Annotated in this window: 49 protein-coding genes, 1 tRNA gene and 1 pseudogene (1 of these 51 running past the window's edge); 30 read left to right on the top strand and 21 right to left on the bottom strand. The window is 52.3% G+C overall.

The annotated features are described in order from the left end of the window. The 4 genes and pseudogenes from vgrG to ETV65_RS23885 form a co-directional block, all read left to right on the top strand. The coding region (vgrG, locus tag ETV65_RS23870) for a type VI secretion system Vgr family protein (RefSeq protein WP_129955571.1) at positions 1–1651 on the top strand (1651 nt) is incomplete at its 5' end. A 10-nt stretch (positions 1652–1661) separates the two neighbouring features. Beyond that, entirely contained in the window at positions 1662–2420 is a 759-nt protein-coding gene (locus tag ETV65_RS23875) for a hypothetical protein (RefSeq protein ID WP_129955572.1), read from the top strand. Further along, the gene (locus ETV65_RS23880) at positions 2410–4314 is read left to right on the top strand and encodes a hypothetical protein (RefSeq protein ID WP_129955573.1); all 1905 of its coding nucleotides are present in this window, start codon (positions 2410–2412) and stop codon (positions 4312–4314) included. The genes ETV65_RS23875 and ETV65_RS23880 overlap by 11 nt, the downstream gene beginning before the upstream one ends. A gap of 12 nt (positions 4315–4326) precedes the next feature. After that, positions 4327–4563 (top strand): annotated as a pseudogene (locus ETV65_RS23885) (PAAR domain-containing protein); the annotation flags it as partial. 957 nt (positions 4564–5520) lie between these two features. Here the strand turns inward: ETV65_RS23885 and ETV65_RS23890 are convergent. Both ETV65_RS23890 and ETV65_RS23895 read right to left on the bottom strand, forming a co-directional pair. Beyond that, positions 5521–5597 (bottom strand) — tRNA-Arg (locus ETV65_RS23890). Between the two features lie 145 nt (positions 5598–5742). Beyond that, positions 5743–6654, bottom strand: a complete 912-nt coding sequence (locus tag ETV65_RS23895) for an L-lactate dehydrogenase (protein WP_129955575.1) — start codon at positions 6652–6654, stop codon at positions 5743–5745. Between the two features lie 185 nt (positions 6655–6839). On the opposite strand from ETV65_RS23895, the gene folD reads away from it, so the two are divergent. Together folD and ybcJ are read left to right on the top strand one after the other, a co-directional pair. After that, positions 6840–7712 carry a bifunctional methylenetetrahydrofolate dehydrogenase/methenyltetrahydrofolate cyclohydrolase FolD gene (gene folD / locus ETV65_RS23900; protein ID WP_129955576.1) on the top strand — a complete coding sequence of 291 codons (873 nt, stop codon included), beginning with the start codon at positions 6840–6842 and terminating at the stop codon, positions 7710–7712. A gap of 32 nt (positions 7713–7744) precedes the next feature. Continuing rightward, on the top strand, positions 7745–7963 hold the full coding sequence (gene ybcJ, locus ETV65_RS23905; protein ID WP_129955577.1) for a ribosome-associated protein YbcJ: 219 nt from the start codon (positions 7745–7747) through the stop codon (positions 7961–7963). A 98-nt stretch (positions 7964–8061) separates the two neighbouring features. On the opposite strand, the gene ETV65_RS23910 is transcribed toward ybcJ, so the two are convergent. Then, positions 8062–9129: a DUF1176 domain-containing protein gene (locus tag ETV65_RS23910; protein WP_129955578.1), complete on the bottom strand. Its 1068-nt coding sequence runs from the start codon at positions 9127–9129 to the stop codon at positions 8062–8064. Between the two features lie 254 nt (positions 9130–9383). On the opposite strand from ETV65_RS23910, the gene ETV65_RS23915 reads away from it, so the two are divergent. Further along, on the top strand, positions 9384–10559 hold the full coding sequence (locus tag ETV65_RS23915) for a hypothetical protein (RefSeq protein WP_129955579.1): 1176 nt from the start codon (positions 9384–9386) through the stop codon (positions 10557–10559). Between the two features lie 55 nt (positions 10560–10614). Here ETV65_RS23915 and nudK read toward each other — a convergent pair whose 3' ends face one another. Then, a complete protein-coding gene (gene nudK / locus ETV65_RS23920; protein ID WP_129955580.1) occupies positions 10615–11205 on the bottom strand; it encodes a GDP-mannose pyrophosphatase NudK in 591 nt (196 codons plus the stop codon). A 72-nt stretch (positions 11206–11277) separates the two neighbouring features. Then, the gene (locus ETV65_RS23925; RefSeq protein WP_129955581.1) at positions 11278–11568 is read right to left on the bottom strand and encodes a winged helix-turn-helix domain-containing protein; all 291 of its coding nucleotides are present in this window, start codon (positions 11566–11568) and stop codon (positions 11278–11280) included. A gap of 330 nt (positions 11569–11898) precedes the next feature. Between ETV65_RS23925 and acrD the strand changes: the two genes are divergently transcribed. From acrD to ETV65_RS23960, 7 genes are all read left to right on the top strand, one after another. Further along, positions 11899–15054 (top strand): multidrug efflux RND transporter permease AcrD, encoded by a 3156-nt coding sequence (gene acrD / locus ETV65_RS23930; RefSeq protein ID WP_129955582.1) that lies wholly within the window; start codon positions 11899–11901, stop codon positions 15052–15054. Positions 15055–15502: 448 nt separating this feature from the next. Then, positions 15503–15886, top strand: a complete 384-nt coding sequence (locus ETV65_RS23935; RefSeq protein ID WP_129955583.1) for an ArsC family reductase — start codon at positions 15503–15505, stop codon at positions 15884–15886. Position 15887: 1 nt separating this feature from the next. Continuing rightward, positions 15888–17015: a succinyl-diaminopimelate desuccinylase gene (gene dapE, locus ETV65_RS23940; protein ID WP_129955584.1), complete on the top strand. Its 1128-nt coding sequence runs from the start codon at positions 15888–15890 to the stop codon at positions 17013–17015. Positions 17016–17026: 11 nt separating this feature from the next. Next, positions 17027–17686 carry a M15 family metallopeptidase gene (locus ETV65_RS23945; protein WP_205951638.1) on the top strand — a complete coding sequence of 220 codons (660 nt, stop codon included), beginning with the start codon at positions 17027–17029 and terminating at the stop codon, positions 17684–17686. A gap of 10 nt (positions 17687–17696) precedes the next feature. Beyond that, entirely contained in the window at positions 17697–17882 is a 186-nt protein-coding gene (locus tag ETV65_RS23950) for a YpfN family protein (protein ID WP_013576544.1), read from the top strand. 109 nt (positions 17883–17991) lie between these two features. Further along, positions 17992–19290 carry a hypothetical protein gene (locus ETV65_RS23955; protein WP_240782877.1) on the top strand — a complete coding sequence of 433 codons (1299 nt, stop codon included), beginning with the start codon at positions 17992–17994 and terminating at the stop codon, positions 19288–19290. Between the two features lie 2 nt (positions 19291–19292). Further along, positions 19293–20393, top strand: coding sequence for a phosphoserine transaminase (locus tag ETV65_RS23960; RefSeq protein WP_129955586.1), 1101 nt, complete (start codon positions 19293–19295; stop codon positions 20391–20393). 77 nt (positions 20394–20470) lie between these two features. On the opposite strand, the gene ypfH is transcribed toward ETV65_RS23960, so the two are convergent. The 7 genes from ypfH to dapA form a co-directional block, all read right to left on the bottom strand. Beyond that, positions 20471–21121 (bottom strand): esterase, encoded by a 651-nt coding sequence (gene ypfH / locus ETV65_RS23965; protein WP_129955587.1) that lies wholly within the window; start codon positions 21119–21121, stop codon positions 20471–20473. 108 nt (positions 21122–21229) lie between these two features. Then, on the bottom strand, positions 21230–23215 hold the full coding sequence (locus ETV65_RS23970; protein ID WP_129955588.1) for a GNAT family N-acetyltransferase: 1986 nt from the start codon (positions 23213–23215) through the stop codon (positions 21230–21232). A 1-nt stretch (position 23216) separates the two neighbouring features. Beyond that, positions 23217–23669, bottom strand: coding sequence for a DUF441 domain-containing protein (locus ETV65_RS23975; protein ID WP_129955589.1), 453 nt, complete (start codon positions 23667–23669; stop codon positions 23217–23219). Between the two features lie 113 nt (positions 23670–23782). Further along, on the bottom strand, positions 23783–24658 hold the full coding sequence (locus ETV65_RS23980) for a neutral zinc metallopeptidase (protein WP_129955590.1): 876 nt from the start codon (positions 24656–24658) through the stop codon (positions 23783–23785). Positions 24659–24883: 225 nt separating this feature from the next. Further along, positions 24884–25597: a phosphoribosylaminoimidazolesuccinocarboxamide synthase gene (gene purC / locus ETV65_RS23985; RefSeq protein ID WP_015698209.1), complete on the bottom strand. Its 714-nt coding sequence runs from the start codon at positions 25595–25597 to the stop codon at positions 24884–24886. A 56-nt stretch (positions 25598–25653) separates the two neighbouring features. Beyond that, complete coding sequence (gene bamC / locus ETV65_RS23990; protein ID WP_129955591.1) at positions 25654–26733, bottom strand: outer membrane protein assembly factor BamC; 1080 nt, start codon at positions 26731–26733, stop codon at positions 25654–25656. A gap of 16 nt (positions 26734–26749) precedes the next feature. After that, a complete protein-coding gene (gene dapA, locus ETV65_RS23995; protein ID WP_013576553.1) occupies positions 26750–27631 on the bottom strand; it encodes a 4-hydroxy-tetrahydrodipicolinate synthase in 882 nt (293 codons plus the stop codon). Positions 27632–27776: 145 nt separating this feature from the next. Here dapA and ETV65_RS24000 point away from each other — a divergent pair, with 145 nt between their 5' ends. Together ETV65_RS24000 and bcp are read left to right on the top strand one after the other, a co-directional pair. Next, complete coding sequence (locus ETV65_RS24000; protein WP_129955592.1) at positions 27777–28391, top strand: glycine cleavage system transcriptional repressor; 615 nt, start codon at positions 27777–27779, stop codon at positions 28389–28391. Beyond that, entirely contained in the window at positions 28369–28836 is a 468-nt protein-coding gene (gene bcp / locus ETV65_RS24005; protein ID WP_015698249.1) for a thioredoxin-dependent thiol peroxidase, read from the top strand. The genes ETV65_RS24000 and bcp overlap by 23 nt, the downstream gene beginning before the upstream one ends. A 75-nt stretch (positions 28837–28911) precedes the next feature. On the opposite strand, the gene ETV65_RS24010 is transcribed toward bcp, so the two are convergent. Further along, a complete protein-coding gene (locus tag ETV65_RS24010) occupies positions 28912–29976 on the bottom strand; it encodes an AI-2E family transporter (protein ID WP_129955593.1) in 1065 nt (354 codons plus the stop codon). Positions 29977–30236: 260 nt separating this feature from the next. Between ETV65_RS24010 and ETV65_RS24015 the strand changes: the two genes are divergently transcribed. Continuing rightward, complete coding sequence (locus ETV65_RS24015; RefSeq protein WP_165383774.1) at positions 30237–31769, top strand: M48 family metallopeptidase; 1533 nt, start codon at positions 30237–30239, stop codon at positions 31767–31769. A gap of 27 nt (positions 31770–31796) precedes the next feature. Then, positions 31797–32153, top strand: coding sequence for an arsenate reductase (glutaredoxin) (arsC, locus tag ETV65_RS24020; protein ID WP_129955595.1), 357 nt, complete (start codon positions 31797–31799; stop codon positions 32151–32153). Between the two features lie 51 nt (positions 32154–32204). Here the strand turns inward: arsC and hda are convergent, their stop codons facing one another. From hda to upp, 3 genes are all read right to left on the bottom strand, one after another. After that, on the bottom strand, positions 32205–32912 hold the full coding sequence (gene hda, locus ETV65_RS24025) for a DnaA inactivator Hda (protein ID WP_013576559.1): 708 nt from the start codon (positions 32910–32912) through the stop codon (positions 32205–32207). A 176-nt stretch (positions 32913–33088) separates the two neighbouring features. Further along, entirely contained in the window at positions 33089–34381 is a 1293-nt protein-coding gene (gene uraA, locus ETV65_RS24030) for a uracil permease (protein ID WP_129955596.1), read from the bottom strand. 204 nt (positions 34382–34585) lie between these two features. Then, positions 34586–35212, bottom strand: a complete 627-nt coding sequence (upp, locus tag ETV65_RS24035) for a uracil phosphoribosyltransferase (RefSeq protein ID WP_013576561.1) — start codon at positions 35210–35212, stop codon at positions 34586–34588. A 348-nt stretch (positions 35213–35560) separates the two neighbouring features. Between upp and purM the strand changes: the two genes are divergently transcribed. From purM to ppx, 5 genes are all read left to right on the top strand, one after another. Next, a complete protein-coding gene (gene purM / locus ETV65_RS24040) occupies positions 35561–36598 on the top strand; it encodes a phosphoribosylformylglycinamidine cyclo-ligase (protein WP_129955597.1) in 1038 nt (345 codons plus the stop codon). Between the two features lie 36 nt (positions 36599–36634). Beyond that, a complete protein-coding gene (gene purN, locus ETV65_RS24045) occupies positions 36635–37273 on the top strand; it encodes a phosphoribosylglycinamide formyltransferase (RefSeq protein ID WP_129955598.1) in 639 nt (212 codons plus the stop codon). Between the two features lie 220 nt (positions 37274–37493). Continuing rightward, entirely contained in the window at positions 37494–38069 is a 576-nt protein-coding gene (gene speG / locus ETV65_RS24050; RefSeq protein ID WP_129955599.1) for a spermidine N1-acetyltransferase, read from the top strand. 441 nt (positions 38070–38510) lie between these two features. Then, the gene (gene ppk1 / locus ETV65_RS24055) at positions 38511–40580 is read left to right on the top strand and encodes a polyphosphate kinase 1 (protein ID WP_129955600.1); all 2070 of its coding nucleotides are present in this window, start codon (positions 38511–38513) and stop codon (positions 40578–40580) included. A 22-nt stretch (positions 40581–40602) separates the two neighbouring features. After that, on the top strand, positions 40603–42147 hold the full coding sequence (ppx, locus tag ETV65_RS24060) for an exopolyphosphatase (RefSeq protein ID WP_129955626.1): 1545 nt from the start codon (positions 40603–40605) through the stop codon (positions 42145–42147). A 74-nt stretch (positions 42148–42221) separates the two neighbouring features. Here ppx and ETV65_RS24065 read toward each other — a convergent pair whose 3' ends face one another. Then, positions 42222–44426 (bottom strand): EAL domain-containing protein, encoded by a 2205-nt coding sequence (locus tag ETV65_RS24065; protein WP_240782878.1) that lies wholly within the window; start codon positions 44424–44426, stop codon positions 42222–42224. A gap of 541 nt (positions 44427–44967) precedes the next feature. On the opposite strand from ETV65_RS24065, the gene ETV65_RS25280 reads away from it, so the two are divergent. From ETV65_RS25280 to ETV65_RS24080, 3 genes are all read left to right on the top strand, one after another. Further along, positions 44968–45186 (top strand): YfgG family protein, encoded by a 219-nt coding sequence (locus ETV65_RS25280; RefSeq protein WP_129955602.1) that lies wholly within the window; start codon positions 44968–44970, stop codon positions 45184–45186. Positions 45187–45195: 9 nt separating this feature from the next. After that, entirely contained in the window at positions 45196–46635 is a 1440-nt protein-coding gene (mgtE, locus tag ETV65_RS24075; protein WP_129955603.1) for a magnesium transporter, read from the top strand. A gap of 202 nt (positions 46636–46837) precedes the next feature. After that, positions 46838–49114, top strand: a complete 2277-nt coding sequence (locus ETV65_RS24080) for a diguanylate cyclase (RefSeq protein WP_129955604.1) — start codon at positions 46838–46840, stop codon at positions 49112–49114. Positions 49115–49127: 13 nt separating this feature from the next. Here ETV65_RS24080 and alkA read toward each other — a convergent pair whose 3' ends face one another. Then, positions 49128–49991 carry a DNA-3-methyladenine glycosylase 2 gene (alkA, locus tag ETV65_RS24085; protein ID WP_240782880.1) on the bottom strand — a complete coding sequence of 288 codons (864 nt, stop codon included), beginning with the start codon at positions 49989–49991 and terminating at the stop codon, positions 49128–49130. A gap of 121 nt (positions 49992–50112) precedes the next feature. Beyond that, complete coding sequence (gene cysS, locus ETV65_RS24090) at positions 50113–51504, bottom strand: cysteine--tRNA ligase (protein WP_129955606.1); 1392 nt, start codon at positions 51502–51504, stop codon at positions 50113–50115. Positions 51505–51731: 227 nt separating this feature from the next. Here cysS and ppiB point away from each other — a divergent pair, with 227 nt between their 5' ends. Further along, entirely contained in the window at positions 51732–52226 is a 495-nt protein-coding gene (gene ppiB / locus ETV65_RS24095; RefSeq protein ID WP_129955607.1) for a peptidylprolyl isomerase B, read from the top strand. Positions 52227–52237: 11 nt separating this feature from the next. Continuing rightward, complete coding sequence (lpxH, locus tag ETV65_RS24100; protein WP_129955608.1) at positions 52238–52960, top strand: UDP-2,3-diacylglucosamine diphosphatase; 723 nt, start codon at positions 52238–52240, stop codon at positions 52958–52960. Positions 52961–53071: 111 nt separating this feature from the next. Here the strand turns inward: lpxH and miaE are convergent, their stop codons facing one another. Next, positions 53072–53704 (bottom strand): tRNA isopentenyl-2-thiomethyl-A-37 hydroxylase MiaE, encoded by a 633-nt coding sequence (miaE, locus tag ETV65_RS24105; protein WP_129955609.1) that lies wholly within the window; start codon positions 53702–53704, stop codon positions 53072–53074. Between the two features lie 180 nt (positions 53705–53884). Here miaE and purE point away from each other — a divergent pair, with 180 nt between their 5' ends. Both purE and purK read left to right on the top strand, forming a co-directional pair. Then, positions 53885–54394, top strand: coding sequence for a 5-(carboxyamino)imidazole ribonucleotide mutase (gene purE / locus ETV65_RS24110; RefSeq protein WP_129955610.1), 510 nt, complete (start codon positions 53885–53887; stop codon positions 54392–54394). Further along, positions 54391–55455 carry a 5-(carboxyamino)imidazole ribonucleotide synthase gene (purK, locus tag ETV65_RS24115; protein ID WP_129955611.1) on the top strand — a complete coding sequence of 355 codons (1065 nt, stop codon included), beginning with the start codon at positions 54391–54393 and terminating at the stop codon, positions 55453–55455. Before purE ends, purK begins: the two co-directional genes overlap by 4 nt. Positions 55456–55576: 121 nt before the next feature. Here the strand turns inward: purK and ybbP are convergent, their stop codons facing one another. After that, positions 55577–57671, bottom strand: the 3' portion of a protein-coding gene (ybbP, locus tag ETV65_RS24120; protein ID WP_129955612.1) for a putative ABC transporter permease subunit YbbP. Its footprint extends 338 nt past the window's final position; 2095 of the gene's 2433 nt are visible here — the last part of the coding sequence; its start codon lies beyond the right edge, outside the window — the gene reads right to left on this strand; it ends in the stop codon at positions 55577–55579.

Below are 57671 nucleotides of genomic sequence, written 5' to 3' on the forward strand. Positions count from 1 at the left end.
CTGGGGTGAGTCCTATCCTGAGCCGGGCAAGGAATACAGCAACGAGCCCGGTCAGGGGATGTGGTACGCCAGACGCCGTCAGGAGCGTTATCTGAGCGAACAAATCACCTTCGAGGGCAAGTCCAACAGCATGACGCTGCGTCCGGGAATGGTCATTACCACGCCCGGTAAAGACTGGCCGGAAGCGCCGGACGGCCTGCTGATAGTTTCCACGAACTCTACCAACGTTGCCCGCGACACGGCGTATTTTGTCACCTTCACCGCCGTGCCGCGCAATACCCGGCATCCTTATCGCCCCGCTCTGCTGCCGTGGCCGACCGTCACCGGCACGCTGCCTGCCCGCATCTCCAGCGCGCATCCGGATGAACCTTACGCCCATATCAGCGCCGACGGTTTGTACCGCGCCCGGTTTGGTTTCGACCGCACCGAATGGCAGAAAGGCTTTGAGAGCTGCTGGCTGCGTCTGGCAAAACCCTATTCCGGTGATACTTACGGCTTCCATATGCCGCTGCTGGACTCCACCGGCGTGGCGATTGCCTTCGAGAACGGCGACGTTGACCGGCCGTACATTGCTTATGCGCTGCACGATTCACGGCATCCGGATCATGTGGCGTTACCGAACTACAAGCGGAACGTTATCCGTACTCCCGCTAATAACAAACTGCGACTGGACGATACGCGCGGGAAAGAACACATCAAGCTTTCCACACCGGCCAGCGGCAAAAGCCAGTTGAACCTGGGTGCGCTGGTCGATGACAAACGTAAAGACCGCGGTCACGGCGCCGAACTGCGCACCGACGACTGGGTGGCCGTTCGTGGCGGCAAGGGTGTGTTTATTTCCGCCGATGTGCAGGCTTGTGCCGGAGGTCAGCAACTGGACATGCAACAGGCCAAAGCACTCCTTTCCAGTGCGATGGTAGACATGCAGAGCCTGTCGGCCAGTGCTCAACAGGCCCAGGCATTAGCCGCAGACATCGACCGGCAACAGACGCTGTTACAGCAGAAACTCGACAAACTTCAGCAGGCCGTTTTGCTTTTAAGCGCACCAAAAGGCGTCGGTATTGTCAGCGGGGACAGTATGCAATTGTACGCGCAAGACAGCCTGACGCTGACCGCCGGTAAACAGGTGGATATCGGCGCGACGAAGACATTCACCGTCGCCGCCGGTGAGAAAATCAGCCTCTATAGCCGACAGGGAACCAAAATGTTTGCCGCCAAAGGCGACATCGACGTTCAGGCGCAGGGCGGGAAATTCACCACCTGGTCAACGGACGATACGCATATTGCCAGTGGCAAAAAAATGACGGTGACAGCACAGGACGAGCTGGTTCTGATCTGCGGCGGAGCCTACATCAAGCTGAAAGGCGGTAACGTTGAAATTGGCGGGCCGGGGAAACTGCTGGTGAAAAATCAGGGTATCAGTAAAAACGGTCCCGGCAGCATGCAGGGTGCCATGAAGTCCTTCGAGCCAGAGAATTTCGATGAGAAATTCGCACTCGTACATCCTCTCAGCGGCGAACCTATCCCTAACGCCAAATACCGGATGACATTGCCCGACGGTTCTGTGCAGGAAGGCGTGACTGACGCTGCAGGAAAAACGGCTCTTGTTCAGAGCACACTACTCGACGGTATGAGTTTTGAATTACTTTAAGGATGAAAGAATGAAAACACTGAATAAGCTTGCGTGTGCTTCAGCCACAATTTTTTCTTGCCTGCTAATTACCGCCTGTCATATCCCCACGGCGGCAGACGGCTTTGCTATGACAACCGGTGGAGCAGGACTAACTGAGCAGTCTGGGGTGGTTGAGTACATGATTTACAATGTCCCACCACAAGTTGTTTATCGGATTGATGACCACAGATTTTTTACGCTGGAAAATTACAAAGACTGTGATCATGGAGGCATTGTCTATTATAACGACACTAAGCTTGGTAAGAAAATTTATATCAGCGGAGGTTCAAGTAGTAATGATATTTTAACTAAAAACCCTACGATAGCCTGGCAAGGTAAATTCATTTATGCAGCCGGGGAAGAAACTATCGTGGCTCCTTATCTGATGATGTTTTGCCCCAGCGAACGTAGAAATTGTAATGCAAAACTACAATATTGGTCAGGTGATAAAAAGGAAATATCTCTTCCTGTAGGCTTTGGTTTTTCAGGTGATGATATTGAAGTGGCAATTGTTGATGATGGTTATTATATCATCAGTAAAGCTATGTTTTCCTATAAATATCAACTTTTCCCATCCCCCACTGATGAAGATGAATCTCGGGTAGATAAATTACCTGACGCAATACGAACACCTTCTGGTACTTCATATTTTTCATGTAACCGCTCTATTGTTACACATGATTTTATCAAGACAGAAAAGCAAGTATTTGACCATAAAGCAACGGAGACGCCGCAAAATGGCCAATAACTCAAAAGAACCATTACGTGTTGCACCGGTGCATATTGATGATAATGGCAAACATGTGTGGACTAGCATGTGCTCACCATCAAATAATAAAACTCGGGCAGCCTGTGAGCACCCAATACAGCTTCCTGGCCTTATTATTCTGGTTCACGGGGTAAACTCTGAGGGGGAATGGTACAATGAAGCGGAGAAAAATTTATGTGCCGGTTTGACTACACGGTTAAATTTGCCAGTCGATGTTAGACTGAAGGAAAATGAGTATTCAGATGGTAAGAAAGACATTCGTCGTGTAATTAAAGAAGGTAGATCTCCGATTATTCGTTTCTACTGGGGATATTCAGCTGGAAAAAGCGCTGACGTAAAATACCAAATTCCCCTGAGAAATGCTGAAGGTGATGATTATCACGATCTAAAAAAATACCAAAAGCTTTCTGACAGTCATTTGCAAGCTAAGGGACCGTTCTATTGGGGGGGCGGTGCATTTCAAAATGGCTGCGACCAGTTGGTGTCATTATGGAGTGAAGAAGGCTTTAGCAAATGGCTGAAGGAAATGCCGATCCCTTTCAGCGTTCAGGCCGCAAATACTGAGTTAGACCGGTTAGTTTCAGACGCTCCTGCGAGACAATATTATGCCCACGCTGCAACAAGGCTGGCTAATTTAATGGATACCATCAGAAATGATTATCCTAGAGATACCATTACGCTGATGTCCCATAGTCAGGGGACGATGATTGCGATGGCGGCAACCTTGCTTGCCAAAACCGGTCCTGATGCTTTATTTGTGATGAATTCACCTTATGCGCTTGAACATAAAACGATGGACAGGTTCGCCTACCCGTTTAATGAATGCATATCGACTAAAGCCAGGGTTGCCACGTTTGAGAATGTAGTTAAGAAAGTTGCTCAGCAAGCTAACAGGATGACACCTGCGGACTATAGCCGTCTGGTTGTCGGAGTCGATGCTGATAATAAGAGCTGGAAGCCAACAGGGATGGGACCAAACGGTACTTATGAGCGCGACAATCATGGCCGCACCTGGGTTTACAGTAATGCTCATGACCGTGTTATGGGTATGAAAGCCATTCGTAGTATCGGCTGGCAAGGCATCCCCAATACTCCTGATGGCAATATTAATAAGCTGCTTACAGGTCACCAGGGTCATCTGTTCCAGCGGATGATGGCCCGAGGCCTGCATTGTGGCGGAGACCCTCTGGTTCACACTCCTTTTGGAACGCTTCCCCCCGCAGGCAAACCGTTCTGGGATGACGGCGGTGAATTCATTTATCCTGCTCCCCCAGCAAATCAAACACTATTTATCAACGGTGAAAAGGTTCCCGAATCTTTTGATATACCCTTGAGTTTTGATGGCACGCGAGTTGGGGATAAACCCGCTGACGGAACCGACGGAAAAGGCTGGGGGCAATATTCCAGTGGAAAAATTAACGATGACACTTTTCCTTACTATGCCTCCCTATATGAAGAGCAATGGATATCCGTCCCCTCTTCACCTACATGGTCTTTACCCGGCTCTCACGACGATACGCGAGGGCAATTCACACGGCGTCGTGAAACCCGTGAACAAAAAGATGCCCGTATCGGCAAGTTTATTTCACAACCCAGCGATCACAGTACATTACCACTAGATCCCGATTTCATGATTCGGGTGGTTGCCTACGATTTACCCATTGGCTTTTGCGAGTGCTCAAACAATAAGAGTGATTTGGAAAAATACCGCAGGCTTGCTGACTGGCAAATATCGGATCCTTATTTCTCAAGCGGTGAACATCCTCACTATACCCGTCCGGCTGAAGTGGTTGCAGAATCAGCCGGTGGGATGGGGCCAGATGAACCCGCTAAAATGAAAGAAATGGAAATTTATAAACACGGTGGACGTTAAGGAAGACTGAACATGAGCAAAAAAGTCGTGGTATTAGGTGACAGCAGTTCATATGGAGGTCGTGTGACTTCTGCCTCCTCAACCTTTGAAATTGATGGTAAAAAAGCCGCCTTGCTGAACGATACGTTCTCCTGCCCTGAACATGGCAGTAACGCTATTGTTGAGTGCGATATGGGCTATGAAGAAGGCGGGCGTGGCATTGTGGTACATGGCTGTAAAACAGCCTGCGGGGCAAAGGTGTTTGCCAGCACACAAGCCGTGGACTTCGACTACGCCACCCTCAGCTACATACAGGCTTGTTTCTTCCTGCATAGCTCGGGCGCGATTGGCTGCGGCCTGTGAATTCTTGAATGCTGCGTATCGTGAATATTGCTGAACTGTGGGTAACGTATTCGGGGGACAAAATCCCTCTGCACGCATTTCGATTAGGTGGGCTTTAGCCTCTGCACTTAACAAAACCTCTTTTCGTTGTGTGCGGGCGTCTTCCTGTTCCATCTGTTTCGGCTTTGCACCTACCAGAATGTTAGCCCTTTTGCGGGCATTCTCTCTGACTTTGCGAGCGGCTTTGCTCATTGCTCAATCACTGCAATTCTGTGGGCTTATCCTGCCCAAAAACTATACGGAAAATATTTCTACGGTGATGCCAGACGGTGCCAATAACAGCCATTCCTAAGCAACGGGAGGAAGCACGGCACGAACAAGGTTAGGGATTAGCCCCGACCTGTCCGCGCTTTCAAGTGCCTTACCTTAAGTTTCCGGTTAGGTTTTCACTTGCCCCGCCCCAGAATGCCGTCTGTGCGTGGGTCAAGGGTCTGATTCGAGCCTGACATTGCTCTGCCGCGCCCCCCTTGCCTCTCTCTCTCCCATTGCCTACGCGCAAACTCAATCGCAACGGCGGGGAGGGGATACAACGGCGCTCACCAATGGCGTTCATTCATTTCGGTGATTCACTTATTCCGGCAATGCAACCTGCCCTTGTATGCGATGGCTCAACGCTAACCGGAACTCTATCCCTGAGTAGTTACAGGGACAGCATGAGTACAAAACTCACTTATTTAGTAAGCACAGAAAAATATTTAGGGTTTGTGGCGATTCGTGCGGGAAGGGTTTTGTGATGCTAGGCGCGAGCAGGCAAAGACACCCGTTAGGACACCCGCTACAATTTGCTTTTAGAGGTAGATTAATGTGTAAGTCGTTGTTTTTGAATGGTACGCCCTACAGGATTCGAACCTGTGACCTACGGCTTAGAAGGCCGTTGCTCTATCCAACTGAGCTAAGGGCGCATTGCTTGTCCCTTTCGGGAGCGTTGCGGGTTCGGATTATACGGGCAGACCGGGATGAGTCAATGGCTTTCGAACTCACTGCTTAATGCCTGAGCAATTTGCAGATATTCCCGGCTGTCTTGCAAGGTTATGTACACGGTATCGGCTATTTGTCGGATTTCAGCGCGGCAGCTATCACACGGGCGGAAGCATGATAAGCCACGCTTTCGTAAGCGGTCAGTTCCGGCAGCAGTGTTTGTACAATGCCCTTTTTGCCAATGACGGCTGGCTGACCAATATAAACGCCCAGTTTTTCATCCAGGGCAGAAACCGGATACACGCTATGGGCGTCAGACAAAATGGCATTCACCAGTCTGGCAGTGGCTGTAGCAATGCCAAAACTTGTCCACCCCTTCCCCTGCAGGATTTCCCAACCTCCGCCCCGTACAGCATCGTTCATTTTTACCCAGTCGACGTCACGGTCGCCTGCCAGTTCAGCCACCGGGCGTCCGCCGAGGGTGACGGTACTCCAGGCCACAAACTGTGATTCTCCGTGTTCGCCCATCACATAACCGGTGACACTTTTCGGATCAAAGCCAAAAAATTCGCCCACGACACGTTTCATGCGCGCGGTATCAAGCGAGGTGCCGGTGCCGAAGACCTGTGCGTCAGGGAATCCGCTGGTCTGCTGAATAATCTGCGTAATAACATCACACGGGTTGGTGATGTTGACGATCACACCGCCAAAGCCGCTGGCAATCACGCGGGGGATCACTTCGCGCACGGCGGCGCGGGTCTCAGCGAGTTCTTCCAGGCGGTCTTCACGCAGCAATGTTTTCGGTCCAACGGCAATCACCAGGACATCGGCGTCATGCAGCTCGCTATAATCATTGGCAATAACCTGTACGCGTGAGGTCGTCAGCGACGCCATGTCGCGCAACTCCAGCGCCTGACTGGCTGCTTTAGGTTCGTTTTCGTCGAGTAAAACTATTACGTCACACAAACCCTGCGTGACCAACGAGAATGCAACGTCAGCACCCACATGACCGGCACCGATGATCCCCACTTTGCGTGTCATTTGTTCCTTTCCTTATGATTTAAAAAGAGCCAGCTCTAAAATAGACACTTTTTCCGCCCCTGTCTCAGGTTAAATTTTCAGCCGTGAATAACAACTTATTCGCATTCAACGCCTGACAGCGTCCGCCGCTTCTGACAAAATAGACTTATCCCCCTGCATTTATTAATTGATGGATTTACTCCCTGATGGCAGCAAAGATTATTGATGGTAAAACGATTGCGCAGCAAGTCAGAAGCGAAGTTGCGGCGCGTGTTCAACAACGACTGGCTGAAGGAAAACGCGCCCCAGGTCTGGCTGTCGTGCTGGTCGGTGAAAACCCGGCATCACAAATTTATGTCGCCAGCAAACGTCGTTCTTGTGAAGAAGTCGGGTTTATCTCCCGTTCTTATGATCTCCCTGCCACCACCACCGAAGGTGAGTTGCTGGAACTGATCGAAAAACTCAATAACGACAGTGCCATCGACGGCATTTTGGTTCAGCTTCCCCTGCCTGCCGGTATCGATAACATTAAAGTGCTGGAGCGTATCCACCCGGATAAAGATGTCGATGGCTTCCATCCGTATAATGTCGGTCGTTTGTGTCAGCGTGCACCGACGCTGCGCCCATGTACACCGCGCGGCATTGTGACGCTGCTGGAGCGTTACGGTATTGATACCTTCGGGCTGAACGCTGTTGTTATCGGTGCTTCCAATATTGTGGGCCGTCCGATGAGCATGGAATTACTGCTGGCCGGTTGCACCACGACCGTCACGCACCGTTTCACCCGGAATTTGCGCCACCATGTTGAGAATGCCGATCTGGTGATTGTCGCTGTGGGTAAACCGGGCTTTATTCCCGGCGAATGGATTAAACCAGGCGCGATTGTCATTGATGTCGGTATTAACCGTCTGGAAAGTGGTAAAGTTGTCGGCGATGTGGAATATGATGCCGCCGCTGAGCGTGCTTCCTTTATCACACCGGTGCCGGGCGGCGTAGGCCCGATGACGGTCGCGACGCTGATTCAAAATACCTTGCAGGCATGCGAGGAATATCACGATATCAGTGCCAGTAAGCCTTAAACCATTTGCATTACACAAAAAGTCAGGAATACATGGAAACTTTCTTTCTCGAAAAACACCCGCACGTTGAACTGTGCGATCTGCTCAAATTTATGGGCTGGTGTGACAGCGGCGGTACGGCGAAAGCAGTGATTGCCGAAGGCCAGGTTAAGGTCAACGGTAAAGTCGAAACCCGTAAACGCTGCAAAATCGTTGCTGATATGAATGTTGAGTTCGCCAGCAATAAAGTCGTTGTGAAAGCATCCGCATAATCTTTCCTGCGACGTTGCAACGTAAAAGAAAATGCCCTGGAAGCGAAAGCTCACAGGGCATTTTTCATTGACAGGCTGAGCACAAGCCCGGGCATCCGTTACGGCTGCGTCACCCACAATACCGGCCATTCTCCACCACGGCTATAACCATCGCAGCTGGGCTCAGAGGCAAAAGCCGCCAACCGGAACTGTTTGCCATCAAACACCCAGCGCGAAGAGACGCCACAATCACCGATGCCTCGTCCTTTATCGTAGGTCGAGAGCATACCGGTTTTCGGGTCGAAATCAGCGTTGATAAGCTCCGGCGACTCATCATCCTCACCCAGTTTAAACGGCATATTCAGCGTCAGATTTTCCATTTTATAAGGCGCCTGTCGCGAAACCAGGAAACCCAGCGCATACAGGTTGTATGCCCCCATATCGCAGTTGACGGTCATCAGGGCTTTATCGTTGCTCAAAGCGAAAATATGCACTTCACGTTCGGAAGGGTCGAGACTGCAATCGTTATTTTCAATGGTGGTCGCGGCATTTTGTGTAATGGCTGAAATCTCGGTTTCAGATAACGCATGCGGTTCGCTGAAACGCGCAATGACCGGCGTGGCCGGGATCGGCGGCACACTGCTGGCAGGTTTTGCACCCCGGCTAACCCAGGCGGTTTTGGTGCCGACACGGCCTTGTTGCGCATCAATCGCCAGCAGCGCGGCTTTTATGCCTTTGAGGGAGATTACCGGCCTGACAGGCTGAGCCGGATCGGCTTTTACTGCCAGCTGAATGCTACTGCCTTCGCGGACAGTGGCGATAAAATCATTCACCACCAGACGGTTAGTGGTGGAAAGATGTTTTGTACTGACATCCCATTCGCGGTGATTAAAACTCAGCGTTTTGCCGTTCATCTGCAAATGGTTAGCAACCGGCACATCCGCCGTCTGCTCATCACTGTTACGCTGATAATCAATACTGACGGAGGATTTTCCTTCCGGTCCGGCTTCGCGGGTGATTTTCATGACCAGCTCCTGCCCGTCCTGCGAATTGCGCGCGACACAGTGATTCAGGTTGTCACAGCTGACCTGCCAGTCGTTATAAATAGCCTGCAACGGCTCAGCCTGCACACTAAAAGCCAGTATTGTGGCCAGCAGGCATAAAGGGGCGGTTATCCATTTACACATTATGAGTTTCAGCTCTGTTCGAAATTATCTTTCTGATAATAGCGTAACCCCCGGCAAGACTCTGCCACCAATTCAGCATTTTTTATTCGGATTTAGAAAGAGATACTCTGCCAGCAGGGTGTGCGGCAGACAATAATTTTTCATGACAGGCAAGAAGCCGTAATGGTGACGCAGGGAAACTTTCAGTACACTGGCTGAGCCAAAAACAAACAATAATGGCGAAAGGATGAAGATCATTTCTCTGGGAGATACGGATGAAGTTATTGGTTTTGATGATAACGCTGTTATCACTGCCTGCGCTGGCTGAAGAGCCGCCGGTGGTGTACGCCGGCACACTGGGTAGCACCAGTATTGTTGTCGAACTCGATTTAAATAAACCTGACGAAGTCACCGGCCGGTATTTCTATCAAAAATACCGGCTGGATCTGCCGCTGAACGGGGTGCTGGATGGTCAGGAACTAAAATTACAGGAAGGCCTGGATGATTTCGACGATACGCCGCGTCCTGAACTGACGCTGACCAAAGATGAAAACGGTGGCTGGCAAGGCAACTGGACTAACCCGCAGGGCAAAAATCTGCCGGTTAAGCTTCAGCCTGCGCAGTTACCGGCAGCAGCCACTGACGACGGCTATCTCAGTTCTTTGTTCCACACCGATCCATATGAGTATTTGCGTTTATCCGCGCTGCAACTGAAAGCCGGTAAAAATGAAAACTTTATGGGTTATCAGCTGCAATGGTGGACTGAGCCACAGTCGAAAATCAGCTTCTTTGAGATTGTCTCCGGCTATCCGGAAGCCAGTTTACCGGCCATTAACCAGAAGCTACGCGCCCGTTTATGGCAGGAAGTCAGCGGCTGGCATGCCTGTATGCTGGGTGCCAGTCGTTTTGGTCAGGGTGAATATCAGCAGACAGTGACGCCTGAATACATGAGCGACCAGGTCGTCAGTATCAGCGTGTTTACTTCTTATGATTGCGGTGGCGCGCATCCTGATTTTGGCGAGGCACCGATCAACCTGAACGCAAAAACTGCAGAAACACTGACGCTGGAAGATGTGATCTGGGTGGGCGATGGTGCACCATTCCACTATCTGAATGCTGAAGATCGCGCCCTCACCGGTAAGAACGATGTGGATTTCGATACCTTCGCCCAGTACCGCGATAAAAAATGGGCACCGTGGCTGGTAAAACAGCTGGCAGTGGCCTATCCGCAACAAATGAAAAAACCGACAGAAGAAAGCGAAGACGATTGCGATTACTCAGACCCGTCGGTCTGGCAGTTCCCGGCCTGGTATTTCACGCCAAAAGGGCTGTATTTTGATCCGACCTTTGCCCGCGTTATGCGTTCTTGCGAAGGCCCGGAATGGTCAGTTTTGCCGTGGTCTGCCATGAAAGGTCACGCAGGCAGTACCGTGATAAACATGGAGCACTGAAACAACAAAGGCACCTGCGGGTGCCTTTGGCGTTAATGCATTTCGCCGGTCCTCTTTACGCCAGCCAGCCCTGAATCTGCGCATATTGCAGCAACATGATGGTTTTACCATCTTTGATGCGCCCGTCTTTGATCATCGCCAGTGCCTCGGTAAAGGGCACCTCCAGCACATCAATGTCCTCGTCTTCCACACCACCACCGGCGTTCTGACGCTGCGACTCATCATATTCCGCCGCAAAAAAATGTACGATTTCTGTCACGCTGCCCGGCGACATATAGGCTTCAAAAAGTTTATCTACCTTGCCCACCGCAAAACCGGTTTCTTCGATGGCTTCTTTACGGATGCAATCTTCCGGCGAGTCGTTGTCGAGCAAACCGGCGCAGGTTTCCAGCAGCATACCGGTCGGGTTGCCATTGACGTAGGTCGGCATACGGAACTGTCTGATCAGCAGGACGGTTTTTTTAGGACGGTTATAAAGCAGAATCGTCGCGCCATTACCCCGGTCATACACTTCGCGGGATTGCGGCTGGCGTTCGCCATTACGCTTGATTAAATCATAGGTATATTTGCGAAGAACATACCAGTTATCAGACAGTAACTGGTTCCGGACGTTTTCGATTCTGGATGAATTGTCATCAGATGACATAAAGCGTGCCTCCGCTCAGAGGGGGTGAGAGAAGCCAGACATCATAGCGATATTACACCGCGCCCGCCAGATTCAGCCGTGCTCAATTGCATTAAGCAATTGTTCACGATGGCGTTCAATCCACTTTGCATCCAGTGGCCCCCAGCCTGAAAGCTGATAATACCCGTCATTGTTGCGTACACCTTGTTGCACAAACTCCAGCTCAACGCCCATGCCCGGCAGCGCTTTCAGAACGTCCTGCAAAGTGCGGCGCGGCCAGCCGGTGATTTCCATCAGTTTCGGTACGTTCGGTTTTTGCTCAGTGTCCAGCAACCAGCAAAGGTAGAGACGACGGGCGAAAACCGAATTTAACATCAAACTCATCTGAACGGCTCCGGTATGGACATAAGAATGGGGGCTAAAAAAAGCGGGCAGTCAAAGCGTAGCCGCTTTTAGCGAATCTGTCTGCGAGATAACCCTGTGTGCGGGGAGGTTTTTTTTACATTATCTCCTTTATTTCTCCACGTTTTATACGTGATGAGAAGGTAAAGTGCACTGATGTAGCACTACACTCTAACACTCGCTCAGTCCCGCCGGGACGGTACCGCCTCTGAGAAGATGACGCTCAGGGGATTTTTTTGTCAGATTACTGACATTGTGTTTGTTTGCTGATGTTAGTCACTCACGCCAGAGTGACAACGAGGTTTCTGAAGCATGGCTAACTTTTTTATCGATCGCCCAATCTTTGCCTGGGTTTTAGCGATCATCATTTCTTTATCCGGCGCACTCGCTATCTATTTTCTGCCGGTTGAGCAGTATCCCGATCTGGCTCCGCCAAACGTCAGGATTTCTGCAACCTATCCCGGTGCATCAGCACAAACATTAGAAAACACTGTTACTCAGATTATTGAACAAAACATGACCGGCCTCGATAATCTGATGTACATGTCTTCACAGAGTAGTAACGACGGTAAATCGCAGATTACCCTGAGTTTTACTGCCGGAACCGATCCGAATGAAGCGCTGCAACAGGTACAAAATCAACTGCAACAGGCGCTTAAACGTCTGCCACAGGATGTTCAGACGCAAGGGGTGACGGTATCAAAAACCGGTGATACCAACCTGATGATGGTGGCGTTTGTGTCCACAGACGGCAGTATGGATAAACAGGATATTGCCGATTATGTGGCTTCCAATATTCAGGATCCGCTGAGCCGCGTGCCCGGCGTCGGCAGCATCGATGCTTACGGCTCACAGTACGCGATGCGTATCTGGCTGGATCCGGATAAACTCAATAATTACCAGCTGACCACTGCCGATGTGGTCACCGCCATCAAAGCGCAAAACAGTCAGGTCGCCGTGGGCCAGCTCGGCGGCGCGCCTTCGGTGGATTTTCAGGCGCTGAATGCCACCATTAATGCCCAGGCGCAGTTACAGACGCCGGAGCAGTTCCGCCAGATCACGCTGAAAGTGAACCAGGACGGCTCACAGGTCAAACTTGGCGATGTCTCAACTGTCGGTCTTGGCGCAGAAAACTATGCGCTGCTGAGCCGGTATAACGGACAGGCGGCTTCCGGTATGGGCGTGAAACTGGCGTCCGGTGCGAACGAACTGCAAACGGACAAAGCCGTTCGTGCACGTCTCGACGAACTCTCTCACTATTTTCCACACGGTCTGAAAGCCGAAATTGCCTACGAAACGACGCCATTTGTTAAAGCGGCAATCACGGACGTCGTGAAAACGCTGTTTGAAGCTATCGTGCTGGTGTTTTTGGTGATGTATTTATTCCTGCAAAACTTCCGCGCTACGTTGATCCCGACGATTGCCGTGCCGGTGGTCTTACTGGGGACTTTCGCCGTACTGCATCAGTTCGGCTACAGCATAAATACCCTGACGATGTTCGCGATGGTGCTCGCCATCGGCTTGCTGGTGGATGACGCCATCGTGGTGGTGGAAAACGTCGAGCGCGTAATGAGCGAGGAAGGCCTCAGTCCCCGAGAGGCGACGCGAAAATCGATGGGGCAAATTCAGAGTGCGCTAGTCGGGATTACGATGGTGCTGTCAGCGGTATTCGTGCCGATGGCGTTCTTCGGCGGAACCACCGGCGCGATTTATCGCCAATTCTCCATCACGATTGTCTCGGCGATGGTACTGTCAGTCTTTGTCGCCCTGACACTGACACCGGCGCTGTGTTCGACCATTCTTAAACCCGTCACGCAGGGGCATCACCACGGCAAACGCGGCTTCTTCGGCTGGTTTAACCGGATGTTTGACCGCAACGCCCGTCGCTATGAGAACGGCGTGGCACGGGTGCTGCGTAACAGCCTGCGTTACATGCTCGGTTATGCCGCACTGGTCGCGGTGCTGGCGGTCATGTTTATCAAATTACCCACGTCGTTTCTGCCACTGGAAGACCGCGGGGTATTCACCGTGCAGATTCAGTTGCCGCCGGGTTCGACGTTGCAGCAAACCCAAACAGTCGTGGAAAAGGTCGAAAAGTATTTTCTGACTGAAGATAAGAAAGACGTACTGTCGGTGTTCTCGACCATAGGTGCAGGGCCGGGTGGTAACGGGCAGAACGTCGCACGTATGTTTGTGCGCCTGACGCCATGGGATGAACGTACCGGCACAGATGACTCTTCCTTTGCCCTGATTGAACGGGCAACCAAAGCGTTTAACAAGATCACTGAAGCCCGTGTTATCGCCAGCAGCCCACCTGCCATCAATGGTCTCGGCAGCGCGACCGGCTTTGATATGGAATTACAAGATCACGCCGGGCTGGGCCACGACGCGCTGATGGCGGCACGTGATCAGTTACTGGCGATGACCGCTAAAGACAGCAATCTGACCCGTGTGCGTCACAACGGTCTGGATGACAGTCCGCAGTTGCAGATCGATATCGATCAGGTGAAAGCGCAGGCTCTGGGTGTGGCAATTACGGATATCAACAGCACGCTGAGCACCGCGTGGGGCTCAACGTACGTCAATGACTTCGTTGATCGTGGCCGCGTGAAGAAAGTCTATGTGCAGGCCGCAGCAAAATACCGCATGTTGCCGGATGATATCGATCGCTGGTATGTGCGAAACTCGGCCGGAACCATGGTGCCCTTCTCCGCTTTTGCGACGTCAAAATGGCTGACCGGTTCGCCACGTCTGGAACGTTATAATGGCTATTCCGCGCTGGAAATTGTGGGCGAACCGGCAGCGGGTATCAGCAGTGGTACCGCCATGGATGATATGGAAAAACTGGTAGCAAAATTGCCGGTCGGGATTGGCCTTGAATGGACCGGACTGTCATATCAGGAAAGGCTGTCAGGCTCACAGGCACCGGCGCTGTATGCGATTTCCCTGCTGGTGGTATTCTTGTGTCTGGCCGCGTTGTATGAGAGCTGGTCAATTCCGTTCTCCGTCATGCTGGTGGTGCCGCTCGGGGTACTGGGGGCGGTCATTGCCACCTGGCTGCGCGGGCTGGAAAACGATGTCTATTTCCAGGTCGGGATGCTGACTATCATTGGTTTGTCGGCGAAGAACGCGATTCTGATTGTCGAATTTGCCAATGATCTGAATGTCCGCGGGAAGGCATTACTGGAGGCCACCCTGGAAGCCGCAAGAATGCGTCTGCGTCCGATTCTGATGACCTCGCTGGCGTTTGTTTTCGGTGTTTTGCCAATGGCAACCAGCATGGGTGCCGGTTCAGGCAGCCAGCACGCGGTCGGTACTGGCGTGATCGGCGGGATGATTTCCGCAACGATTCTGGCCATTTTCTTCGTGCCGCTGTTCTTCGTCCTGATCCGCCGCCGGTTTCCCGGGAAAATCGTGCATCCGGTGATTGCTGATATCGTTGAGACTGTGCCCGCAGAACATAAATAACGGTGCTGGATAACGGACAACAAAAAAGGCGTTAATAGAGATTAACGCCTTCTTTATTAATGATTTACTGGCTGTGAGAATCGTCGATAAATCGGACGTAATGATCTTCCTGAACAAACGTTTTTTATAATGACGTGCTGCACTGAGAATAAATCTTTTCTTTGCTTTAACGGTAACGATGTGGGGCAATTACGCTTTCAACATACGGTCGATAAAGTCTTTCCAGTGACCTAACTCTTGTTCTAACATTTTACTCCCCTTGATTGGACGAACGCATTATACGTCTATTTTTTAACCATGCAAAAACTCCATCATTATTTTTTAAGCGCGATCACAATCCCGCCCTGTCTGGATCCTGCCGACGTTTTGCCTCATTATGTGTTCTATCCTTACGCCCGTTTTTATGCGGGTGAAAAGTTCTTATTTTACTGACAGGTTACGTTTTTCTATGGCAACGACTTCTGCTCCAACCTCTTTTATTCTCTACGGCATAAAAAATTGCGATACCGTCAAAAAAGCCCGACGCTGGCTGGAAGAAAACGGGGTTGACTATCAGTTTCATGATTACCGTGTCGAAGGACTGGATGGTGCGTTGTTGCAAAACCTGCTGGATAAACAGGGCTGGGAAGCCATGCTTAATACTCGCGGGACAACCTGGCGTAAGCTCGATGAAACGACACGCGCCGCCTGCAATAACGAAGCCAGCGCCAAAGCCGTGATGCTGGAACAACCTGCGGTAATCAAACGCCCATTTTTACTGGCCGCAGAGGGTCAGTCCCTGCTGGGATTCAAACCAGAAATCTATCAGCAATTCCTCGCACAGGTGAAGTAACATGAGTTGTCCGGTTCTCGATTTAGCCCAACAGTTAATCCGCCGCCCTTCCCTCAGCCCGGATGATGCCGGTTGTCAGGAGATTATGATTGCCCGCCTCAGGGCCATTGGTTTTCACATTGAACCGATGCATTTCGGCGATACCCTGAACTTCTGGGCAACGCGGGGAGAAGGTAAAACGCTGGCATTTGCCGGACATACCGATGTCGTCCCGACCGGCGATCACAAACTCTGGGTCACCGGCCCGTTTGAGCCCACGCTGCGCGACGGCATGTTGTATGGTCGCGGTGCGGCAGATATGAAAGGTTCCCTGGCGGCGATGGTGGTGGCAGCGGAGCGTTTTGTCGCCGCCAATCCCCACCATCAGGGGCGTCTGGCTTTTCTCATTACTTCTGATGAAGAGGCCAGCGCCGTTAACGGCACCGTGAAAGTAGTGAATGCGTTAATGGCGCGCAATGAACGCCTTGATTACTGTCTGGTAGGTGAGCCTTCCAGTACCACGCGCGTCGGCGATATCGTGAAAAATGGCCGCCGTGGTTCCATGACTGCCAATCTGCATGTGCATGGCGTTCAGGGACACGTCGCGTATCCGCATCTGGCAGATAATCCGGTGCACCGCGCCATGCCGGCACTGAACGAACTGGTCGCTACCGTGTGGGATAACGGCAACGAATTCTTCCCGCCGACCAGCATGCAAATCGCCAATATCAACGCGGGCACCGGCAGCAACAACGTCATTCCGGGCGAACTGTATGTGCAGTTCAACTTCCGGTTCAGCACCGAGCTGACCGATGACATTATCAAACAGCGCGTGGCAGAACTGCTGGACCGGCATAACCTGCAATACACCCTGAACTGGGTGGTTTCCGGCCAGCCCTTCCTGACATCACGCGGTGCGCTGGTGGATGCGGTGGTCAATGCGGTGCGTCATTACAGCGAAATCACGCCGGAACTGCAAACTACCGGCGGTACTTCAGACGGGCGTTTTATCGCACTGATGGGGGCGCAGGTGGTCGAACTCGGGCCGGTCAACGCCACTATCCACAAGATCAATGAATGCGTCCATGCCGCCGATCTGCAGGTGCTCAGCCGCATGTATCAGCGCATCATGGAACAGTTAGTCGCATGATCGATCACGAGATGCTGACCGGGCGCTCCGTTGCACATCTGGTGACGCTGGGTGAAGGGCCACACCGGTTGCAGAAAGAGGCGGCACACGCATTTGAAAAAATGCATCAGGCAGCCCGTGAGGCTGGTTTTGACTTACAACCGGCCAGTACCTTTCGTGATTTCGATCGGCAACTGACCATCTGGAATGGCAAATTTCGCGGCGAACGACCAGTATTAGATAAGAACAGCCAGCCGGTAGATATCCGTGCACTGACGACCGCAGAACGTTGTGAGCTGATTTTACGCTGGTCTGCACTGCCGGGCGCCAGCCGTCACCACTGGGGCAGTGATCTGGATGTGTATGATCCTTCATTGCTTCCGGCAGGTAAAACGCTGCAACTGGAGCCGTGGGAATATGAGCAAGACGGGTATTTTTATCCGCTGAACCAATGGATGTCAGCGCATATGGCAGAGTTTGGTTTTTACCGCCCGTATGCCGAAGACCGCGGCGGCGTGGCTGTCGAACCCTGGCATCTGAGCTACCAGCCGCTGGCGGCGGAATGTGAAAAACAGCTCACGCCGCAGGTCTTACTCAGCGCCTGGACCGGAAAAGACGTGGCTGCCGCAGACTGGTTAGCCGGGCAAATAGACACCCTTTTCCCGCGATTTATCGCCCCCTCACCCCTTTAAGGAGTACACCATGGAGTGGATTAAAGATTACTGGTGGATCGTTCTGATCATTCTGGTCGGCATGTTCATCAGCGGTATCAAAGAGCTGAACCGCGTTGATGTGAAAAAGTTCCTGAAAGACAAACCTGAAATCCCGCCGCATCGCGACAATAATGCCGAGTGGGATAAAGATGACGACTGGCCAAAGAAAAAGTAACGCCCCGTCAGCCTCTCATCGTTAATCAATATTAGTCGGCGGATAATCTAGCGATTCTCCGCCGATTGACTTTCTCTCCTGCCATTATCATGCGACATGAAACTGATGCATGGAGAGAGCAAGTCCTTTGCAAACATTACCTATTTCCCGGGCGGACCACGCAGTGCCTGAACGCTTCGACGCCTCGCAATTTCTGGGTCTGGCTCCGTTTTTACGCATGAGCATCGCAGGCGAAGAATGGTCTGACATTGCGCAGGTGCTGATCACCCGTGCGCAGCAATCCCCTGATGACGCCGTATTGTGGATGAATCTTTCTACCGTCATGCTGTGTCTGCAACGCACTGAACTGGGTCTGACTATTCAGAATCAGGCACTGGCGATGCAGCAGGTCTATACCCTTCGTGCCGCGCGACAACCGGCAACATTACGCTTACTGATACTGATGGTGCCCGGTACGCTTTCTGCGAACGTACCGCTGGATTGCCTGCTGGAAAACAGCGATATCGAGCTGATTTATTACTACATTACGCAAGAAGCCCCGTTTGAAGCCCCGATCCCTGAGCACGATTTAATGATGGTCGGCATCAGCGCCACCACTGAAAATTTGTTCCTGTTGCAGCAACTTGAGAATGTCACGCAACATTGGCCGGTGCCTGTTATCAATGCGCCACAACATATCCCGAATTCTGAGCGCCACACTGCCAGCCGGTTGTTGCAAAACAAACCCGGTTTAGCCATTGCACAGGCGCATGCGGTGACATTTGCCACTTTATCGGCCGTCGCCGCCGGAGAAACCACGCTGCACGATGCGTTGCCTGAAAGCCACTATCCGGTGATCCTGCGTCCTGCCGGTTCGCACGGCGGCCACGGTCTGGAAAAAATTACCTGTCAGAAAACACTCGCGGACTATCTGACCCGCGTGCAGGTTGAAGATTATTTCCTGTCGCAGTTTATTGATTACAGCAATAAAGACGGCCAGTTCCGTAAGTACCGAATTTCGTTGATCGATGGCGTGCCTTATGCCTGTCATATGGCGATTTCATCCCACTGGATGGTGCATTACGTGAACGCTTTCATGTACGAAGACATTCAAAAACGCGAAGAAGAAGCGGCATTTCTGAACAACTTCCGGGCATTTGCGACGCGCCATCAACAGGCGCTGCAAGCGATTTATGACGCCACGCAACTTGATTATCTGGGCATTGATTGCAGTGAAACGCCGGACGGCAGGTTGCTGGTGTTTGAAATCGATCCGGCCATGGTGGTACATGCGATGGATCTGGAAGTGATGTTCCCGCACAAACAAATCCACATGAATAAAGTTAAAACAGCATGCCGCGAGTTGCTGCTATCCCGTGCCCTGGCGCACACCAACATCTCTGCTGATGCGTTTAAAGGACAAGAATAAATATGATTTCACGTAACGCTCTGAATTTCTCCGGTGGACCTGGTGCATTGCCGGAAACCGTGCTCACTCAGGTTGAAGCTGCAATAAAAGAAGTGCCGGAGGTGGGGCTGTCGATACTGGGTATCAGCCACCGTTCAGACTGGTTTGCCGCCATTGTGCAGGAAACAGAAAACAACATCCGGGCCCTGCTCGGGTTATCGAAAGATTTCCATATCCTGTTCCTGCAGGGCGGTGCAACACAGCAGTTTTCGATGGTGCCGATGACCCTGTTACGCGGTCAGAAGCACGCCGCCGAATATCTGGATACCGGTTACTGGAGCAGTAAAGTCGTCACCGAAGCGCGTCGCGAAGGGCCGGTAAAAGTCCTGTGGAGCGGTGAGTCCTGCGGATTTAACCGTCTGCCTGCGGACGAAGAGCTGGCATTCTCGCCTGATGCGCCGTATCTGCATTATGTCTCTAACGAAACGGTGGAAGGATTACAGTTCCAGCGCGTTCTCGGCCGCGACGATGTGCCCCGTGTCTGCGATATGTCTTCTGATTTTCTGTCCAAACCGTGCGATGCGAACAAATTTTCCGTGATCTACGCCCACGCACAGAAAAACATCGGCCCGGCAGGCGTCACCATCGTACTGGTGCACGATACCGTCGTGAAAGCATCTTCAGATGAATTGCCGTCATTCCTGAACTACCGTCGTCAGGTTGAATCCCATTCCAACCTCAATACGCCGCCGGTGTTTGCGATTTACGTTGTACTGCTGGTCACCCGCTGGTTGCTCAACGATGTTGGCGGTCTGGAAAATATGGAACAGACCAACCGCCATAAAGCGGAACTGTTATACGCGATGCTCGACAATAGCAATGGCTTCTACAATGGCTGGAGCAGCAAAGCAGACCGTTCATCTATGAACGTGGCCTTTAAATTGCCTGATGCGGACCTGGAGAAAAAATTCCTGGCAGAGAGCCATGAAGCTGGCTTTTCCGGCCTGGCGGGTCACCGCGCGATTGGCGGTATCCGTGCCTCTATCTACAACGCCCTGTCGCTGCCGGCAGCCGAAAAGCTGACGAACTTCATGGATGATTTCATGCGTAAGAACCGCAAATAATCACCCTCAGTCAGCCATAAAAAAACGCCCCCGGTTGTGATACAGCCGGGGGCATTTTTTATTAAAGTCGCGAAAAATTAATGCTGATGTGATTTCGGCTCGTAGTTTTTCAAATGCGCTATCGCCGTATTAATCATATGCGAATCCAGCCCGTGGCCCATGCCCGGCTGAAGATTGAGCGTACATTCACAACCTAATGATTTCAGACGTTCTGCCGCACTTTTCGACTGGAACGGATTAATCACCGGATCCTGCTCCCCATGAATGAAATGCACGACCGTACCGGCGGCAATCGGTTTTTCCGGAAGCGTTGAAAAACGTCCGCTGAACGCGATAATACGCGACGCCAGATGCTCTTCTACTTTCGTTGATTCCAGCGCCATGATGGTGCCCTGCGAGAAACCGACTAATGTGGTGTGTTCCGGCGGGACACCGGTTTTTTGCTGCCAGTCACGCACAATCTGCACAAAAACTGGCATTGCGGCATCGACACGCGGCTGACGGTTTTGCTCAGTCACACCCTGAACTGAGAACCACTGGAAGCCCCGGCCAAAATCACAGATATCCGGACTGCCGACGCTGATCACCTGCGCCTGCGGAAATGAAACAGCGAAAAATTTACCGATTTCCCCCATTGAAATCGGATTATCGCCTACGCCATGAAACAATAAAATCAGCTGATTAGCCCTTTCCTCCGGCTGCCGGACGATGATCTGTTCTGAGCTCATTGCTCTCTCCCGTTGTCGAATAATGGGTTCACTATACGCCGCCTGCCGGTCAGTGAAATCGGGTTTTATTGAACGAGTCTTTCCATTTATTGCAATGAAAGCGGGGGCTTATCCGCCCATACCCGCCTCTTTCAGTATCTGCTGCGTTTCCTCACGCCAGCGCGAAACCAGCGCTTTGCGCCCGGAAAGCCGCAAGTGTTGTACGATGTCCGCCACGCTTTTCCCTTGCTGCAAATACGCACGCAACGCCGTCAGCGGCAAATCACTGTGCAGCAAAACACGGCTGAGCGCAGGTAAACTGCTTTCCAGCGGACGATGGGCGAAGGCAAATCCGCTCAGCTCGCGCCAGTCGGCGTCATCGGGTTGTGTATCTGCAGCGATATTGAGCGGCAGAGTTAAATCCACCTGAGGTGCCAGCCAGCGCCAGTCCCGCTGAAGCTGATGCACGGCGTTGTCCGCCAGTGCCTGCCCCGCCGCGCTCAGCGGTAATATCGCCATCGCAGCATAACACCCGCTGCTGGCTTCTTTGTGCATACTCATGCGTACCAGCCGGAATCCGGTCTGCTGCCACAGAGCAGCCAGCTCCGTGGTGTAACCAAAACTGACCGACAGAAAATCCAGCCCCGCCTGCTGAGCCTGCCGTTTCTGCGTCAACAATAAATGACGGGCAATCCCCTGACGACGGAATAACGGGTGCACGGCAATCCGGCTGATGCGCCGTGAACGCATGACGGCAGCCTCCGGGAACCCCGCGTGCGCGGCAAGCGACTGCGCCACCAGATTCCCGCGCGGACGCCGTCTTCCGGCCCAGACTTCCTGCGCCAGCGCTGCGCTAAGGCCGCCCTCATCCACCAGCCATAACGCGCCGGTCAGCGTATTGTTGTGCCGTGAGGCGCTGAACGTCATGCCCGGCGCATCCAGCAGACGCCGCAGATCCAGCGGCGACGTGCGGTAATGTGCGCTGGTCAGCAGGCCGTAGAAATCCTCTAACAGCACCGGTTCATTCAGCCAGTCGTCAGCATGAATCGGAAAAATTTCTGATGTACCGCGCGCCTCACCGGCCACCGGCAAATGCTCGTCAAACAGTAATAAATCGCTGATAAACGGCTCAAGCGTGTCGGATGATGACCAGCGGATGGGTGCGTTCAGACGCAGGTCATGCCACTGCGGCAAAGACGCACAGAATTTGAGTAAGAATCCGCGTCCGGTGCCTTCGTACCCCTGAACCGTAGTGGTGAGCAACACGCGCGGAAAAGCCGCGATAATTTCCGACAGCATCGGGGCCGGAATGGCGGCAGCTTCATCGATGATCAGCCAGTCAACGCCGGTTACCGCGCCTTCGCGACATAAGGCAAGCAATGCATCAGGTGCGATAAAGCGGGCAGAGTCTGTTTGCTGATTAAGGATCTGGCTGGCAGAGGCTTTAGCCGGTGCGGTTACCCGGCAGGTACCCGGCCAGTGTTTGACCAGCATTCCCGCCAGTGTCGATTTCCCCCGCCCGCGCGGCGCGGTCAGCACCCACACGCCGGAACCGGCCTGCATCAGTTGTTTTAAAATCTGGGACTGCTCAGAGGTTGGCTGGCCGTCGGGTGGCAGCCAGTCGGGTGCGGCAGGCAGAGGAGCAATAGTTAAAGGCTGACCCTGCCGGCAAATCGTAATGCCAGAGTCTTGCTCAAGGAAAGACCGGAAACGACGTATAAAACGCGGAGTGGGGATTGGCCGGGGTTGCTCGCTCCAGCGCAGGCTGTCCGCGTCCGGCGTGTCAGCCCAGCAATGCCATTCCGGTATCAGCAGAATCAGCCAGCTTCCGGCTTTTAATGTGCCTGAAAACGCCGCCAGTGCCTCGACATTCAGACCATAACGCGCATCAAACACACCGTGAAAAATATCCTGCCCGAGCAACGTATGTGCCGCTGAAGGCGGACAGGAAGTGACGCCGTCAGGCGGTGAATCGCTCAGCCAGAGCCAGTCACCCACACTATGTGCAGAAAACAGAATCGCCTGTTGCTCACACCACTGCGTTGCGCCACTGAACACCAGCAAACGCCGGACGCCCAGCCGCTGCAACTGTTGCTGTAGCAAAGTGGCAGACATCTCAGGTTTTCCCGATAATCATCGATAACAGACCGGCAGCAATCAGCGGCCCGACCGGCACGCCTTTAAATAACGCCACCCCCAGCACGGTGCCTACTAACAGGCCAGCCACCAGATGCGGCTGCGTGCCCATCAGCGTCAGGCCACGCCCGCCCAGCCACGACACCAGCACACCAACCAGAATGGCAACGATGGATTTCCAGTGGAGGAAAGAATGTACAACGGTACTGGCGCTGATTTTTCCGCTGGCAATCGGTGCCATTACCCCAATAGTGAGAATAATAATACCGAGGGTCAGACCGTATTTTTCTATCCACGGAAAAAAGCTGTTCAGCGGCGTGATGCGCACCGTGAGGAGGAAAAACATGGCGATGGTGACGGCGCTGTTATGGCTGATAATGCCCAGACCGGCGAAGACAAGTAAGATCAATAGCGTTGGATCGAGAAAAGCCATGGCGTTCCCAGCGGGTCAACATGAAAATGAAAGAGAGATCCGCAGACCTCTCCGGATCAGTCACTGATTATTAAACAGTTTTTAGCAGCAAACCAGCGCTTCCTGCCACATAATCAGCGGCTGGCAAAGGTATTACACTGGTCAGGATTACCGGTATCAAACCCGCGTTTGAACCAGGTATAACGCTGCCGGGAAGTCCCGTGGGTAAAGCTGTCCGGCACCACGCGCCCCTGACTTTGCTGTTGCAACCGGTCATCGCCGATGGCCTGTGCGGCATCCAGCGCTTCTTGCAGGTCACCCTCTTCGAGAACGTTTTGCTGCTGCATCGCATGTCCCCAGACACCGGCATAACAGTCAGCCTGTAATTCCATTTTTACCGATAGCTGGTTTACCACAGCCTGCGATGCGCCCTGTTGCAACTGGCGAACCTTGCGTTCAGTGCCCAGCAGATTCTGCACGTGATGGCCGACTTCATGCGCCACAACGTAGCCCTGTGCAAAATCGCCCCCCGCCCCGAGTTTGTCCTGTAATTCCTGATAAAAAGACAGGTCGATATAGACCGTGCTGTCCGCCGGGCAATAGAACGGGCCCATTACCGACTGGCCGGTACCACACCCGGTGCGGGTCGCGCCGCGATACATCACCAGTTTGGGCTCACGATAAGTCATGCCCTGCTTCTGGAAAATGTCTTTCCAGGTGTCTTCTGTCGAGGCAAGGATCACCGAGGTGAATTTTGCCTGCTCGTCATCTTTCGGGCTGATGGATTGTGATTGTGTTTGTTGCTGCATGCCGCCGGACTGACCACCATCAATCAGCGGCGTCAGGTCGATACCGTAATACCCGGCGACCAGCACCACGATGATGATCACGATACCGCTTTTGCCACGGATCGGCAGGCGCATTCCTCCGCCACCTAAACCGCCGCTGTTAGCTCCCTGTCCGCGTCTGTCTTCTACATTGTCGCTTTCGCGACGCCCTTGCCAACGCATAATCACCTCCAGACTGTTTTTGTAAGACTAGCCAGCACACGCGGTTAATACCATCCGCGAAGGGACGTAATTTTAGGGAAGTCAGAATTAAATGAAAGAAAGCAGGGCAGGAAGACAAAAATAAAACGCAAATAAAAGAACGGGAAGCGGTATCCGCCCCCCGTTTAGCGCCAGCGCAGACTGCGTAAACGATTGCGCAGCCTGGCTAAAAAAATAATGCGCAGCTTAGTCCAGTTTCACACCGATACGGTGAGCGACTTCTTCGTAAGCTTCGATCAGGCCACCCAGACTCTGGCGGTAACGGTCTTTGTCCATTTTGTTCAGGGTTTCTTTATCCCACAGGCGGCTGCCATCAGGAGAAAACTCATCACCGAGCACCACTTCACCGTTGAACAGACCGAATTCCAGTTTGAAGTCGACCAGGATCAGACCGGCGTCATCAAACAGTTTGCTCAGCACGTCGTTGGCTTTGTAGCTCAGCTCTTTCATGCGTGCGAGGTTTTCTTCATTCACCCAGCCAAACGTCTTGCAATACGATTCGTTGACCATCGGGTCATGCATGGCGTCATTTTTGAGGAACAAATCGAACAACGGCGGATTCAGTTCCAGACCTTCTTCAATGCCCAGACGTTTTACCAGCGAACCTGCAGCACGGTTACGGATAACGCATTCAACCGGGACCATATCCAGTTTTTTCACCAGCACTTCGGTGTCAGACAGCAGGCGTTCCATTTGGGTTGGAATACCGGCTTCTTCCAGCTTAGCCATGATGAAATGGTTAAATTTGTTGTTAACCATGCCTTTACGGTCGAACTGCTCAATACGCTGACCATCCAGTGCTGACGTATCGTTACGGAACTCCAGTACCAGAAGGTCCGGGTTTTCGGTGGTGTAGACGGTTTTCGCCTTGCCGCGATACAACTCAGCTAACTTTTGCATCTTTACTTACTCCAGTGGAAAAAACAGATGTAAAAAGGGGCCGGAGCCCCTTGGTATTATTTTGCGCTGCTCTGGCTAAACGCGGCCTGCATGACCGCCACCATCGCATCGTTCTGCGACTGGCTGAGAGCATGACCTTTCGGATCAAGGAACTGCAAGCTGCTGCGGTTGTCCAGATCGCCAACCTGAAGTTTGTAATCACCGGAAGTCAGGCCCGGATCTTTCGCACCCAGTGTCTGCCATGCATCGTCATTCAGCGGTTTGTAGGTCACAGACAATGTGCCTTGCGGACGGCTGCTGTCGGTCACTTTCATGCCAGCTTTTGCCAGGGCATTTGGCAGACGATCCCACACAACGCCGTAGTTCTCACGGACAATCAGCACCGGCAGGCCGGTATCATCTGCGCCGCTCTGAACGTCAATCTCACCAACACGACGGTTGTCGAGACGCGCCTGCGTATCCTGCTGCACTTTATCCAGACTCGCCGTGATGGAGTTCATCATCTGGCTGTTATAACGCTGGATTTCAGCGGAAGACGTCACAGCTTTATCCTGTTGTTTCAGCTCAAGCGTTTTCACCGTCAGCGCTAACTGGTAGCTCTGCTGTTTCACGCTAACCTGATAACGTCCCTGATACTGGAAGTCTTCATCCGCACGATTCCAGTCAATGAAATCAGTGGTGAGCGTCTGGTTAGCGTCATCACGGTTGGCAATTTTGAAGTTATTTTGCTCAACGGCTTTCACGACGTTATTCCACAGGTCACGGTTCTGTGCGGTGTTTTCCAACAATACGGTACTGCTGTCACCAGAAAACTGCGTCTGAGAACCATTCAGCAGCGCCAGTGGCTGGGAAGGAGGACGGATGTCAAGCTGCTTACCTACCGCGCCTTGCATTGCACCGGGCTGAATTTCGTACGTTCCGTTCTGCACTGGCAAAATCATGCCGGTCGGCGCTTTGAGCTCATGCAGCCCTGCCGCATCCAGGTAGGACTCATCACCACTGACCTGGCGTTTGTAACGTTGATCACTTGAACAGGCGGCCAGCAACATGATCAGGGAAACCCCGACCACTTTCGCTACCGCCGTTTTCTGCAAACGGGTCATCTGGAAACTGTTCTTGTCAAATAAAGAGGCCATCAAATCTTCCTAAGAGTTACAGCAAACCGGCGCTTTTTAATGCTTCTTCCACGACCGGACGGGCAGCATCTGTTAACGGCGTCATAGGCAGACGCATCGTATCGGTTGCCATCAAACCCAGTGCCTTACAGGCCCATTTCACCGGGATTGGGTTTGCTTCTACAAACAAATTCTGATGCAAAGGCATCAGGCGCTGATTCAGGCGACGCGCTTCGGCAAAGTTGCCAAGCGCAGCCAGCTCACAAAGTTGGGCCATCTCACGGGCAGCTACGTTAGCCGTGACGGAAATAACACCCTTACCACCGAGTTGCATAAAGTCCAGACCGCTGGCGTCATCGCCGCTCAGCAGAATGAAATCTTCATCATCAACCAGCACTTGGATCTGACTAACGCGACTTAAGTTCCCTGTTGCTTCTTTAACAGCAACAATATTCTTCAATTTTGCTAAACGCGCGATGGTCTGCGGCAACATATCGCAGCCGGTACGTGACGGCACGTTGTAGAGAATTTGCGGCAGAGAGGTATTTTCAGCGATGGCCTTGAAGTGCTGATACAGACCTTCCTGCGTCGGACGGTTGTAATAAGGGGTGACAGTCAGACAACCAACAACGCCACTTTTTTCAAAACGTTGCGTAAGAGAAATCGCTTCAGCGGTCGCGTTTGCGCCGGTGCCTGCGATAACAGGAATGCGTCCATCAGCCAGTTCCAGCGTCTGTAAGACCACGTCACCGTGCTCTTCATGGCTCAACGTGGCCGACTCGCCGGTCGTGCCAACGGAAACGATCGCCGCAGTACCACTGGACACATGATAATCAATCAGTTTTTTCAGACTCGCGCGATCGACAGCACCTTTGGTGTCCATCGGCGTAACCAGTGCAACAATACTTCCCGTAAACATTGACCTTCCCCTCCACAAACAGGTCACTCATGGTACTTTTGACACCACTGCAAAAGCAAGCAATCAACGAGCGGTAACCGCTTGTCCGGCGGTTTTTTTTATGTTTACCTTGGGAATACTCCCAAGCACGACAGGAAGACCTATTTTGCCGCAGCCACAACAACATTATCTCGTGATCACCGCGTTAGGTGCTGATCGCCCGGGCATCGTCAACACCATAACCCGCCAGGTCAGCAGCTGCGGCTGTAATATTGAAGACAGCCGTCTTGCGATGCTCGGTGATGAGTTTACGTTTATCATGTTGCTTTCCGGTAGCTGGAATGCGATTACGCTGATTGAATCCACCCTGCCGCAAAAAGGCGCAGAGCTGGAATTATTAATCGTGATGAAGCGAACCAGCGCACATGAACGTCCGCCCATGCCTGCTACGGTTTGGGTGAAAGTGGAAGTGAAAGACTCAGCGCATCTGATCGAGCGTTTTACCGATTTGTTCGATACGCATCAGATGAATATCGCCGAACTTGCCTCCAAAACCCGCCCGGCAGATGCCAACACACCGGCGCAGTTATCGATTCAAATTACGGCGCACAGCGCAGCCAACACTGATGCGGCAATTATTGAGCAGGCGTTTCATCAGCTATGTACAGAACTGAAAGCGCAAGGCAGTATTAATGTCGTTAGTTATTCTGAGAATGAAGATAAACTGCAGCAATCGCTAAGAGATATGGAGAAAGACAATGAGCCCACTGAAAGCCGGTGACCCTGCGCCGCAATTTAGTTTGCCCGACCAAGACGGTGAACAAATTAATCTGGCCGACTTCCAGGGACAGAAAGTCCTGGTCTATTTCTATCCTAAAGCCATGACCCCGGGTTGTACCGTACAAGCCTGCGGACTGCGCGATAACATGGATCAGTTAAAAAGTGCCGGCGTTGAAGTGCTGGGGATCAGCACCGATAAGCCGGAAAAGCTGTCGCGTTTTGCTGAGAAAGAACTGCTGAACTTCACTTTGCTGTCCGATGAAGATCATCAGGTCTGTGAACAGTTTGGCGTCTGGGGTGAAAAATCCTTTATGGGTAAAACCTACGATGGCATTCATCGCATCAGCTTCCTGCTCGATGGCAATGGCAAAGTCGAGAAAGTGTTCGACGATTTCAAAACCACTAATCACCATGACATCGTGATGGCCTACCTGAACGGTAAATAACCGAAACGGTCAGAGTGTGGATACAAAAAAAGCGCAGACGCGCTTTTTTTTATTGAATACGCTCAGCAGAATAAATCACCGGGTTTCGTTCAGTGATTCATCCGGCCAGACGTGAACCACTGCTTTGACCAGCGTCGCCAGCGGTATTGCAAAGAACACGCCCCAGAATCCCCACAATCCGCCAAACACCACGACAGAAAGAATAATCACCAGCGGATGCAGATTCACCGCTTCCGAGAACAACAACGGCACAATCACATTCCCGTCCAGACCCTGTACCACCAGATAGGCGACAAAAAGCGTCCAGAAATCCGCGCCCAGTCCCCACTGGAACATCGCGACAATGACCACCGGAATGGTCACCAGCATCGCGCCGATATACGGAATCAGAACCGATACACCGACCAGCACCGCCAGCAGCAGCGAATAATGCAGATCCATCACCCAAAACACCAGATAAGTGGCCACACCGACGATAATCATCTCGAGCACTTTGCCGCGGATATAGTTGGTGACCTGCTGATTCATCTCCACCCAGACCTGTCCGGCCAGTCCACGATCGCGTGGCAGTATGCGACGCACGGCATTCAGCATCTGCTCTTTATCTTTAAGCAGGAAGAAGACCATCATCGGTACCAGAATCAGGTAAATCGCCAGCGTCAGTAAACCGACCAGCGAGGCCAGTGAATATTTCACCACTGATTCACCCAGACCGGATAATTTGCTGCGCATATTTTCTGCCATCATGTCGATGATGCCCGCATCCACCAGCGCAGGATAACGTTTCGGCAATGTCGCGGCGAAATCATAGAAGCGGTTCAGCATGCTCGGTAAATCAGTCATCAGGTTCACGCCCTGCTGCCAGGTCACCGGCGCAATGACAAACATACCGAGCAGTAAAATACCGGCGAAAATAATCAGCACCACGCTCACCGACAGCGTGCGGGAAAGCCCGACATGTTGCAGACGCACTGTCGGCCACTCCAGCAAATAGGCGAGCACCATCGCCACCAGAAGCGGCGCCAGGATGCCATTGAGGAAATAGAGAATGCAGAAACCTGCGACCAGAATAGCCAGCAGTGCGATAGCCTGCGGATCCGTAAAGCGACGGCGATACCACTGTAATAACATATCCAACATCAAGAAAACGCTCCTGTAATTTCGGGTCCGGCATATGCGCGCTGTTCGTTCCCTGCGCGCTCAGACACAAGTAACTATTTAAAAAGTTCGTTGTCACACAACTGTAGCTTCGGAGTGTTTTAAACTCTCACGCGGATAGCTACTATAGAGACCGGCGCAGAGAAAAGCGCAAGAAAATAACAGTCTGGCTGACTGTTCGCGAAAGAAAGGCTCGTAAAGCTCATCGGTATCGCGGTTAACTTATTGGGAAGCAAATGTTTATGGTTATGCGGTTGAAAAAAAGAGTGATTGCCCTGTGTCTGGGTAGCCTGCTCGCGGGTTCCATACTGCCCGCCGGTGCAGATGACAGTTCATTCTGGTCAACTCCCGCGGGTCCCGCAAAAAGCATTAACTCGCCCTTAGCCCCGCCGGTGAGCGACCAGTTACCGGACATCGGCACTACCGCAGGCGGCACGCTCAGTATTAATCAGGAATTACAGATGGGCGATTTTTATGTCCGTCAGATGCGCGCCAGCACGCCGCTGATTAACGATCCGCTGCTCAATCAGTACATCAACGAACTGGGGCAACGGCTGGTGGCGCATGCCTATTCCGTACGCACCCCGTTCCATTTTTTCATCGTTAATAACGATGAGCTGAACGCCTTTGCCTTTTTTGGCGGCAATGTTGTGCTTCACTCTTCGCTGTTCCGCTACACCGATAACGAGAGCCAGCTGGCCTCCGTCATGGCGCACGAAATTTCCCACGTAACCCAGCGCCATCTGGCGCGTGCGATGGAAGACCAGCAACGTAACGCCCCGCTCACCTGGGTGGGCGCGCTGGGGTCGATTCTTCTGGCGATGGCCAGCCCGCAAATGGGCATGGCGGCACTGACCGGTACCCTGGCCGGCACGCAACAGGGCATGATCAGTTTCACGCAGGGCAATGAGCAGGAAGCTGACCGTATCGGCATTCAGGTCTTACAGCGTTCCGGTTTTGATCCGCAGGCTATGCCAGCCTTCCTGCAAAAACTGGCGGATCAGGCAAGTTACTCGACCCGTCCGCCGGAAATGCTGCTGACTCACCCCCTCCCCGACAGCCGCCTGGCCGATATCCGTAACCGCGCCAACCAGATGCCGCACCCGATTGTGCAATCCTCACAAGATTATCTGATGGCAAAAGTGCGCATTTTGGGCATGTACGGTTCCGAGAGTTTCCCGTTGTCAGATGACTATCTGCAAAAACTGAGTAACGGCAATATCCGTGAACAACTGGCGGCAAAATATGGCCGTGCATTGCAATTTTACAAAGCCAAGAAGAATGATCAGGCACGGACCTTACTGGATCAGTTGCTGATACAGTATCCGGGCAATGAATGGTTGCTGGATTTAGCCACCGATAATGATATCGACAGCAAACGTGCACCGCAGGCGATTGCGCGTCTGGAACAGGCCGGTGCGGCCAGTAGTTCCAACGCCGTGCTGCAACTCAACCTGGCCAACGCCTATCTTGAGGGCGCCAAACCCGCCAATGCCATGAAAATTCTCAACCGCTATACTTTTAATTATCCGGGCGATCCGAATGGCTGGGATTTGTTGTCTCAGGCCGCTGCGGCACAAGGACTGCGTGCGCAAGAACTGGCTGCCCGGGCAGAAAGCATGGCGTTAGTCGGACGTCTGGATCAGGCGATTGAGATGCTGAGCAATGCCAGCGCATTACAAAAATTAGGCAGTCTGGAACAGGCCCGTTACGATGCACGAATCGATCAGCTTCGTCAGTTACAGCAACGGTTCCGTCAGTATCAGAAAGGCTGATCCCAGGGCCAGAATGGAGGAAATCTTATGCAACACGATGTCGCAATCTATCATAATCCGGCATGTTCAAAGAGCCGCGAAACCCTGAAATTGCTGGAAGCAGAAGGCATTGAACCGGAAGTGATTTTATATCTGGAAACGCAGCCGTCTGTGGATAAGCTTAAGGAACTGCTCGGGCTGCTGGGCTTTAGCTCAGCACGCGAACTGATGCGTAAGGGCGAGCAAATTTACAAGGACATGAATCTGAAGGATGCTCATCTGAGCGAGGACGCGCTTTTACAGGCAATGGCTGATCACCCGCGGCTGATTGAACGTCCGATTGTGGTAGCCAACGGCAAGGCGCGTTTAGGGCGTCCGCCGGAGCAGGTGAAAGAGATTTTATAACCCCCCGCTTTCCGTTCGGGTTCAGCTAACGAACCCGGACATTCCTTCCCGTTACAGCCCGAGAATTTCTTTCACAAACGGGATTGTCAATTTCCGCTGCGCCGTAATAGAAGCGCGATCGAGCTGATCAAGGGTCATAAACAGCGTACGCATTTCCCGGTCGAGACGCTTAAGCAGAAAACGGCCCACGTCTTCCGGCAGTTCAAAGCCGCGCAGTTTAGCGCGCAACTGCAATGCCTGAAGCTTTTCTTCATCGGAAAGCGGCTGAAGTTTGTAGATTTGTCCCCAGTCCAGACGGGAGGCCAGATCCGGCAGGCTGAGATTCAGCTGACGCGGAGGACGATCGCCGGTAATAAACAGGCGCGTACGACCGGTTTCAAGAATGCGGTTATAGAGATGAAAAACAGCCGCCTCCCATTCATCATCACCGGCAATGCCTTCAATATTGTCGATACAAACCAGCGCCAGATGTTCCATACCGTCCAGGACTTCAGGCACAAAATAAGCGCGTTTATCCAGCGGCACATAACCGACCGCTTCACCGCGTTGTGATAATTCAGCACAAGCCGCATGCAGCAAATGGCTGCGGCCACCGCCTTCGCGTGACCAGAAATAAATATAGGTGCCGTGTTCCTGATGCAATGCGCTCTGAATGGCAGAAAGCAGAGAAGGGTTTTCCCCCGGATAAAAACTGGCAAAGGTTTCATCATCGGGAAGATAAAGTGGCAGGGAAAGCTGTGCCGGCGTATTCAGAAGCACCTCAACCAAAGCGGCATGATGACCGCAGATGTTGTCACGTCAAAAAAAAGAACTGCCGAATTCTAGCAAGGATCCGCGGTGAAATGAACTGTGCCCGGTGCAACCGCTTGCGATCCGAGCACCCGACCGGCGGGTTATGTGCCCGCCGGCCAGGGATTGACTTAAAAACGCCCGGATCAGACCGGCGGATTTTCCCGCTCATCATCAACATCAATGATCTGTTCTTCACCACGGAAAATCTCGATCACTTTGAACAACAGACTCAGGAAAATGCCCACGATCGTTGCCAGCGCCATACCTTTCAGCTCTGCTGCACCAATGTGGATCTTCGCGCCGCTGACACCGATAATCAGGATCACCGCCGTCAGGATCAGATTCTGTGCTTTGTTGTAATCAACCTTCGATTCAATCAGCACGCGGATACCGGATGCGCCAATCACGCCGTACAGCAGCAAAGAAACGCCCCCCATCACGGGCACCGGAACGGCCTGGATTGCCGCCGCCAGTTTGCCGATACAGGAAAGCAGAATGGCGAGGATAGCCGCGCCGCCGATCACCCAGGTACTGTAGACCTTGGTGATGGCCATGACGCCGATATTTTCACCATACGTGGTGTTTGGCGTTGAACCAAAAAAACCGGATAACACGGTCGACAGGCCATTAGCCAGCATCGAACGGTGCAGGCCCGGATCACGCAGCAAATCTTTCTTCACAATGTTTGCCGTCACAACCAGATGCCCGACGTGTTCGGCAATAACAACCAGCGCCGCAGGCAGGATCGTGAGGATAGCGACCCATTCAAAACGTGGCGTATAGAAGGTTGGCAGCGCGAACCAGTGCGCGTTTTCAATGGCAGAAACATTCACCACGCCCATGAAGAACGACAGCGCATAACCCACCAGCACGCCAATCAGGATCGGGATAATCGCCAGGAAGCCGCGGAACAATACGGAACCGAGAATAGTCACGGCCAGCGTCACCAGCGAAATGGTAATGGTGGTGGAATCCACCGCAGCGCCATCAGCAGGCAGCAACCCCGCCATGTTCGCCGCCACGCCCGCCAGCTCCAGCCCGATAACGGCTACAATTGCGCCCATTGCCGCCGGAGGGAACATCACGTTAATCCAGCCAATCCCGGCTTTCTTAACAATCAGCGCCACCAGACAAAACAACAGACCACAGGCAATAAAGCCGCCCAGCGCCACTTCATACCCCATCGGCAACAGCAACAGCACCGGAGAAATAAACGCAAAACTTGAGCCGAGGTAGGCGGGTATCTTCCCTTTACAGACAAATAAATACAGCAAAGTCCCTATGCCATTGAACAGCAGCACTGTTGCCGGGTTGATCTTGAACAGAATAGGCACCAGAACGGTGGCACCAAACATGGCAAACAGATGCTGGAAACTCAGGGGAATCGTCTGCAGCAATGGCGGACGTTCGCTTACCCCGATGACACGACGGGTCATGAATGTGATCCTCTCAAAGGTGTTTGTGATGTTGTGTTAAACAGAACCTTTTGCTCTGCATAATTCGGGTTGCAGAAAGGCGGCCAACCCGTAAGCCCCGGAGACACAGATAATTATGCGCTCAGGGTGAACAGGCACAGCCACGCATCCGCAGCCTGAAGTATGACGAGCAAAAAAAAGCCGACTTCTCAGTCGGCTAATAACTTATTTCGTACCAAATATCTTGTCGCCCGCATCACCGAGCCCCGGGATGATGTAGCCTTTATCATTGAGCCCCTGATCCACCGAGGCGGTGTACAGCTCAACGTCCGGGTGTGCAGCTTCCAGAGCGGCGATCCCTTCCGGCGCGGCAACCAGCACCAGGACTTTAATACTCTGGCAGCCAGCTTTTTTCAGCAGGTCGATGGTCGCAATCATAGACCCCCCGGTCGCCAGCATCGGATCAACCACCAGAGCCAGACGTTCTTCAATGTTAGAAACCAGCTTCTGGAAATACGGCACAGGTTTCAGGGTTTCTTCATCACGGTATACGCCGACTACGCTGATACGCGCGCTTGGAACGTGCTCCAGTACGCCTTCCATCATGCCCAGACCGGCACGCAGGATAGGCACTACGGTAATTTTCTTGCCTTTGATTTGATCAATTTCGACCGGGCCATTCCAGCCTTCAATCGTCACTTTTTCAGTTTCTAAATCGGCAGTCGCTTCATACGTCAGCAGACTCCCCACCTCAGAAGCCAGTTCGCGAAAACGTTTCGTGCTGATGTCATTTTCACGCATCAGGCCCAGCTTGTGTTTCACCAGCGGGTGTTTCACCTCGACGATCTTCATTATTTATTCTCCTAAGGTGGTTGAGCTGCAAAAAAAAATCGCGAGATTATAACGCCATTTTTTTTGAACGCCATACCAAATAGCCTGATCTGGATCAACTTACCCTGCTTCATTGAAGCCGCAGCTGCGTTAGCTGCTCTCTCTCACCCGAATCACTGACTCAAGTCAGCTCATCGGGATTCGCTCGTTTGCTGTCTTGCTGCAACTCCAATGACTTCGGCTAAGTGTTGTATTTTTAAGTATAGATAGTGACTCTGAATAAGGCGCTCGCAAACGTTTGCTTCCACTGTTAGAATTGCCCCGCTTTATTCTTCAACCACCAACCCAAACCGCCGTGGGGACTTCGCAGTGACCGACAAAACCTCTCTCAGCTATAAAGACGCAGGCGTAGATATCGATGCCGGTAACGCATTGGTAGACCGCATTAAAGGTGTAGTAAAACAGACTCGCCGCCCTGAAGTCATGGGTGGACTGGGCGGTTTTGGTGCCCTCTGCGCGCTGCCGCAAAAATATCGTGAACCCGTGCTGGTATCGGGTACCGACGGCGTTGGCACCAAGCTGCGTCTGGCGATGGATTTGAAACGCCACGATACTATCGGTATCGACCTGGTCGCGATGTGCGTCAACGATTTGATCGTTCAGGGCGCCGAACCCCTGTTCTTCCTCGATTATTACGCTACTGGCAAACTGGACGTCGATACGGCTGCCAGCGTGATCACGGGTATCGCAGAAGGCTGTAAACAGTCTGGCTGTGCGTTAGTTGGCGGTGAAACCGCTGAAATGCCGGGCATGTATCACGGCGAAGATTACGACGTGGCAGGCTTCTGCGTGGGCGTGGTGGAAAAATCAGAAATCATCGACGGCAGCAAAGTGGCTGACGGGGATGTGCTGATTGGTCTGGCCGCCAGTGGCCCGCATTCTAACGGTTATTCTCTGGTGCGCAAAATTCTGGAAGTCAGCAAGACCGACCCGGAAACCACCGATCTGGCAGGCAAACCGCTGGCTGATCATTTGCTCGCACCGACCAAAATTTACGTGAAATCGATCCTGAACCTGATCGAAAACGTGGATGTTCACGGCATCGTCCATCTGACCGGTGGCGGCTTCTGGGAAAATATCCCCCGCGTATTGCCGGACAACACGCAGGTGATTATCGATGAATCAAGCTGGCAGTGGCCGGATGTCTTTACCTGGTTGCAAACCGCCGGTAACGTCAGCCGTCATGAAATGTACCGCACCTTTAACTGTGGTGTCGGCATGCTGGTGGCACTTCCTGCAGAACTGGCCGATCAGGCGATTGCATTACTGAACGATAACGGCGAAAAAGCGTGGAAAATTGGCTACATTAAAGCCTCTGATGCCGCTGAACGCGTGATTATTGAATAAAACCAGTAAAACAACTGACTGATGACGGGTAGGAAAATGAAAAGGATTGTGGTTCTGGTATCGGGCGAGGGAAGCAATTTACAGGCCCTGATCGATGCCTGCCAGCAGGGACGAATCAATGCAACGCTTTGTGCGGTCTTCAGCAATAAAGCAGCGGCATACGGGCTTGAAAGAGCCCGTTCAGCCAATATTCCCGCGCATGCGCTGGATGTTAAAGCCTATGAAGACCGTGCGGCGTTTGACGTTGCGCTGGCCGATGCTATCCAAAGTTACCAGCCTGATCTGGTGGTACTTGCCGGTTATATGCGTATTCTGACCGCTGAATTCGTCCGGCGCTTTGCCGGTCGCATGATCAACATTCACCCTTCCCTGCTGCCAAAATATCCGGGTCTGCATACACACCGTCAGGCCATTGAAAATCAGGATGCCGAACACGGGACATCCGTGCATTTCGTGACTGAAGAACTCGACGGGGGTCCGGTAATTTTACAGGCTAAGGTACCGGTGTTTACTGAGGATACCGAAGAAGATCTGATCGCCCGCGTGCAAACGCAGGAACACAGCATTTATCCGCTGGTGGTCAGTTGGTTTGTTGAGGGACGTTTGTCGCTGCAAAACGGCCAGGCACTGCTGGATAACCATCCACTTTCTGAACGTGGATACGCGGAAGATTAATCTGCCATTGCATCACGATTTCACTATAAACCGGCCACGTGCCGGTTTTTTATTTTCCGTTATTTGACATTTGTTTACATTTCGCCCGATATAATGCCCGTCCCGGTGCACGTTTAAACGTCGTTTGTGCGCCGACCTTCATCTGAACCACGTTTGTTTCAGATTTTATATTTACGAAGGTTACCCTCATAAAACGGCTTGTATAGTTGAGGAACACCCCATGTTTAGCCATAACAGCGTCAGATTACGTCCACTGGAAAAGGACGACCTGTCGTTTGTTCATCGTCTTGATAATAACGCCAGCATCATGCGTTACTGGTTTGAAGAACCTTACGAGGCTTTCGTCGAACTGACCGATTTGTATAACAAGCATATCCATGACCAAAGCGAGCGCCGCTTTATTATCGAATTCGAAAGCGGACCGGTCGGCCTGGTCGAATTGGTGGAAATTAATCATATTCACCGCCGCGCGGAGTTTCAGATCATTATTGACCCGCAGCATCAGGGCAAAGGCTTTGCCGGTGATGCCGTCCGTCTGGCGATGGATTATGCCTTCTCCGTGTTGAACCTCTACAAACTGTATTTAATTGTGGATAAAGAAAACAAAAAGGCGATCCATATTTACAGCAAATTAGGGTTCGAGCTTGAAGGGGAACTGAAACAGGAATTTTTTGTGAACGGCGAATATCGCAGCGCCATCCGCATGTGTATTTTCCAGCCTCAGTTCCTGGCGAAATACAAAACCAAGCCTGCTCAGGTCAAACCTGAATCTCTGGTGGGTGCCAGCGCGATTTAATTTATCGCGGTAAAAATTATTCAATATTTATACCCAAAATAATTCGGTTCGCAGGAAGGCGGCAAGTGGGTGAATCCCGCACCACTGATTTAAGTCAGTGGTGCGGGTGAGCAAACGGAGCCAACGCACCTGCGATCTGAAGTATGAAGCGTATCGGTCAGGGTAGACGAACTCCTTCACATGTAAGGCTTTGTCCTCCTTTTTCTCGCAATAATTCCCCTGCTATAAACTCTTCTGAAATCATCCTTTGTTATGTTGGACTTTCCTGTCAATCTTTCGCAATATTGATAGTAGACACTAGGCCCCTCTCACAGATGGCTTCCTGCTGCGCTGGCCGCTTAAAAAGCGGGCAACACGAAGAATATGTTGAGCTATATTGCGGTGTTTTCAGGCAAATTTGCCTGTATGGGCCAGGTTGCAAGCTAAATGAACGGAGTGAAAATGGGTCAGGAAAAGCTTTATATCGAGAAAGAACTAAGCTGGCTGTCCTTCAATGAGCGCGTGTTGCAAGAAGCGGCTGACAAAAGCAATCCCCTGATCGAACGGATGCGTTTTTTAGGGATCTATTCCAATAACCTGGATGAATTTTATAAAGTTCGTTTCGCCGATTTAAAAAGACGGATCCTCATCAGCGAAGAACAAGGTTTTCTGGGCGCGTCCCGCCATTTACTGAAAAAAATCCAGGCCAAGGTGCTGCGCATTGATCAGGAGTTCGACAGCCTTTACAACGACTTGCTTCTGGAAATGGCGCGTAATCAAATTTTCCTTATTAACGAACGTCAGGTTTCCGAAAACCAGCAAGCCTGGCTGCGCCAGTATTTCAAACATCATCTGCGCCAGTACATCACACCGATTCTGATTAATCACGACACCAACCTGGTGCAATTCCTTAAAGACGATTACACCTATCTGGCGGTTGAAATTATCCGCGGCGAAGAGATCCACTACGCGCTGCTCGAAATTCCGTCCGATAAAGTGCCGCGTTTCGTTAACTTGCCACCGGAAGCACCACGCCGCCGTAAGCCAATGATTCTGCTGGATAACATTCTGCGTTATTGTCTGGATGATATTTTTAAAGGCTTCTTCGATTACGATGCGCTGAATGCGTACTCAATGAAAATGACCCGCGATGCTGAATATGATCTGGTCACGGAAATGGAATCGAGCCTGCTGGAGCTGATGTCATCGAGTCTGAAACAGCGTCTGACCGCCGAACCGGTACGTTTCGTTTACCAGCGCGATATGCCGGATGAAATGGTGGAGCTGCTGCGCGGTAAACTCGGTATCTCCAATTATGATTCGGTGATCGCCGGTGGCCGTTACCATAATTTCAAAGATTTCATTGGTTTCCCGAATGTTGGCAAAGCCAATCTGGTGAACCGTCCGCTCCCCCGTCTGCGCCATTTGTGGTTCGACAAATTCCGCAACGGCTTTGCGGCGATCCGTGAACAAGACGTACTGCTGTATTATCCGTATCACACGTTTGAGCATGTACTGGAACTGTTGCGTCAGGCATCTTTCGATCCGAACGTGCTGTCGATAAAAATCAATATCTACCGCGTGGCGAAAGATTCCCGCATCATCGAATCGATGATCCACGCCGCCCACAACGGTAAGAAAGTCACGGTGGTCGTCGAACTGCAGGCGCGCTTTGATGAAGAAGCGAATATTCACTGGGCGAAACGCCTGACGGAAGCCGGTGTGCACGTTATTTTCTCTGCGCCGGGTCTGAAAATTCACGCAAAACTCTTTCTTATTTCCCGCCGGGAAGGCGATGAAATTGTCCGCTATGCTCATATCGGGACCGGTAATTTTAACGAGAAAACAGCGCGGCTTTATACCGACTATTCACTGCTCACCGCCGATGCGAGGATCACCAACGAAGTCCGACGTGTCTTCAACTTTATTGAAAACCCGTACCGCCCGGTGTCGTTCGAGCATCTGATGGTGTCACCGCAAAACTCACGCGACATGCTTTACCGTTTGATTGACCGTGAAATTGCCAACGTGCAGGCAGGGGGTACCGGCGGTATTACGCTGAAAATCAACAATCTGGTGGATAAAGGGCTGATTGACCGTCTCTACGTGGCGTCAAACGTCGGGGTGAAAATCCGTCTGCTGATCCGCGGCATGTGCTCACTGGTACCGAATTTGCCTGGTTTTAGTGAAAATATTCAGGTCACCAGTATCATTGACCGTTATCTGGAACACGATCGCGTGTATGTCTTTGAAAACGGCGGCGAGACTAAAGTCTTCCTGTCTTCTGCCGACTGGATGACACGTAATATTGATTACCGTATTGAAGTGGCCGTTGCCCTGCTCGATCCGCGTCTGAAACAGCGCGTTCTGGATATCCTTGAACTGCTGTTTAGTGACACAGTAAAAGCCAGAGTGATTGATAAAGAACTGAGCAACCGGTATGTTCCACGCGGAAATCGCCGCAAAGTTCGTGCGCAACTGGCGATTTATGAATATCTCAAAGAGCTGGAACAACAAAGTCAGCAAGCCTGAACCCCTGGAGCGTTATACCATTATGCCCCTTAAAAGCAGCCCACTGAATGCTAAACCACAGGAAATTGCGGCCATCGATCTCGGGTCGAACAGTTTCCATATGGTCATTGCCCGCGTCGTCAACGGCGCGCTACAGGTCCTCGGACGCCTGAAACAACGCGTTCATCTGGCCGATGGCCTCGACGCTAAAAATGTGCTCAGTGAAGAAGCCATTCAACGCGGGCTGGATTGCCTGGCTTTATTCGCCGAACGCCTGCAGGGGTTTGCGGAAAATAACGTCACTATCGTCGGCACGCATACGCTGCGTCAGGCAGTGAATGCCGAGGAGTTTCTCAAGCGCGCCAAAGAAGTCATCCCCTACCCGATTGAAATTATTTCCGGGCAGGAGGAGGCACGACTTATTTTTATGGGTGTTGAACATACCCAGCCTGAAAAAGGCCGCAAGCTGGTAGTCGATATCGGTGGCGGTTCAACAGAACTGGTCATCGGGGAAGATTTCGAGCCATTGCTGGCCGAAAGCCGCCGTATGGGCTGCGTCAGTTTTGCGCAGATGTTTTTCCCCAATGGCGAAATCAGTCGCAGTAATTTCAAACGTGCGCAGCTTGCCGCCGCGCAAAAGCTGGAAACTCTGGCGTGGCAATACAGGCTGCAAGGCTGGCAGTATGCTTTGGGTGCATCCGGCAGTATTAAAGCAGCACATGAAGTCCTGGTCGCCATGGGCGAGAAAGACGGCTTAATTACCCCTGAACGGCTGGAAATGCTGACCGAAGCAGTACTGAACTTCAAGCATTTCAGCGCACTGGATTTACCGGGTTTATCGGAAGACAGGCAATCGGTTTTTGTACCGGGTCTGGCCATTCTGCGCGGCGTATTTGATGCGCTGGCGGTCAAAGAGCTGCGTCTTTCGGACGGTGCGCTGCGTGAAGGAGTGCTGTATGAAATGGAAGGCCGCTTCCGTCATCAGGATATCCGTACCCGTACCGCGAAAAGCCTGGCTGAGCATTATAACATTGACCGGGAACAGGCTCGCCGCGTGCTGGATACGACCGAGCAATTGTATGCACAATGGCTGGCGCAAAATACCAAGCTGGTGCAGCCGCAGCTGGAATCACTGTTGAAATTCAGCGCCATGTTGCATGAGGTCGGCCTGAGTATTAACCACACCGGCATGCACCGTCATTCCTCGTATATTTTGCAAAATACTAACTTGCCGGGGTTCAACCAGGAACAGCAAACGCTGCTGGCCACACTGGTACGTTTCCACCGCAAAGCCATCAAGCTGGAAGAACTGCCGCGCCTGAATTTGTTCAAGAAGAAGCACTACATTCCGCTGATTCAGCTTCTGCGCTTAGGCGCATTGCTCAATAACCAGCGTCAGTCGACGACAACGCCTGAATCCCTGCGGTTATCCACCGATGATAATCACTGGACGCTGCGTTTCCCGGCCGGATATCTGGCGCAGAATAACCTGGTTCAGCTGGATTTCGAAAAAGAGCAAAGTTACTGGGATGACGTAACAGGCTGGAAACTGATGCTGGAGGAAGAAGACGGCATTGCGGAAAACTAACCGTTTCGCTGCAATAAAAAAGCCCTCTGGCATCTGATGCGCAGAGGGCTTTTTTCTCCGGCAGCCGTTCAGTTTCAGGCGCCCGGGAGTTCAAGTAGTGTCTTTAACGGCTCCGGTTTACCCACCAGATAACCTTGCATGTAATCCACCCCCAGCGCATGCAGCGCGGTTTTCTGGTCTTCAGTTTCTACATACTCCGCCACAATCGATAAATGCTTCATGCGCGCCACCTGACAGATCGACTGCACAATGTAGGCATCCAGCGAATCAGTGAGCATATTGCGCACGAAGCTGCCGTCAATTTTCAGAATATCAGCCTGGATAGCCTTCAGACGACCATAACTGGCATAGCCGGTACCGAAGTCATCAATCGCAATGCGGCAACCATAAGAACGTAATTCCCGCATCGCCAGGTCAGCATATTTCATATTCTGTAGCAGATGAGATTCGGTCACCTCCAGCACAATCTGGAACGGTTCCACCTCATATTCCAGCATGAGTGCTTTAAAATCGCGGGTAAATGTCGGGCGGCACAACGTCGAAGGTGTGAAATTCACCGCAAAACGCAGGCTTGGCAGACGGACACGGTTTTGATTGATAAACATCAGCGTATGTTTCAGCACCCACATATCCAGCTGATACGACAAACCAAATTCATGCACCACCGGCAGGAACTTATCCGGTGTGATCAGCGTTTCATGCGCACCATCTGACATGCGCAGCAGAATTTCATGATAACTGTCGCCGCGTACCCCTAAGATCGGTTGCGCCATCAGCACAAAACGATCGTCATCCAGTGCCCGCTGGATTTTGTGCAGCATATCGACCTTCTCTCTGATCTCCAGTTGTACCTGAGTGTGATCGTTTTTATTCGATTCCGGCTGTCCGGTGGTCAGGGAAACTTCGGCAATCCCGCTCAGTTCGCCCAGTAAAACCGGCAGATGTTCCACCGGCGAATACACCGTACAGTAAGATAAACCAATGTTGGGATGCAGCGGCAAACCGTTCCAGATGAGTCGGAAATCTTCCAGATAGTCATGCAAATTCTGCAGTTTTTTATCCGCATCTTCGCAGTTAAGCCGCAAGACCAGATCATAACCCGGCAAATGATAAACCTGCTCCTCCTTCTGCAGATAAGGCTTCAGCCCGAGCGCCAGTTGTTGTTTGAACTGAATACGTAACTGCATGCCGTAATTACGGCTTAACACATCCATATCGGAGACGCGGATAAAACAGAGCATGGAACGCGGATAGCGCGCCAGATCACGGTTGAAGGCACGCAGGTTAGGCAGGCCAAACACCGGGTCCTGCAAGGCGGCGGCACTGGATCTTTTCATCAGCAAACGCTGCCGTGAGGCGATAGCCGCCATCAGTAACAACGTGATGGTATAAACCAGCATCAGGGCGGAGACGAACACCAGATTATGAATAAAGCCATTCCCGGAAATAAACCCCTGATAGTAGTGAAATAAAACCGTCAGGGTGAGGGTCCAGACAATACTGATAAAGTAATAACCGTAGCGCCATGCCCCAAACAGCAATACCGGGAACAGTAGCGTCAGCGTGTAATCGCTGAGTAAAATCTTCATGAACGGTTCACTCATCCCCGGCAGGCACAGCAGCGTGACCATAAACACCAGAACCGTAAACCACAGCACAATTTCAGCAAATCTCACGCCCGCTGATTGCTCTTTTCGCAGCCTCATGCATATCACACGTAAATAATGCGGCTTACGGATAATGCGTAACACCAGATAAATCACATGAGAGTTAAGCAGAATGCCGAGGATCAATGCCTGTAAATTGACCAGCGTCCTGAGCGTAACAAAATCCCGTGTCGCCATGCCGAGATAACCGGGCAGTAGCCCGCTTTCAATCACAACCTGCAGCACAATGACGAAAAATAACGTCAGGAAAATCACCAACCAGCCTACGCGGGCCTTCGCCAGATTCATCAGCCCGAGCGGTGCGGACCAGCGGCTGCCCGCCTGCCAGCGATAACCCAGCCAGGCCAGGGACAGCGCGGTGAAGTAAATTACCGTCATCAGCATGCCCATCTCGACCCCAACCCGCAGGTAATAACGCAGGAAAAGCGTCAGGACGATGCCAGGTAATGCAGCCCAGTCAAACACCATCAGCAACGCGACACAGGTCGCCATCGGCATATAAATAAGATAAGTGCGGCCATCCGGCAGGGAGATCATCGGAGAAAGCCACGAGGTCACCGGGATCAGCACCAGCGCACAAATTACGGGGAGTCCCCACCATTTATGGCGCATGTTGTGCCTGGAAAAAATTTTATGCATCAAGTCCATCTAAGTTTTGTGCATGAATTTCATGCCGCAATGAAGGGTTCAAAGTATAACTGACGTCAGACTGGCAGTCCGATGACGGTGGCTACGGGTCGCGTCCTCAATTATCGTTGTAAAAACGTCATCTCACAGAAAAAGCGCAGAAGAAAAAAGAATACAGCGGAGGTCGGGACATCACTTTTAAAATATGACTGGATTCTAATGTGCCCCATCTTAAATCCCTTGATGCATATCAATAAACACAATCTTTATGATTTGGCTGAAATTCATCTCAAACAAATTCATCGCGTGATTAACAAAATAAAATGTATAGATTATTTAATGAGATCATTCCCATGAATAAGGAAAAGGATGCGTTTTTGTCAGTTGTATAAAAGTTAATACCGCACGTTTTGTTCTTAATCCGATTATCTGGCCGCCTGTTTAGATGTGCTATATATTGTAAACGTTATCATTTGCATGTCTTCATTCCTTCACCGTAGCAACGATTTACTTAAGCGATTAAATTATGTCTCGAAAAACCAACATCAGAATAACGAAAATCGTTTTAGCGATAAGCTTCATTATTTTGTTCGGACGTCTGGTCTACTCCGCTATCGGCGCGTATTCACATCATCAGGATCAAAAACAAGCCCTGACCGATACGCAAACTTTGGGGCCACAGGAACCGGCTCCTGAAAAAACCTGTACCGGAACGTTGAAAACCTGCCGTTATTCAAAGGACTAAGGATCTCAAATGCCTGGTGAAAAACCGAAAAATTACGGCCAGAAGCTGGCTGAAAGCCGCAGCAGGATCCTCGATCTCCTTCTGAACACCGATGACCTCGCCGACAGTATTCTGGGCGAGGAACCGGACGTCGATGACGACACGCGTGCACAACTGATGGACAACACCGCCGAGCTGACCTCGCGGATAAAAAATCTTCATGCCGCTGACGTGGCGGACGTACTGGAAGCCTTGCCGATACGGGAGCGTCTGGCGCTTTGGCGGCTGGTAGAACCTGCTGCGCGCGGCAAAGCACTGGTGGAAGTCTCAGAAACGGTCTGGGACAGCCTGATCGAAGAAATGAGCGATAAAGATTTGCTCAAAACCATGTCACTGCTGGATGTCGATGATCAGGTTTATCTGGCGGAGTATCTGCCCCGCGACCTGATTGGCCGCGTACTGACTTCGCTGGATCCGCGCCAGCGCGACAAAGTCCGTGAAGTCATGAAATTCAGTAAAGAATGCGTTGGCCGCATTATGGATTTCGAGTTACTGACCGTTCGTCCGGATGTCTCACTGGGCACCGTTCAGCGCTTTCTCCGATCACGCAAATCAATTCCCCAGGCAACCGACAAAGTCTTTATCACTGACCGGAAAAATACGCTGATCGGCGAATTGCCGCTGACTACCATTTTACTGAACCCGCCGCATACGCTGGTTTCTGACGTGATGATCACCGAACTCACGAGCTTTGAACCGGAGGATAAAGCGGAGGATGCAGCCAGTGCGTTCGAGCGCTACGATCTGATCACCGCTGCCGTCGTGGATAAAAAAGGAAAACTGATGGGGCGCCTGACGGTGGAAGAAATTGTTGATTTCGTCAATAACGACACCGACAGCAACTTACGCCGTATGGGGGGGTTAAGTCCTGAAGAAGATGTTTTCTCGCCGGTGACCAAAGCTGTACGTAATCGCTGGGCATGGCTGGCCATCAATCTGTGTACGGCGTTTGTGGCTTCCCGCGTGATTGGCCTGTTTGAACACACGATTTCACAGCTCGTTGCACTGGCCGCGCTGATGCCCATTGTTGCCGGTATCGGCGGGAATACCGGTAATCAGACCATCACTATGATTGTGCGCGGGCTGGCGTTGCACCACGTACAGCTCGGCAATCTGAAATTCCTGATGTTCAGGGAACTGGGCGTGGCACTGATCAACGGCCTTGTGTGGGGCGGATTAATGGGGGTCGTCACCTGGCTGCTCTACGGCGACTGGCAAATGGGTGCCGTGATGACGTTGGCGATGGTACTGAATTTGCTGCTGGCCGCACTGATGGGCGTCGTGATCCCGCTGACCATGGTGCGTCTTGGCCGGGACCCGGCAGTCGGTTCGAGTGTCATGATTACCGCGCTGACAGACACCGGCGGATTTTTCATTTTCCTCGGCCTCGCCACCATTTTCCTGCTCTGATGAATCAATTCCGGCTTTCTGGCCGGAAAATTCGTTATCTATTACAGCGTAATGTAGAATTTACATTAATAATTAGCGCTGATTCTCCGATATTCATTCCTCCTGTCGCAGCCCGACTTGCGACAGGTGCAGAGTAACAGGAATAAATAAGTGTCACTGCGACTGCCTGCAACTCTCCGTCAGCCAGAAAAAGGTTTTCATTGTGGAAAAGAGCAAACCGCTTTCACGCAGGATTTATCGGGCAAACTGGACATCCTGCTTACTTTTGGGCATTTCAATTTGCCTGCTGGCGCTGACTTGCCTGAGTATTATTCAGAAGTCATCCAGCCTCGCCGGGATGTGGCTACCGACGGCATTGCTGATCCCTGTTTTATTCCATAACCGTTATCGCGCCTGGATCCCGCTGCTGGGGTCCGCTGCGCTTGGGATCGCGGCATCACATACCATCCTCGGCACCCCTTTTTTCCATTACCTGCCTTATCTGATCAACAATCTTATTGAAGGGGCACTTTGCGCCGCGTTGTTGCGCAGAATGCTGCCAGCCCAGGATCCGCTTTCCGGGCTGGGTTCCTGGATGAAATTTCTCTTCGTCGCGGTAATTTTCTGCCCGCTGGTCGGCGCGTTAATTATGCTGTTGTTTATTCTGCCTGCTCATACCCCGGCGGAATTACAAAGCCGCTTTGTGACCTGGTTTATGTCAGAAGCGGTGGCGATCCTCGCTCTCACACCACTGGGGCTAATCTACCAGCGCGGCTATCTGTCTAAACTGCTCACTTCACGACGTCTGTTCGGGCTACTTCTGACGTTAATCCTGACCCTGGCCGCCGGTTATCTTGCGCTGAAATGGCTGCCTTACACTTTCGCATTTATCACCATTCCCCTGCTGTGGTGCGCCATTCGTTTACCCCGGATTGAAGCGTTCATTATTTTCCTGGCAGTGACCCTGATGATTGCGTTACTGCATACCAGCGGCATTATTTCTGTTCAGCCGCGACTGTCGATTCAGGTCCCCCAGGGATTAATTTTTCTGCCGCTGTTACTGATTCTGATGCCTGCGAATGCCATGGCGATGGCGATGCATGCGCTGCGCGCTGAAAAATCTCACATCACACAGAGTGAAAATCGCTTCAGAAATGCCATGGAATATTCAGCGATTGGTATGACGCTGGTATCTCCGGAAGGCAAACTGTTGCAGGTAAACAAAGCGTTATGTCAGTTGCTGGGTTATGAGGCGGAGTATCTGACGACCCTGACGTTCCAGGAAATTACCTATCATGACGATTTGGGCAAAGACCTGATGCTACTGCAGCAACTGCTTAACGATGAAATCCAGAGCTACACCCTGGAGAAGCGCTATATGCGCCGCAGCGGGGAAATTATCTGGACACTGCTCGCCGTATCGCTGGTGCGTGATGAACACCATAATCCGCTGTATTTCATTTCTCAGATTGAAGATATCAACGAACTTAAACACACCGAAGTGACCAATAAGCGCCTTTCGGAAGCGCTGCATGAAGAAAAAGAACTGCTGCATATCACGCTCAATTCTATCAATGAAGCCGTGATCTCAACTGACCGTAACATGAATATTACTTTCATGAATCCGGTGGCCGAGAAAATGACCGGCTGGACAGAACAGCAGGCACAGGGACAACCGGTGAGCCGCATTGTGCTTATCAGCAAAGGGGCGGGAGGGCCGCTTATCGATAACCTTTTGCAGTTTGATATCAATGAAAACCTGCACTCTTCGGTTGAGCGTTCCCTGGTTCTGCACGGACAGCATACTGCTTTGTTTGACGTTCAGCTGGCCGTGTCGCCGCTGCGTACATTGAAAGACGAACCGATTGGCATTGTGCTGGTACTACAGGATGTCAGTAAATCCCGCGAACTGATGCGCAAACTTAGCTACAGCGCCTCTCACGATTTACTCACCGGGTTATCGAATCGTGGCAGCTTCGAATCGAGCCTGAAAAAAGCGCTCAATGTGACGGCAACACAACGTCAGTCTCATGTGCTGGCGTTTATCGATCTGGATCATTTTAAGGCGATTAACGACACGGCAGGGCATGCCGCCGGGGATGAACTGCTGCGTCAGTTAAGCACCCTGATGCAGGAGAATATCCGCAACAGTGACCGGCTGGCGCGGCTGGGTGGCGATGAATTTGCGCTGATTTTATTTGATTGTCCCCAGGAACAGGGGTTGATAACGCTTCAGCATCTGGTGGATAAAATCAATAATTTTTACTTTATTTGGGAAGGAAATGGCTACCGGATCGGAGCCAGCGCAGGGATGACGCAAATAAACGATGCAAACGTAACCGGCAGCGAATACATGGCGCAGGCGGATATGGCCTGCTATATCGCCAAACACAACGGACGCGGGCGGGTTTATAAATATGAACCGGAGCAAAAAAACGCCATCGCGTACACCAGCGGCGAAACACCGCCTGAAAATCCTCAGTCTGGTGCACAAGGGTAACATTGGAACCCGACTAGGGCGTATCCGGCTGCCAGTCGTGATTGAACCATAAATGTAGCGTGGCATAAGTACGCCAGGGTTTCCAGATTTCGGCATAGCGGGCAATTTTCGCCGGCGTCATTCCCGGAAAGCGTTGCTTAATCAGATAATCGCCCCCGAGAAAAACATCAGGCGCAGACCAGGCGCGCATGGCGATATAACTGGCGGTCCAGTTGCCAATCCCCGGCATTGCCAGCAGTTGTTTTATTCCGTCCTGCACATCGGTGATGCCATCCAGCGGCAAACGACCCTCCTCCACCGCCTGTGCAAGATTAATCAGACATGCCGCACGCTTGCCCTGCACACCGATGCCCCGTAAATCATCCACCGTTAACTGCCCGATCGTAGCCGCAGATGGAAACAAATGGGTCAGTGCCACAAACGGCGTACACACAGAGTCTCCCCATTTTTCGGTCAGCCGCGTTGCCAGTGTCGCCGCCATTTTCACGCTCACCAGTTGTCCGAGAATGGCGCGAACCGTCAGCTCAAAACGGTTGATACAGCCCGGCAGACGTAATCCCACGGCGTTTTCCGCCAGCGTCCCCAGACCGCCGGCGATCAGCATCGGCTGCGCATCCAGATCCAGCAAACGCCGCACCTGTGCCGCCACTTTTTCCGTGACCGGCGAGAGCGACGCCGACACTTCCAGCTCAACGCCATGTTGCTCAGGCAACGGACGCAGCCGCAACCAGCCTGTCAGCCGTTCACCATTGTGCATCACTGCCAGCGTGCGCTGATAATATTCGCCGTCCTGCTGTTCGACGCCCTGCAACGCACGTACGCCGAGAAAAGTCGTCATCCATTGCCAGTCATACGGAGGCTGATACGTCAGAAGCATTCGGGTCACAGGGTAATCCTTATAAAAAAGCCTCCAAAAAGGAGGCTGTTGAGATCACGCCTCTCCAAAATAACTGGAGTTGCAGCAAAGCACACTGCTGCAGCTTCAGGTATGAAGGAGATTACTTGCGGCGCCAGGTGGTTCCGGCTGCGCCATCTTCAAGCACAATACCCATTTCATTGAGACGATCACGCGCTTTGTCCGCCATGCCCCAGTCTTTGCTGGCACGGGCATCGTTACGTTGTTTGATCAACGCTTCGATTTCAGCCACTTCGTCGTCATTATCCGCCTGTGCGCCGGACTTGAGGAACTGCTCCGGATCCTGTTCCAGCAGGCCAAGTACACCCGCCAGCTGGCGCAGTTCGGCGGCCAGTCCGTTTGCCGCAGACAGGTCTTCCGCTTTCAGGCGGTTGATGTCACGCGCCATATCGAACAGCACAGAATAAGCTTCCGGCGTATTGAAATCGTCGTCCATAGCCGCACGGAAACGCGCAACGAAAGCCTCACCGCCGGCTGGCGTTGCAGCAGCATCGGTCCCGCGCAGCGCGGTGTAAAGACGCTCCATTGAGGTACGCGCCAGTTTCAGATTCTCTTCGCTGTAATTCAGCTGGCTGCGGTAATGACCCGACATCAGGAAATAGCGCACACTTTCAGCATCGTAATATTTCAGCACGTCGCGCACCGTAAAGAAGTTGTCCAGCGATTTGGACATCTTTTCACGATCAATCATCACCATACCGGAGTGCATCCAGGTATTCACATACGGACCGTCATGCGCGCAGCTTGACTGTGCAATTTCGTTTTCATGGTGCGGGAACATCAGATCAGAGCCGCCGCCGTGAATGTCGAAATGCGCGCCGAGCTGTTTGCAGTTCATGGCAGAACATTCGATATGCCAGCCCGGGCGACCTTCGCCCCACGGTGATGTCCAGCTCGGCTCGCCCGGCTTAGACATTTTCCACAACACAAAATCCATCGGATTGCGTTTCACGTTAGCTTCAACTTCAACGCGTGCGCCAGCCTGTAACTGATCCAGATCCTGACGGGACAATACGCCGTAATCCGGATCACTTTCCACCCAGAACATCACGTCGCCGTTCGACGCGACATAAGCATGGTCGCGGTCAATCAGCTTCTGCACGATATCGATGATCTCATCAATATGCCGCGTCGCACGCGGTTCCGCGTCCGGTGGCAAAATGTTCAGTGAGGCAAAATCAGCGTGCATTTCCGCGATCATACGATCGGTTAGCGACATGAAAGTTTCGCCATTTTCAGCGGCACGTTTAATGATTTTGTCGTCGATATCGGTAATGTTGCGCACATATTTCAGGTCATAACCGAGGTAGCGCAGATAACGTGATACCACGTCGAAAGACACAAAGGTGCGACCATGGCCGATATGACACAGGTCGTAAACAGTGATCCCACACACGTACATACCGACTTTACCGGCATGAATTGGCTTGAATTCCTCTTTTTGGCGACTCAGGGTATTAAAAATCTTCAGCATCAGGCTATTCCGTGTGTTGGGCGTAGAAAATGACGTTGACGCGTTTAAGCGACACTAACGCGTATAATATAACGAAAATGATTTCACCGAAACGCCATAAGGCCACCGGACGGGCTTTAGTCATCACAAAGCCACTGCTGACGGCAACTTTTGAGTTATGGTATAAGAAAAGGCTATAGTAGCCGCTCTTACTAAGAGCACACATCAACATTAGCAGGATGATAAATATGGTCACTTTCCACACTAACCACGGCGACATCGTCATTAATACTTTCGCTGACAAAGCGCCAGCCACCGTTGAAAACTTCCTGAACTATTGCCGTAAAGGCTTCTACGACAACACTATTTTCCATCGTGTGATTAACGGTTTCATGATCCAGGGCGGCGGTTTTGAGCCAGGCATGAACCAGAAAAACACCGATGCGCCTATCAATAATGAAGCAGACAATGGTCTGAAAAATACCAAAGGCACGCTGGCAATGGCGCGTACCAACGATCCGCACTCCGCCACGGCTCAGTTCTTCATCAACGTCACTGACAACGATTTCCTGAACCACAGCGGCAAAAATGCGCAAGGTTGGGGTTACTGCGTATTCGCAGAAGTGGTCGAAGGCATGGATGTGGTTGACGCGATCAAAGCCGTCAAAACCGGCCGCAGCGGCATGCACCAGGACGTTCCAAAAGAAGATGTTGTGATCAAAAGCGTCACAGTCAGCGAATAATCAACGTCGGGATGACCACGTTTTTTATTGCAGATATCCATCTTTGCGCACAGGAACCGGCAATCACTGCCGGTTTTCTGCGTTTTCTGCGCGAAGATGCGCCGCAGGCTGATGCCCTGTACATTCTCGGTGACCTGTTTGAAGCCTGGATTGGCGACGATGATCCGCAGCCGCTTCATGCCGAGATCGCCGCAGCACTCAATCAGTTACACCAGCAAGGCGTACCCTGCTTTTTCATTCATGGTAACCGCGATTTTCTGCTCGGCAGACGCTTCGCACGCGACAGCCTGATGACATTGCTGCCGGAAAAAAAAGTGCTTGAGCTGTATGGCCGCCGCGTCCTGATCCTGCACGGTGATACCCTGTGTACCGATGATGTCGCGTATCAAAATTTCCGCAAAAAAGTCCACAACCCGCTGATCCAAAGACTTTTCCTGATGCTGCCGCTGAAATGGCGGCTGGCGATTGCCGCCAGAATGCGCGCCAACAGCAAAGCCTCAAATCAGGGTAAGTCACTGGATATTATGGATGTGAACCCGCAGGCAGTGATCAGCGAAATGCAGACGTCAGGCGTAGAATGGTTGATTCACGGCCATACCCATCGTCCGGCGATCCACGAGGTGGCGTTGCAGAATAAAACCGGCCACCGGGTGGTACTCGGTGCCTGGCACGAAGAAGGCTCGATGGTCAAGGTGACTGCCGACAACGTGGAACTGATCAGCTTCCCGTTTTGAGTCACCCTCCCATTACCCTGAATAATGTTGAGTTGCCGAAGGCAACAAGTTTGTGAATCCCCGGGAGCTTAGCTGGCTCAGTGACCAGGGCGAATGAACGCAGTCAACATATCAGCAGCCTGAAGTATGAAGGGTAACAGGTACGCCGCTGTGGAAGCGGAATTGCTCATCCGGCGTGAGGATCAGTTCCGCTTCAATTCTGCCAAACTCCTCTACCCGTTCACGGATATCCGTTCCGGCATACTGTTCTGCCAGCGCCAGGTAATCGGCAAAATGCCGTGATTCAGAACGCAGCAGTGAGGTATAAAAGCGCGATAAGGTTTCATCGAGATGTGGCGCAATTTTGGCAAAGCGCTCGCAGGAACGCGCTTCGATGTACGCTCCGATAATCAGCCGGTCAACCAGAATATTCAGATCATCATGATGACGGGTATGTTTGATCATCCTGCTGGCATAGCGCGACGGTGAAAGCTGGGTATAAGTAATATTGCGTTTTTGCATGATTTCCACCACCTGCTCAAAGTGGTGAAGCTCTTCCCGTGCCAGACGGGCCGCGCAAAACAGCAGTTCAGTGCGCTCAAGATATTTGGTCATCAGGCTCATCGCCGTTGCCGCCGCTTTCTTTTCACAGTTGGCGTGATCAATCAGCATCACCGTCTGATTTTCCAGCGCCACATCGACCCAGATAGCAGGGGTTTCACAGTGAAGAAAATCATAAATCGGTGCCAGTAAAGCCTGCGTCATAAATCAGTTTCCAGTCAGATTTGTCATTAACAGCGTGAGGGGGATTATACAAATCTGCCGCCAACTTCTCATCAAAAATGCGCGGTTTTCCGGCGACGCAACCGTTTTCCTCCCTCACGGAGCATGCTATCATTTGCGCCCTCGCAGTTTCTATTTCCGAATCACAGGAGCTTTACAGACATGTCATCCAACGTTACCCCGGCAAAAATCGCCATCGTTATGGGGTCAAAAAGTGACTGGGCGACCATGCAGTTCGCCGCCGACGTCCTCACAACGCTGAATATTCCTTTCCATGTCGATATCGTCTCCGCTCACCGTACGCCGGACAAGTTATTTACTTTCGCTGAGCAAGCTTCCGCTAACGGATTTGATGTGATCATCGCGGGTGCCGGTGGCGCAGCGCATTTACCGGGCATGCTGGCGGCGAAGACGCTGGTACCGGTGTTGGGTGTTCCGGTGCAAAGTGCGGCACTCAGTGGCATCGACAGCTTATATTCCATCGTGCAGATGCCGCGTGGCATTCCGGTCGGTACGCTGGCGATTGGTAAAGCGGGTGCGGCTAACGCGGCGCTACTGGCGGCACAGATTCTGGCGCTGCATGATGCTGAAATCGCCAAAAATCTGGCGACATGGCGCACTACACAAACGGACGAAGTGCTGAATAATCCCGATCCGCGGGAGGAAGCATGAAACCGGTTTGCGTACTCGGAAACGGCCAGTTAGGCAGAATGCTGCGTCAGGCCGGTGAACCACTGGGCATCGCCGTATATCCCGTCGGCCTGGATGCCGAGCCGGAAGCCGTACCGTATCAGCAAAGCGTCATCACTGCTGAAATCGAGCGCTGGCCGGAAACTGCCCTGACCCGTGAACTGGCGACGCATAATGCGTTCGTCAACCGCGATATTTTCCCGCGTCTGGCCGACCGCCTGACGCAAAAACAGTTACTGGATCAACTCGGCCTGGCAACCGCACCATGGCAATTGCTGGCCGATGTTGCCCAATGGCCGCAGGTTTTCTCACAGCTGGGTGAACTGGCGATTGTGAAACGTCGTGTTGGCGGTTACGACGGCCGGGGTCAGTGGCGTCTGCGTTCAGGCGAAGAAAATACGCTGCCGCAGGATTGCTACGGCGAATGCATCGTTGAGCAGGGCATCAATTTCTCCGGTGAAGTCTCGCTGGTGGGTGCGCGCGGACACGACGGCAAAACGGTCTTTTATCCGCTGACCCACAACCTGCATCAGGACGGTATTTTGCGCACCAGCGTTGCGCTGCCACAGCCGGATGCTAATCTGCAACGGCAGGCAGAAGGCATGCTGTCGGCCATCATGAACGAACTGAAATATGTCGGCGTGATGGCGATGGAATGTTTCGTGGTCAGCGAAGGGTTGCTGATCAACGAGCTGGCGCCGCGTGTGCATAACAGCGGACACTGGACGCAAAACGGCGCATCCTACAGTCAGTTTGAAATGCATCTGCGCGCCATTCTCGATCTGCCACTGCCGAAACCGGTAGTGAGTTCGCCGTCGGTGATGGTGAATCTGATTGGCACCGATGTATCAGAAAAATGGCTGAGTCTGCCGCTGGTCAATCTGCACTGGTATGAGAAAGACGTGCGTCCGGGTCGTAAAGTCGGACACCTGAATCTCAACGACGCCAGCGCCAGCCTGCTGAAAGACACTCTCAACGCACTGGTCCCGATGCTGCCGCCAGAATACGCCAGCGGCATTGAATGGGCAGTTGATAAGCTTTGATTTGATCGACTCCCTCCCCTGCGAAGGGGGAGGAGAAAAGCGCGATCGGCTCCCTCCCCTGCGATGAACTGAACCCCTAAACCTGGACACCCGGTTAGCGCAGGGGGGAGGCGTTTAGAAACTACGAGTCGTATTGCCTGAACAACGCCCGTCCCCGCAGCAATCTGACACCCAGCCAGCCACCGCAAACTGACAACAGCACCGCCCCGACGACCGGAACCGCAATCCACATCAGATAATTCGGCTCCCACGGGAAATCAAACACTTTGCGTTGCAGCAGCCATAACGCGGCTTCCGCACCGATTGCGGCGGCGATCCCGGCCACCAGCCCGAGCACGGCAAATTCACACCACAGTGTCCGGTGGAGCATTTTTTTGCTGGCACCCAGCGTACGGTAAACAATCAGTTCCTGACGGCGCTGATGCATGCCGACCTGAATCTGTGCCAGCAACAGCAATCCGCCACACAGCATCACCAGGATCACCATCACTTCCAGCGCCCTGCTGACCTGCTGTAATACCTGCCCGACCTGACGCAGAATCGCGCCGATATCCAGCAAACTCAGCGTCGGGAACTGGCGGTTAAGCTGCGTGATAGTGCTGATATCGCCATGATAGCGGAAGCTGGTCAGCCAGCTTTGCGGTTGTGCATCCAGCGCACCAGGCGGGAAGATAAAGTAGAAATTCGGCTTCAGGCTGTCCCAGTCTACTTTCCGCAGGCTGGTAATTCTGGCACTGAATTCCTGCGTATCGCCGCTGAACGTCACGGTATCACCGAGTTTAAGCCCCAGTCGTCCCGCCAGCCCTTCGTCAATTGACACTTCACCGGCTTTCGGCGGCCCGTTGCCTGCCACCAGCGGATTGTGATCCGGCAAGCCCTGCATCCAGGTCAGATTCAGCTCACGGTTCACCGCTTCCCCGCCCGCATCGTCCGGTCTGATGATATCCGTGGCCACTTTATCGTTAATCTTTGTCAGGCGAACCCGCACAATCGGATAGAAGGTTTCCGGCTCAGCGTTATGCTGATGCAGGAAATCCGTTACCTGTGGGATCTGCTCTTTGGTGATATTAAGCAGGAAGTAATTCGGACTGTCCGGCGGCAGTTGTTGTTCCCAGCGGTCCAGCAAATCACCACGCATCACCAGCAGTAACGCCAGCAACATAAACGACATTGAGAACGCCGCCAGCTGACTGAGTGTTACCCACGGCTGGCGCAGCAGGCGGTTAACCGCCAGACGCAGCGGTAACTGACGGAGCGTCAGCTTGCGTAACAGCATCAGTGCTCCCCAGCCAGTCACACCGAGCAGTAACGACAGCACCAGCACGCCTGCCAGCAACGACCAGAGCAGTGAACTTCCGCCCATCAGTGCCGCCAGCAGACCGATCACCACCAATACCATTACCGGCAGGAAATAACGCAGCGGCCAGACATTCGCTACCACGTCATGGCGTAGCACACGCAGCGGCTGTGTCGCCAGCAATTGACGATAGGGACGGATGCCGATCAGCAGAGAAATCACCACCATCGCACCCATCGACCACACCCACGGCCAGCCACCGGCAGGCGGCAAGGTGGCGGGCAGAACCGGTGCCAGCACCTTCATAAGCACGGCTTCAAACACCCGACCGATCACGCTACCGCACAACCCTGCCAGTACCAATACTGCCAGCCACTGACCAATAATCAGTTTGCGCAGCGCTTTTTTCCCGGCACCCAGTGTTTTCAGCACCGCAACCAGATCGTAACGGCTGCGGCAATAATGCCCCATTGAAACGGCAATGGCGGCAATCGACAGCATCAGCGTCAGCAACGCAGACAGCGTGAGGAATTGCTGTGAACGCTGTAAGGATTTGCCCAGCGCGCCATCGGAATCTTCCATGCCGCTCCAGCGCTGATCCGGCTTGAGCAGGCCTTTTATCGCCTCACCATAACTCTGAATGGCCTGCGGTGAACCGGCAAACATATAGCGATACGTCAGCCTGCTGCCCGGCTGAACAGCACCGGTTTTTTTCACGTCTTCCAGATTCATGATCACCCGGGGTGCAGTCTGGAAGGGGTTAAAGCCTGAATCCGGCTCCTGTAGGATCACACCGGCAATTTTCAGCGTGGTATCACCCACATCCAGATTGTCACCGATTTTCACGTTCAGCAGCGCCAGTAATCGCGGCGCAACCAGTACCGTTCCCGGCTCAGGTTTCAGCCCTGCCGGTTCGGTT

Source organism: Rahnella sp. RFA10(1/100) (assembly GCF_004195115.1).
GTDB classification, from domain to species: domain Bacteria; phylum Pseudomonadota; class Gammaproteobacteria; order Enterobacterales; family Enterobacteriaceae; genus Rahnella; species Rahnella perminowiae.

What these genes read in the sequence shown, in the direction of transcription:
- ETV65_RS23875 (WP_129955572.1), top strand. Translation starts at nt 1,662, where the DNA reads ATGAAAACACTGAATAAGCTTGCGTGTGCTTCAGCCACAATTTTTTCT.
- ETV65_RS23880 (WP_129955573.1), top strand. Translation starts at nt 2,410, where the DNA reads ATGGCCAATAACTCAAAAGAACCATTACGTGTTGCACCGGTGCATATT.
- ETV65_RS23895 (WP_129955575.1), bottom strand. Translation starts at nt 6,654, where the DNA reads ATGACACGCAAAGTGGGGATCATCGGTGCCGGTCATGTGGGTGCTGAC.
- folD (WP_129955576.1), top strand. Translation starts at nt 6,840, where the DNA reads ATGGCAGCAAAGATTATTGATGGTAAAACGATTGCGCAGCAAGTCAGA.
- ybcJ (WP_129955577.1), top strand. Translation starts at nt 7,745, where the DNA reads ATGGAAACTTTCTTTCTCGAAAAACACCCGCACGTTGAACTGTGCGAT.
- ETV65_RS23910 (WP_129955578.1), bottom strand. Translation starts at nt 9,129, where the DNA reads ATGTGTAAATGGATAACCGCCCCTTTATGCCTGCTGGCCACAATACTG.
- ETV65_RS23915 (WP_129955579.1), top strand. Translation starts at nt 9,384, where the DNA reads ATGAAGTTATTGGTTTTGATGATAACGCTGTTATCACTGCCTGCGCTG.
- nudK (WP_129955580.1), bottom strand. Translation starts at nt 11,205, where the DNA reads ATGTCATCTGATGACAATTCATCCAGAATCGAAAACGTCCGGAACCAG.
- ETV65_RS23925 (WP_129955581.1), bottom strand. Translation starts at nt 11,568, where the DNA reads ATGAGTTTGATGTTAAATTCGGTTTTCGCCCGTCGTCTCTACCTTTGC.
- acrD (WP_129955582.1), top strand. Translation starts at nt 11,899, where the DNA reads ATGGCTAACTTTTTTATCGATCGCCCAATCTTTGCCTGGGTTTTAGCG.
- ETV65_RS23935 (WP_129955583.1), top strand. Translation starts at nt 15,503, where the DNA reads ATGGCAACGACTTCTGCTCCAACCTCTTTTATTCTCTACGGCATAAAA.
- dapE (WP_129955584.1), top strand. Translation starts at nt 15,888, where the DNA reads ATGAGTTGTCCGGTTCTCGATTTAGCCCAACAGTTAATCCGCCGCCCT.
- ETV65_RS23945 (WP_205951638.1), top strand. Translation starts at nt 17,027, where the DNA reads ATGCTGACCGGGCGCTCCGTTGCACATCTGGTGACGCTGGGTGAAGGG.
- ETV65_RS23950 (WP_013576544.1), top strand. Translation starts at nt 17,697, where the DNA reads ATGGAGTGGATTAAAGATTACTGGTGGATCGTTCTGATCATTCTGGTC.
- ETV65_RS23955 (WP_240782877.1), top strand. Translation starts at nt 17,992, where the DNA reads ATGGAGAGAGCAAGTCCTTTGCAAACATTACCTATTTCCCGGGCGGAC.
- ETV65_RS23960 (WP_129955586.1), top strand. Translation starts at nt 19,293, where the DNA reads ATGATTTCACGTAACGCTCTGAATTTCTCCGGTGGACCTGGTGCATTG.
- ypfH (WP_129955587.1), bottom strand. Translation starts at nt 21,121, where the DNA reads ATGAGCTCAGAACAGATCATCGTCCGGCAGCCGGAGGAAAGGGCTAAT.
- ETV65_RS23970 (WP_129955588.1), bottom strand. Translation starts at nt 23,215, where the DNA reads ATGTCTGCCACTTTGCTACAGCAACAGTTGCAGCGGCTGGGCGTCCGG.
- ETV65_RS23975 (WP_129955589.1), bottom strand. Translation starts at nt 23,669, where the DNA reads ATGGCTTTTCTCGATCCAACGCTATTGATCTTACTTGTCTTCGCCGGT.
- ETV65_RS23980 (WP_129955590.1), bottom strand. Translation starts at nt 24,658, where the DNA reads ATGCGTTGGCAAGGGCGTCGCGAAAGCGACAATGTAGAAGACAGACGC.
- purC (WP_015698209.1), bottom strand. Translation starts at nt 25,597, where the DNA reads ATGCAAAAGTTAGCTGAGTTGTATCGCGGCAAGGCGAAAACCGTCTAC.
- bamC (WP_129955591.1), bottom strand. Translation starts at nt 26,733, where the DNA reads ATGGCCTCTTTATTTGACAAGAACAGTTTCCAGATGACCCGTTTGCAG.
- dapA (WP_013576553.1), bottom strand. Translation starts at nt 27,631, where the DNA reads ATGTTTACGGGAAGTATTGTTGCACTGGTTACGCCGATGGACACCAAA.
- bcp (WP_015698249.1), top strand. Translation starts at nt 28,369, where the DNA reads ATGAGCCCACTGAAAGCCGGTGACCCTGCGCCGCAATTTAGTTTGCCC.
- ETV65_RS24010 (WP_129955593.1), bottom strand. Translation starts at nt 29,976, where the DNA reads ATGTTGGATATGTTATTACAGTGGTATCGCCGTCGCTTTACGGATCCG.
- ETV65_RS24015 (WP_165383774.1), top strand. Translation starts at nt 30,237, where the DNA reads ATGGTTATGCGGTTGAAAAAAAGAGTGATTGCCCTGTGTCTGGGTAGC.
- arsC (WP_129955595.1), top strand. Translation starts at nt 31,797, where the DNA reads ATGCAACACGATGTCGCAATCTATCATAATCCGGCATGTTCAAAGAGC.
- uraA (WP_129955596.1), bottom strand. Translation starts at nt 34,381, where the DNA reads ATGACCCGTCGTGTCATCGGGGTAAGCGAACGTCCGCCATTGCTGCAG.
- upp (WP_013576561.1), bottom strand. Translation starts at nt 35,212, where the DNA reads ATGAAGATCGTCGAGGTGAAACACCCGCTGGTGAAACACAAGCTGGGC.
- purN (WP_129955598.1), top strand. Translation starts at nt 36,635, where the DNA reads ATGAAAAGGATTGTGGTTCTGGTATCGGGCGAGGGAAGCAATTTACAG.
- speG (WP_129955599.1), top strand. Translation starts at nt 37,494, where the DNA reads ATGTTTAGCCATAACAGCGTCAGATTACGTCCACTGGAAAAGGACGAC.
- ppk1 (WP_129955600.1), top strand. Translation starts at nt 38,511, where the DNA reads ATGGGTCAGGAAAAGCTTTATATCGAGAAAGAACTAAGCTGGCTGTCC.
- ppx (WP_129955626.1), top strand. Translation starts at nt 40,603, where the DNA reads ATGCCCCTTAAAAGCAGCCCACTGAATGCTAAACCACAGGAAATTGCG.
- ETV65_RS24065 (WP_240782878.1), bottom strand. Translation starts at nt 44,426, where the DNA reads ATGCGCCATAAATGGTGGGGACTCCCCGTAATTTGTGCGCTGGTGCTG.
- ETV65_RS25280 (WP_129955602.1), top strand. Translation starts at nt 44,968, where the DNA reads ATGTCTCGAAAAACCAACATCAGAATAACGAAAATCGTTTTAGCGATA.
- mgtE (WP_129955603.1), top strand. Translation starts at nt 45,196, where the DNA reads ATGCCTGGTGAAAAACCGAAAAATTACGGCCAGAAGCTGGCTGAAAGC.
- alkA (WP_240782880.1), bottom strand. Translation starts at nt 49,991, where the DNA reads ATGCTTCTGACGTATCAGCCTCCGTATGACTGGCAATGGATGACGACT.
- cysS (WP_129955606.1), bottom strand. Translation starts at nt 51,504, where the DNA reads ATGCTGAAGATTTTTAATACCCTGAGTCGCCAAAAAGAGGAATTCAAG.
- ppiB (WP_129955607.1), top strand. Translation starts at nt 51,732, where the DNA reads ATGGTCACTTTCCACACTAACCACGGCGACATCGTCATTAATACTTTC.
- lpxH (WP_129955608.1), top strand. Translation starts at nt 52,238, where the DNA reads ATGACCACGTTTTTTATTGCAGATATCCATCTTTGCGCACAGGAACCG.
- miaE (WP_129955609.1), bottom strand. Translation starts at nt 53,704, where the DNA reads ATGACGCAGGCTTTACTGGCACCGATTTATGATTTTCTTCACTGTGAA.
- purE (WP_129955610.1), top strand. Translation starts at nt 53,885, where the DNA reads ATGTCATCCAACGTTACCCCGGCAAAAATCGCCATCGTTATGGGGTCA.
- purK (WP_129955611.1), top strand. Translation starts at nt 54,391, where the DNA reads ATGAAACCGGTTTGCGTACTCGGAAACGGCCAGTTAGGCAGAATGCTG.